Origin of the sequence: Vineibacter terrae (assembly GCF_008039615.1) — a bacterium.
GTDB lineage: Bacteria > Pseudomonadota > Alphaproteobacteria > Reyranellales > Reyranellaceae > Vineibacter > Vineibacter terrae.
The window spans coordinates 55,848-99,478 of record NZ_VDUZ01000037.1 but is presented as its reverse complement, the minus strand read 5'-3'; the positions used below and the strand labels follow the sequence as shown (position 1 = coordinate 99,478).

The 43,631-nt window shown below is 68.5% G+C and carries 48 protein-coding genes, 1 tRNA gene and 1 pseudogene; 23 read left to right on the top strand and 27 right to left on the bottom strand.

What is annotated here, in order from left to right; genetic code table 11:
• Positions 1-123: 123 nt before the first annotated feature.
• Positions 124-2,448: a Tex family protein gene (locus tag FHP25_RS27870; RefSeq protein WP_178133826.1), complete on the bottom strand. Its 2,325-nt coding sequence runs from the start codon at positions 2,446-2,448 to the stop codon at positions 124-126.
• A 245-nt stretch (positions 2,449-2,693) separates the two neighbouring features.
• Between FHP25_RS27870 and FHP25_RS27865 the strand changes: the two genes are divergently transcribed.
• Positions 2,694-3,626 carry a DMT family transporter gene (locus FHP25_RS27865; RefSeq protein ID WP_147850254.1) on the top strand — a complete coding sequence of 311 codons (933 nt, stop codon included), beginning with the start codon at positions 2,694-2,696 and terminating at the stop codon, positions 3,624-3,626.
• A 5-nt stretch (positions 3,627-3,631) separates the two neighbouring features.
• Here the strand turns inward: FHP25_RS27865 and FHP25_RS42705 are convergent.
• From FHP25_RS42705 to FHP25_RS27825, 8 genes and pseudogenes are all read right to left on the bottom strand, one after another.
• Positions 3,632-3,908, bottom strand: a pseudogene (locus FHP25_RS42705) (type II toxin-antitoxin system RelE/ParE family toxin).
• Positions 3,895-4,191, bottom strand: coding sequence for a type II toxin-antitoxin system RelB/DinJ family antitoxin (locus FHP25_RS27855; protein WP_147850253.1), 297 nt, complete (start codon positions 4,189-4,191; stop codon positions 3,895-3,897). The pseudogene FHP25_RS42705 and the gene FHP25_RS27855 overlap by 14 nt, the downstream one beginning before the upstream one ends.
• A 225-nt stretch (positions 4,192-4,416) precedes the next feature.
• Positions 4,417-5,235, bottom strand: a complete 819-nt coding sequence (locus tag FHP25_RS27850) for a MetQ/NlpA family ABC transporter substrate-binding protein (RefSeq protein ID WP_147850252.1) — start codon at positions 5,233-5,235, stop codon at positions 4,417-4,419.
• 33 nt (positions 5,236-5,268) lie between these two features.
• Entirely contained in the window at positions 5,269-5,922 is a 654-nt protein-coding gene (locus FHP25_RS27845; RefSeq protein WP_147850251.1) for a methionine ABC transporter permease, read from the bottom strand.
• On the bottom strand, positions 5,891-6,946 hold the full coding sequence (locus tag FHP25_RS27840; protein WP_147850250.1) for a methionine ABC transporter ATP-binding protein: 1,056 nt from the start codon (positions 6,944-6,946) through the stop codon (positions 5,891-5,893). The genes FHP25_RS27845 and FHP25_RS27840 overlap by 32 nt, the downstream gene beginning before the upstream one ends.
• A gap of 318 nt (positions 6,947-7,264) precedes the next feature.
• Entirely contained in the window at positions 7,265-8,578 is a 1,314-nt protein-coding gene (locus FHP25_RS27835) for an O-acetylhomoserine aminocarboxypropyltransferase/cysteine synthase family protein (RefSeq protein WP_147850249.1), read from the bottom strand.
• A gap of 46 nt (positions 8,579-8,624) precedes the next feature.
• Complete coding sequence (locus tag FHP25_RS41530; RefSeq protein WP_218578632.1) at positions 8,625-8,927, bottom strand: hypothetical protein; 303 nt, start codon at positions 8,925-8,927, stop codon at positions 8,625-8,627.
• A 476-nt stretch (positions 8,928-9,403) separates the two neighbouring features.
• Positions 9,404-10,489 (bottom strand): M14 family metallopeptidase, encoded by a 1,086-nt coding sequence (locus FHP25_RS27825; protein ID WP_147850248.1) that lies wholly within the window; start codon positions 10,487-10,489, stop codon positions 9,404-9,406.
• Positions 10,490-10,552: 63 nt separating this feature from the next.
• On the opposite strand from FHP25_RS27825, the gene FHP25_RS27820 reads away from it, so the two are divergent.
• Both FHP25_RS27820 and FHP25_RS27815 read left to right on the top strand, forming a co-directional pair.
• The gene (locus FHP25_RS27820; RefSeq protein ID WP_178133825.1) at positions 10,553-11,017 is read left to right on the top strand and encodes a PaaI family thioesterase; all 465 of its coding nucleotides are present in this window, start codon (positions 10,553-10,555) and stop codon (positions 11,015-11,017) included.
• A gap of 95 nt (positions 11,018-11,112) precedes the next feature.
• A tRNA-Pro gene (locus FHP25_RS27815) sits at positions 11,113-11,189 on the top strand.
• A gap of 87 nt (positions 11,190-11,276) precedes the next feature.
• On the opposite strand, the gene FHP25_RS27810 is transcribed toward FHP25_RS27815, so the two are convergent.
• The gene (locus tag FHP25_RS27810) at positions 11,277-11,918 is read right to left on the bottom strand and encodes a ThuA domain-containing protein (RefSeq protein ID WP_147850246.1); all 642 of its coding nucleotides are present in this window, start codon (positions 11,916-11,918) and stop codon (positions 11,277-11,279) included.
• Between the two features lie 263 nt (positions 11,919-12,181).
• Between FHP25_RS27810 and FHP25_RS27805 the strand changes: the two genes are divergently transcribed.
• The 3 genes from FHP25_RS27805 (at position 12,182) to FHP25_RS27795 (ending at position 13,010) form a co-directional block, all read left to right on the top strand.
• Entirely contained in the window at positions 12,182-12,409 is a 228-nt protein-coding gene (locus FHP25_RS27805) for a hypothetical protein (protein ID WP_147850245.1), read from the top strand.
• A 108-nt stretch (positions 12,410-12,517) separates the two neighbouring features.
• A complete protein-coding gene (locus FHP25_RS27800; RefSeq protein ID WP_147850244.1) occupies positions 12,518-12,736 on the top strand; it encodes a dodecin in 219 nt (72 codons plus the stop codon).
• A gap of 64 nt (positions 12,737-12,800) precedes the next feature.
• Positions 12,801-13,010 carry a dodecin family protein gene (locus FHP25_RS27795; protein WP_147850243.1) on the top strand — a complete coding sequence of 70 codons (210 nt, stop codon included), beginning with the start codon at positions 12,801-12,803 and terminating at the stop codon, positions 13,008-13,010.
• A gap of 54 nt (positions 13,011-13,064) precedes the next feature.
• On the opposite strand, the gene FHP25_RS27790 is transcribed toward FHP25_RS27795, so the two are convergent.
• The 3 genes from FHP25_RS27790 to FHP25_RS27780 all read right to left on the bottom strand — a co-directional run bounded on the left by FHP25_RS27790 (position 13,065) and on the right by FHP25_RS27780 (position 15,173).
• Entirely contained in the window at positions 13,065-13,355 is a 291-nt protein-coding gene (locus tag FHP25_RS27790) for a hypothetical protein (protein WP_147850242.1), read from the bottom strand.
• A 100-nt stretch (positions 13,356-13,455) separates the two neighbouring features.
• The gene (locus FHP25_RS27785) at positions 13,456-13,977 is read right to left on the bottom strand and encodes an adenine phosphoribosyltransferase (RefSeq protein WP_231712501.1); all 522 of its coding nucleotides are present in this window, start codon (positions 13,975-13,977) and stop codon (positions 13,456-13,458) included.
• Between the two features lie 179 nt (positions 13,978-14,156).
• A complete protein-coding gene (locus FHP25_RS27780) occupies positions 14,157-15,173 on the bottom strand; it encodes a polyprenyl synthetase family protein (RefSeq protein ID WP_147850241.1) in 1,017 nt (338 codons plus the stop codon).
• Between the two features lie 173 nt (positions 15,174-15,346).
• On the opposite strand from FHP25_RS27780, the gene FHP25_RS27775 reads away from it, so the two are divergent.
• Together FHP25_RS27775 and FHP25_RS27770 are read left to right on the top strand one after the other, a co-directional pair.
• Complete coding sequence (locus FHP25_RS27775) at positions 15,347-16,150, top strand: tRNA1(Val) (adenine(37)-N6)-methyltransferase (protein ID WP_147850240.1); 804 nt, start codon at positions 15,347-15,349, stop codon at positions 16,148-16,150.
• 58 nt (positions 16,151-16,208) lie between these two features.
• Entirely contained in the window at positions 16,209-17,078 is an 870-nt protein-coding gene (locus FHP25_RS27770; protein WP_147850239.1) for a S49 family peptidase, read from the top strand.
• A gap of 166 nt (positions 17,079-17,244) precedes the next feature.
• Here FHP25_RS27770 and FHP25_RS27765 read toward each other — a convergent pair whose 3' ends face one another.
• Positions 17,245-17,424: a hypothetical protein gene (locus FHP25_RS27765; RefSeq protein WP_147850238.1), complete on the bottom strand. Its 180-nt coding sequence runs from the start codon at positions 17,422-17,424 to the stop codon at positions 17,245-17,247.
• A gap of 43 nt (positions 17,425-17,467) precedes the next feature.
• Positions 17,468-17,929 (bottom strand): hypothetical protein, encoded by a 462-nt coding sequence (locus FHP25_RS27760; protein WP_147850237.1) that lies wholly within the window; start codon positions 17,927-17,929, stop codon positions 17,468-17,470.
• A gap of 121 nt (positions 17,930-18,050) precedes the next feature.
• On the opposite strand from FHP25_RS27760, the gene FHP25_RS27755 reads away from it, so the two are divergent.
• From FHP25_RS27755 to FHP25_RS27740, 4 genes are all read left to right on the top strand, one after another.
• On the top strand, positions 18,051-18,500 hold the full coding sequence (locus tag FHP25_RS27755; protein ID WP_147850236.1) for a hypothetical protein: 450 nt from the start codon (positions 18,051-18,053) through the stop codon (positions 18,498-18,500).
• 96 nt (positions 18,501-18,596) lie between these two features.
• Positions 18,597-19,064, top strand: coding sequence for a hypothetical protein (locus tag FHP25_RS27750; RefSeq protein ID WP_147850235.1), 468 nt, complete (start codon positions 18,597-18,599; stop codon positions 19,062-19,064).
• A 121-nt stretch (positions 19,065-19,185) separates the two neighbouring features.
• A complete protein-coding gene (locus tag FHP25_RS27745; RefSeq protein WP_147850234.1) occupies positions 19,186-19,836 on the top strand; it encodes a glutathione S-transferase family protein in 651 nt (216 codons plus the stop codon).
• A 52-nt stretch (positions 19,837-19,888) separates the two neighbouring features.
• Positions 19,889-20,695, top strand: coding sequence for a class I SAM-dependent methyltransferase (locus tag FHP25_RS27740; RefSeq protein WP_147850233.1), 807 nt, complete (start codon positions 19,889-19,891; stop codon positions 20,693-20,695).
• A gap of 65 nt (positions 20,696-20,760) precedes the next feature.
• Here FHP25_RS27740 and FHP25_RS27735 read toward each other — a convergent pair whose 3' ends face one another.
• Together FHP25_RS27735 and FHP25_RS27730 are read right to left on the bottom strand one after the other, a co-directional pair.
• The gene (locus tag FHP25_RS27735) at positions 20,761-21,480 is read right to left on the bottom strand and encodes a dienelactone hydrolase family protein (protein ID WP_147850232.1); all 720 of its coding nucleotides are present in this window, start codon (positions 21,478-21,480) and stop codon (positions 20,761-20,763) included.
• Between the two features lie 173 nt (positions 21,481-21,653).
• A complete protein-coding gene (locus FHP25_RS27730; RefSeq protein WP_218578631.1) occupies positions 21,654-21,968 on the bottom strand; it encodes a hypothetical protein in 315 nt (104 codons plus the stop codon).
• Positions 21,969-22,092: 124 nt separating this feature from the next.
• Here FHP25_RS27730 and FHP25_RS27725 point away from each other — a divergent pair, with 124 nt between their 5' ends.
• From FHP25_RS27725 to sdhA, 5 genes are all read left to right on the top strand, one after another.
• Complete coding sequence (locus tag FHP25_RS27725) at positions 22,093-22,350, top strand: hypothetical protein (RefSeq protein WP_147850230.1); 258 nt, start codon at positions 22,093-22,095, stop codon at positions 22,348-22,350.
• 207 nt (positions 22,351-22,557) lie between these two features.
• The gene (locus FHP25_RS27720; protein WP_147850229.1) at positions 22,558-23,442 is read left to right on the top strand and encodes a glycine--tRNA ligase subunit alpha; all 885 of its coding nucleotides are present in this window, start codon (positions 22,558-22,560) and stop codon (positions 23,440-23,442) included.
• Positions 23,443-23,445: 3 nt separating this feature from the next.
• The gene (gene glyS, locus FHP25_RS27715) at positions 23,446-25,515 is read left to right on the top strand and encodes a glycine--tRNA ligase subunit beta (RefSeq protein WP_147850228.1); all 2,070 of its coding nucleotides are present in this window, start codon (positions 23,446-23,448) and stop codon (positions 25,513-25,515) included.
• 28 nt (positions 25,516-25,543) lie between these two features.
• A complete protein-coding gene (gene ppdK, locus FHP25_RS27710; RefSeq protein ID WP_147850227.1) occupies positions 25,544-28,219 on the top strand; it encodes a pyruvate, phosphate dikinase in 2,676 nt (891 codons plus the stop codon).
• 110 nt (positions 28,220-28,329) lie between these two features.
• Positions 28,330-30,174 carry a succinate dehydrogenase flavoprotein subunit gene (sdhA, locus tag FHP25_RS27705; RefSeq protein ID WP_408068553.1) on the top strand — a complete coding sequence of 615 codons (1,845 nt, stop codon included), beginning with the start codon at positions 28,330-28,332 and terminating at the stop codon, positions 30,172-30,174.
• A 189-nt stretch (positions 30,175-30,363) separates the two neighbouring features.
• On the opposite strand, the gene FHP25_RS27700 is transcribed toward sdhA, so the two are convergent.
• On the bottom strand, positions 30,364-30,609 hold the full coding sequence (locus tag FHP25_RS27700) for a hypothetical protein (protein WP_147850226.1): 246 nt from the start codon (positions 30,607-30,609) through the stop codon (positions 30,364-30,366).
• Positions 30,610-30,649: 40 nt separating this feature from the next.
• Here FHP25_RS27700 and FHP25_RS27695 point away from each other — a divergent pair, with 40 nt between their 5' ends.
• From FHP25_RS27695 to FHP25_RS27685, 3 genes are all read left to right on the top strand, one after another.
• Positions 30,650-31,444, top strand: a complete 795-nt coding sequence (locus FHP25_RS27695) for a DUF2092 domain-containing protein (RefSeq protein WP_147850225.1) — start codon at positions 30,650-30,652, stop codon at positions 31,442-31,444.
• Positions 31,444-31,656: a hypothetical protein gene (locus FHP25_RS27690; RefSeq protein ID WP_147850224.1), complete on the top strand. Its 213-nt coding sequence runs from the start codon at positions 31,444-31,446 to the stop codon at positions 31,654-31,656. Before FHP25_RS27695 ends, FHP25_RS27690 begins: the two co-directional genes overlap by 1 nt.
• Positions 31,657-32,150: 494 nt before the next feature.
• Positions 32,151-32,762 carry a hypothetical protein gene (locus FHP25_RS27685; RefSeq protein WP_147850223.1) on the top strand — a complete coding sequence of 204 codons (612 nt, stop codon included), beginning with the start codon at positions 32,151-32,153 and terminating at the stop codon, positions 32,760-32,762.
• A gap of 12 nt (positions 32,763-32,774) precedes the next feature.
• On the opposite strand, the gene FHP25_RS27680 is transcribed toward FHP25_RS27685, so the two are convergent.
• Entirely contained in the window at positions 32,775-33,344 is a 570-nt protein-coding gene (locus FHP25_RS27680) for a hypothetical protein (RefSeq protein WP_147850222.1), read from the bottom strand.
• Positions 33,345-33,516: 172 nt separating this feature from the next.
• Between FHP25_RS27680 and FHP25_RS27675 the strand changes: the two genes are divergently transcribed.
• The gene (locus FHP25_RS27675) at positions 33,517-33,918 is read left to right on the top strand and encodes an amino acid kinase family protein (protein ID WP_147850221.1); all 402 of its coding nucleotides are present in this window, start codon (positions 33,517-33,519) and stop codon (positions 33,916-33,918) included.
• A gap of 276 nt (positions 33,919-34,194) precedes the next feature.
• Positions 34,195-34,854, top strand: coding sequence for a hypothetical protein (locus FHP25_RS27670; RefSeq protein ID WP_147850220.1), 660 nt, complete (start codon positions 34,195-34,197; stop codon positions 34,852-34,854).
• A gap of 7 nt (positions 34,855-34,861) precedes the next feature.
• On the opposite strand, the gene denD is transcribed toward FHP25_RS27670, so the two are convergent.
• From denD to ald, 4 genes are all read right to left on the bottom strand, one after another.
• The gene (gene denD / locus FHP25_RS27665; protein ID WP_147850219.1) at positions 34,862-35,866 is read right to left on the bottom strand and encodes a D-erythronate dehydrogenase; all 1,005 of its coding nucleotides are present in this window, start codon (positions 35,864-35,866) and stop codon (positions 34,862-34,864) included.
• A gap of 197 nt (positions 35,867-36,063) precedes the next feature.
• Entirely contained in the window at positions 36,064-36,336 is a 273-nt protein-coding gene (locus FHP25_RS27660) for a hypothetical protein (protein ID WP_231712500.1), read from the bottom strand.
• Positions 36,337-36,351: 15 nt separating this feature from the next.
• Positions 36,352-37,680 carry an aspartate aminotransferase family protein gene (locus tag FHP25_RS27655; protein WP_147850218.1) on the bottom strand — a complete coding sequence of 443 codons (1,329 nt, stop codon included), beginning with the start codon at positions 37,678-37,680 and terminating at the stop codon, positions 36,352-36,354.
• 183 nt (positions 37,681-37,863) lie between these two features.
• Entirely contained in the window at positions 37,864-38,976 is a 1,113-nt protein-coding gene (ald, locus tag FHP25_RS27650) for an alanine dehydrogenase (protein WP_147850217.1), read from the bottom strand.
• A 131-nt stretch (positions 38,977-39,107) separates the two neighbouring features.
• On the opposite strand from ald, the gene FHP25_RS27645 reads away from it, so the two are divergent.
• A complete protein-coding gene (locus FHP25_RS27645; RefSeq protein ID WP_147850216.1) occupies positions 39,108-39,596 on the top strand; it encodes an Lrp/AsnC family transcriptional regulator in 489 nt (162 codons plus the stop codon).
• A 127-nt stretch (positions 39,597-39,723) separates the two neighbouring features.
• On the opposite strand, the gene FHP25_RS27640 is transcribed toward FHP25_RS27645, so the two are convergent.
• The 4 genes from FHP25_RS27640 to FHP25_RS27625 form a co-directional block, all read right to left on the bottom strand.
• Entirely contained in the window at positions 39,724-40,134 is a 411-nt protein-coding gene (locus FHP25_RS27640; protein ID WP_178133824.1) for a PaaI family thioesterase, read from the bottom strand.
• A 173-nt stretch (positions 40,135-40,307) separates the two neighbouring features.
• Positions 40,308-41,192 (bottom strand): LysR substrate-binding domain-containing protein, encoded by an 885-nt coding sequence (locus FHP25_RS27635; RefSeq protein ID WP_147850214.1) that lies wholly within the window; start codon positions 41,190-41,192, stop codon positions 40,308-40,310.
• A gap of 6 nt (positions 41,193-41,198) precedes the next feature.
• The gene (gene acuI, locus FHP25_RS27630) at positions 41,199-42,194 is read right to left on the bottom strand and encodes an acrylyl-CoA reductase (NADPH) (protein ID WP_147850213.1); all 996 of its coding nucleotides are present in this window, start codon (positions 42,192-42,194) and stop codon (positions 41,199-41,201) included.
• Between the two features lie 3 nt (positions 42,195-42,197).
• Positions 42,198-43,544, bottom strand: coding sequence for a dihydroorotase (locus FHP25_RS27625; RefSeq protein ID WP_147850212.1), 1,347 nt, complete (start codon positions 43,542-43,544; stop codon positions 42,198-42,200).
• Positions 43,545-43,631 lie beyond the last annotated feature (87 nt).

The window sequence follows — 43,631 nt, the reverse complement described above, 5'->3', positions numbered from 1 at the left end:
GCACAATATATCCATAATTGCTACTCAAAAACACCATTTACATGCCTACATACTGGACGCAAAATCGCCGCTTTTTTCAACAAAGCCAAATACTTACCTGACTCTGTCAGGGGTAACTTCGGGCTAACGCTTCCTCAGCGCCTCGGCCAGCGCGGCGCCGAGCGCGCCTTGTGACGGCGGCTTGTCCGATCGGGCATGCGCCTGCCGCGGCGCGTTCTGCCTTCTCCTGTCGTCGCGTTGCTCCGGCTTGGCGGCGCCGTGGCTGGCATCCCGCCGCATCGACAGCGCAATGCGCTTGCGCGGGATATCGACATCGACGACGCGCACCTTCACGACGTCGCCCGCCTTCACCACCTCGTGCGCATCCTTCACGAACCGGTCGGCCAGCTGCGAGACATGCACGAGGCCGTCCTGGTGCACGCCGATATCGACGAACGCGCCGAAGGCCGCCACGTTCGTGACGGTGCCTTCCAGCAGCATGCCCGGCTTCAGGTCCTTGATGTCGTCGACGCCGTCGGCGAAGGTCGCCGTCTTGAAGCTGGGCCGCGGGTCCCGGCCCGGCTTGTCCAGCTCCGCGATGATGTCGCGCACCGTCGGCAGGCCGAAGCGCTCGTCAACGAAGACGCGCGGGTCGAGCGCCTTGAGCGCCGCGCTGTCGCCCAGCAGCGCCCGCACGTCGCGCCCGCAGGCGGCAACGATCTTCTTGGCGACGCCATAGGCTTCGGGATGGACAGAGGATGCATCCAGCGGCTCGGCCCCGTTGGGGATGCGCAGAAAGCCGGCGCATTGCTCGAAGGTGCGCGGCCCCAGCCGCGTGACCTTGAGCAGGTCCTGCCGGCTGGAGAACGGTCCGTTGGCGTCGCGATGCTTCACGATGGCCTCGGCCAGCGAGGCGCCGAGACCTGAGACGCGCGCCAGCAGCGAGGCCGAGGCCGTGTTGAGGTCGACGCCGACGGCGTTCACGGCGTCTTCCACCACGGCGTCGAGCGAACGCGCCAGGCGATACTGATCGACGTCGTGCTGGTACTGTCCGACCCCGATCGATTTCGGCTCGATCTTGACGAGCTCGGCCAGCGGATCCTGCAGCCGGCGCCCGATCGACACCGCCCCGCGCAGCGACACGTCAAGCTCCGGGAACTCGGCGGCGGCGGTCTTCGACGCCGAGTAGACCGAGGCGCCGGCCTCGCTCACGATCACCTTGAGCGGCTTGGGCGCCGGCATGTCGGCCAGCATCTCCGCCACCAGCTTCTCGGTTTCGCGGCTGCCGGTGCCATTGCCGATGGCGACGAGCTCGACATTGTGCCGGCGGACAAGGCTGGCGAGTTCGGCCTGCGTGCCACGCACGTCGTTCTTCGGCGGGAAAGGGTAGACGGTGGTCGTCGCCAGGAGCTTGCCGGTGCCGTCGACCACGGCGACCTTCACGCCGGTCCTGATGCCGGGGTCGAGCCCCATCGTGGCACGCGAGCCGGCGGGCGCGGCCAGAAGCAGATCCTTCAGGTTCCTTGCGAAGACCTGGATGGCCTCTTCTTCCGCTCGCTCACGCAGGGCACCCATCAGGTCGATGGAAAGATGCAGGGAGAGCTTGATGCGCCACGTCCAGCCGACCACGCCCATCAGCCAGCGATCGCCCGGCTGCTGGCTTGCGATGGCGTAGGCCTGGGCGATCATGCGTTCCACGGGCTTCACCGGCGCGGCATCATCGGCATCGACCTCGATGTCGAGCATCAGAACGCCCTCGTTGCGGCCGCGCAGCATGGCCAGCGCCCGGTGGCTCGGCACGCCGGACCAGCGCTCGGCATGATCGTAGTAGTCGGAGAACTTCGCGCCGGCTTCCTGCTTGCCCTCGACGACGCGCGAGCGCAGGAAGGCGCGCTCCTTCATGTAGGCGCGCAGATGGCCGACGAGATCGGCGTTCTCGGCGAACTGTTCCGCCAGGATGTCGCGCGCGCCTTCGAGCGCCGCCTTTGTGTCGGGCACATCGTCGCTGACATAGGCTGCGGCCAGCTCCGCCGGCGTCGCGGCCCTGTCGGCGAGGATGGCTTCGGCCAGCGGCCCCAACCCGCGCTCGCGCGCGATCTCGGCCTTTGTCCGCCGCTTCGTCTTGTAGGGCAGATAGATGTCTTCCAGCTCCGCCTTGGTCGCGGCGTCTGCGATCTTGGCTTCCAGCTCGTCCGTGAGCTTGCCCTGCTCGCGGATCGACGACAGGATCGCCTCGCGCCGCGCATCGAGCTCGCGCAGGTAGGCGAGCCGCTCCGCCAGGTTGCGCAATTGCGTGTCGTCGAGGCCGCCGGTCACTTCCTTGCGGTAGCGCGCCACGAACGGAACCGTGGCCCCTTCGTCGAGCAGCGTTATGGCGGCCGCCACCTGCTGCGGCCTTGCGCCGATTTCCGATGCAATGACCGAAGCCATGCCTTGACGTGCCTTGGTGAGCTGATCCGTGTCGTTCATACGCTGCTCGTCGACTGAGATGAGCCGCGCACTTTATTGAAAAGCCGTCCCGGGATCACCATGCGTGCAGCCGCGGCGGCGGGCTTCTCCACAGGCCGATGCGGCGAAAGCCGGCGGTGCGAGGCGGGCAATTCCGGTGGGCGGCGCGCACCCGGCGGGCATGGCACATGGCAGCGTCGTGGGCCTCCCGCTGGTGGCCCGGGGACGCGGCGCTAGAATGGACAGGCAGCTGCACGTGAGGCGTGATGTCGGTATCGGCGCGTAAGGACCCCAAGAGTGTCGAGCCCGGCATGCTCGTGCGGCTGATGCCCTCGCCGATGGCGCGCGGCCTGCTGCTGGCGGTGACGGCCGGCGTCTTCTTCCAGTGCCTCAATGCGACGGTGAAGCTGCTGGTCGCCGACATGCCGCCGCTGTTCGTCGCCTGGGGGCGCTGGACCATGGGCCTGCTGCTGATCGCGCCCTTCCTTCTGGCGGGTGCTGGATTGAAGGCGGTGCGCACCAGCCAGATCCATCTGCACGGCCTGCGCGCCGTCTTCCACACCACGGGCTACGTGCTCTGGTACCTGGCGGTGGCGCTGATCCCGCTGGCCGAGGCAGCGGCACTGGGCTTCAGCGGCCCGATCTTCGTGGCCGCCGGCGCCGCCTTGTTCCTCGGCGAGACCGTGGGGCCGCGGCGCTGGCTGGCCGTCATTGTCGGTTTCGTCGGGGTGCTGATCATCGTGCGGCCCGGCTTCGTCGCGTTGAATTGGGGCACGGTGATGATGCTGGCCTCGGTGCCGGTGGTGGCCGCCTCCAATCTGGTGGCCAAGAAGCTCACCGCGCGCGACAGCCCGCAAGTGATCGTGTTCTGGCAAAGCGTGCTGGCGACCCTGTGCTTCCTGCCGTTCGCGATCCTCGACTGGCACCTGCCGACATGGACGCAGCTCGGCTGGCTGCTGCTGGCGGCCGTGTTCGGGCAGATGGGCTATCTGCTGATGACCAGCGCCTATCGCCTGGCCGACATCTCCGCCGTGCAGCCGACGGTCTTCCTGGGCATCGTCTGGGCGGGGCTGTTCGACTTCTTCCTGTTCGGCCGCAGCGCCGATCTCGCGACCTTCGCCGGCGCTGCCATCATCGTGGCCAGCACCAGCGTCATCGCCCACCGCGAGGCACTCGCCGCGCGGCGGCAGCGAGGCTGAGGCGATCAGCGGCTTTCTGGCGGCCATTGCTGTGCGGCGTGAAGCACGCGAAGAATCGTCACAGCACGCGCATTCTCGGTGTAGATCACGACATAGTTCGACCGGACGATCATCTCCCGCGCGCCCGGCACGATACAGTTTCGGATGCGCAGGCAGCATCGCTGCCTTGGCCTCTATGTCGTCCTTCAGCCGCTGGGCAGCGTCCGGATTGTCGTCGGAGATATAGTCGACAATGGCCAGCAGATCGGCACGGGCCGTCTCGCGCCACTCAAGCGCGCGCACGGCGCTTCTTGTCGATCAACGCCTGCGCTTCGTCCATGACCTGCTGATGCGCGGTCGCCGGCCGTTTGTCGTCCAGCGCCTCCCGCACCTTCACCCGGAACCATGCATCATATGCTTGCGGGTCGGTCGTAAGGCCAGCCGGCAAGCCACCTTCCCTGGCGACGCGAGTCAGCAGGATACGCACGGCATCCGAGACGGTCAGGCCGACATTGGCGAGCTTTTCCGCTGCATCGGCTTTCAGCTTCTCATCCACGCGGACGTGGAGCATTGAGGTCTGAGCCATTGGAGCTCCCTAGGGCTGTTGCTTGAGTATGTCTCTCATTTGAGAGACACGCAACCATCGCCCACAGGCATTGCCGGCCGATCATCGAACCGTCACTGGCCTGAAACACACCGGTCACCGGCGCGCCCTATCCGCTGCTGCGGGTTGCGGGGGAGCGTCGCGCATGTCATGAGCTTCGGGGCGCGATCTCTCTCTTGAGGCGATGAACAGCCGCGTCGCGGGCGCCTACCAGGACGGCAGCACGGCGCCCTTGAAGGTGTCGAGCAGGTACTTCTTCACCTCGGGCGAGCGGTAGGCGGCCACCAGCTTGGCGAACTCCGGCCGGTCCTTGTCCGCCGTGCGCACCACGATCACGTTGACGTAGGGCGAATCCGTGCCCTCCAGGGCGATGCTGTCGCGGCCCGGCTGCAGGCCGGCCGGGACGGCGAAGATTGTGCTGATGATCGCCGCGTCGACGTCGTCGAGCGCGCGCGGCAGCTGCGGCGCGGGCAGCTCGACGATGCGCACCTTGCGCGGGTTCTCGGCGATGTCGGTCATCGGGCTGGCGAGCATCCCGGCGCCGGGCTTCAGCTTCAGGACCCCTTCCTTCTGCAGCAGCTGCAGGGAGCGGCCGGCGCTGCTGGGATCGCTGGGAATGGCGATCTTGCCGCCCGGCGGCAGGTCGGCCAGGGACTTGATCTTCTTCGAGTAGACGCCGACCGGCGCCAGCAGGGTGTGGCCCACCACGGTGAACTTGTAGCCGCGGTCCTTGCTCTGCTGCTCCAGCAGGGGGATGTGCTGGAAGCTGTTGGCGTCGATGTCGCCGGCGGCCAGCGCCTCGTTGGGCTGGACGATGTCGGTGAACTCCACGATCTGGATCTGCAGGCCCTCGCGGGCCGCGTTCGCCTTCACGATCTCCATGACCGGGGTCTGCGGTCCGGCCAGGACTCCCACCTTGATCGGCTTGAGCGCCGTCTGCGCCCGCAGCGTCGCGGGCAGCGCGGCCGCTGCGGCCAGGCCCAAGGTCAGGCGGGCGATGTGGCGGCGGGAGAGGGGGATCGACATGGGCGTATTTTCCTTGTTGTTTGCAAGTAATGGTTAGCGGCGGCTGAACCGCCGTACTAGGAAGTCTCCCAGGGATTGCACGCCCTGTACTAGCACAATGAGGACAACAACTACAGCGGCCATGACCTCGGGCAAGAAGCGCTGGTAGCCGTAGCGCACGCCGAGGTCGCCCAGCCCGCCGCCGCCGATGGCGCCCGCCATCGCCGAGTAGCCGACGAGGCCGATCAGCATCACGGTGGCTGCCGCCAGCAGCCCCGGCCGTGCCTCGGGGATCAGAACCTTCATCACGATCTGTAGCCGCGATGCGCCCATCGCCTGCGCGGCGTGGATCAGGCCGGAATCGACCTCGCGCATCGCCGTCTCGAACAGGCGCGCCACGAAAGGCGTGGCGGCGATCGCCAGTGGCACGATGGCGGCTTTCGTGCCGATCGCCGTGCCCGCGATCAGGCGCGTCAGCGGCACGATGGCGACCAGCAGGATGATGAACGGCGTCGAGCGCACCGCGTTGACCACCACGCCGGCGATGACGTTGACCGGCCGGTTCTCCAGGATGTGCCCCTTGCCAGTGATCAGCAGCAGCACGCCCAGCGGCAGGCCGGCGATGATGGCGACGCTGCCGGCAGCGGCGACCATGACAAGCGTCTCGAGCAGGGCCTCAAGAAGCAGCTCGATCATTTGCGGCGACATGGCCGAGGACCTCGATCTGGACGTTGCGCTGGCGCATGTAGTCGAGCGCCGCGGCGATATCATGGGGCGTGCCGGTGGTCAGCACGACCAGGCTGCCGAACGGGCGGCCCTGGATGGCGTCGATGCGGCCGGCGACGATCCGCACATCGATCGCGAAGTTGCGCACCAGGCGGGACATCAGCGGCTCGCCCGGGGGCACGCCCACGAGGCTGACGCGCATCAGGGTGGCGGCGCCGATGCCGGGGTTCTCGGCCACCATCGCCAGCAGCGCCGCCGGCACCTCGTAGCCCACGGTCTCGGCCACGAAGCGTCGCGTGGTCTCGAACGCCGGCCGCGTGAAGATGTCGTAGACCGGGCCGCTTTCCAGCACCCGGCCGGCCTCGAGCACGGCGACGCGATCGGCGATGCGGCGCACCACGCTCATCTCGTGCGTGATCAGCACGACGGTCACGCCCAGCCGCCGGTTGATATCGGCCACCAGGTCCAGGATCTGGATCGTGGTCTCCGGGTCCAGCGCCGACGTCGCCTCGTCGCACAGCAGCACCTTGGGCCGGTTGGCCAGCGCCCGGGCGATGCCGACGCGCTGCTTCTGGCCGCCGCTGAGCTGGGCCGGGTAGCGGCCCGCCTCGCCGCTCAGGCCCACCAGCTCCAGCAGCTCGGCGACGCGCGGGCGGATCTCGGCCGGGCGGGTGCCGGCGATCTCCAGGGGCAGGGCGACGTTGTCGAAGGCCGTGCGCGAGGACAGCAGGTTGAAATGCTGGAACACCATGCCGATCTCGCGCCGCGCCCGGTTCAGCGCCTGGTCGCCCAGGGACGACAGGTCATGCCCGTCGACGCTCACGGTGCCGCTGGTCGGCCGCTCCAGCAGGTTGATGCAGCGGATCAGCGTGCTCTTGCCGGCGCCGCTGCGGCCGATGACGCCGAAGATCTCGCCGCGCCCGACGGTCAGGCTGACCTTGTCGAGCGCCACCACGGGATCCTTGGCGCCGGGATAGATCTTGGTGAGTTCGACAAGCTCCAGCATGGGACCGTTCTGATGACGAGGCCTGGCAGCGCCGGTGGCGGCGCCGTCGGTCCATCTCGGTATGCCGGATCGAGCTCAACAAAGGTCGTCGACAAACAGTGACAACGGCCGACATGCGCACATAGCGGGCCGCGGCGGCCACTGCAAGCTGCTCATGGACGGCGGCGGTGAAGAAGGGCCCTGGTCCCGCGCCGGGAGGGAAGCGGCGGGACCAGGGCCGCTGCCGCAGGCCAGTGGTCCGGTCGGGCAGGTCGGACGGACTGGCATGCGGATGCGGCCGCGGCAGGACCGCCGTCTGCCGCGGGCATGTGCGAGGCCTCAGGCCGCCAGGCGCGCCTTGCCGGCGGCGTCGAGCGCCTGGGCGAGGTCGGCGATGATGTCGTCGATATGCTCGATGCCCACCGACAGGCGGACATAGCCGTCCGAGACGCCTGTCGCGGCCTGGTCGGCGGCCGACAGCTGCGAATGCGTGGTGCTCGCCGGGTGGATCGCCAGGCTGCGCGCATCGCCGATATTGGCGACGTGGTAGAACAGCCGCAGCGCGTCGATGAAGCGCCGGCCGGCATCGTGTCCGTTCCGCAGCTCGAAGCCGACCAGGCCGCCATAGCCACCCTTGAGGTACGCGTCGGCCCGGCGCCGCGCCTCGCCGTCCTGGCGGCCGGGATAGATCACGCGGCTCACGTCGCGGTGCGTCGCCAGGTACGCGGCCACGGCCTGGGCGTTGCGGCTGTGCTCGCGGATGCGCAGCGGCAGGGTCTCCAGCCCCTGGATGGCCTGGAAGGCGTTGAACGGGCTCAGCGCCGGACCGAGGTCGCGCAGCAGCGTGACGCGGGCCTTGATGATGTAGGCCACCGGCCCCAGCGGCTTGACGGCCTCGACCCAGACCGCGCCGTGATAGCTGGGATCGGGCGTGTTGAGCGCCGGCTGGCGTTCGGGCGCCAGCGACCAGTCGAAGCTGCCGCCGTCGACGATCAGGCCGCCGATCGAGGTGCCGTGGCCGCCGATATACTTGGTCGTCGAGTAGACGATGACGGCGGCGCCATGGTCGAACGGCCGCGCCAGCAGGGGTGCCGCCGTGTTGTCGATGATCAGCGGGATGCCCAGCGGGCGGCCGATATCGGCGACCTCGCGGATCGGGAAGACGGCCAGCTTGGGGTTCGGCAGCGTCTCGCCGTAATAGGCGCGCGTGCGCGCGTCGGTGGCGCGCCGGAAGTTCTCCGGGTCGGCCGGATCGACGAAGCGCACCTCGATGCCCTGCTGGCGCAGCGTGTTGGCGAACAGGTTCCAGGTGCCGCCGTACAGGTCGGTGGCGCTCACGATGTTGTCGTCGGCCTGCGCCAGGTTCTGCACCGCCAGCGCCGAGGCCGCCTGGCCCGAGGCCACGGCCAGCGCGCCGGCGCCGCCGTCCAGCGCCGCGATGCGCTTCTCCAGGACGTCGGTGGTCGGATTCATGATCCGCGTGTAGATGTTGCCCAGCTCCTTGAGCGCGAACAGGTTGGCGGCGCGCTCGGTGTCGGCGAACTGGTACGACGTCGTCTGGTAGATCGGCACCGCGACCGCGCCGGTGGCCGGATCGGCCCGATAGCCGGCATGCAGGGCAAGCGTCTCGGGGTGCTGCGACTGGGTGGACATGGATGGTCTCCCGTTGAACATCTGGATGGATGGCGGGGCGCGCGGCTCAGCGCGGCATGTCGAGATGGGCCGATGGCGGCCGCCGCTGCGGCGCGAGGCCCCAGCCTGGCGCCGCCGGCGGCGCGCCGTGGGCCCCGGTGGCGGGCGCGGCGGCATGCTTGCGGCGTCGCGCGCTGAGGCTGTGCACGATGTCTTCGGCGGCGCGCTGCGCCCGCCAGGGCGTGGCGTAGAGCCGGTTCTCGAGGCGGTAGAAGCGGGGATCGGCGGCCCGGAAGCGGAAGCCGCCGCGTTCGCGCTGCACGATGCCGGCAGCAATGTCGTCGATCTCGATGATGTAGGCGTCGCTCATGGCAAGTCTCCGGCGTCCGGCATGGCGCGAGGCGCCAGCCGCAGAGGCGATGCTGTCGGGAAGGCTCGGTGCGTCAGCGCGTGACGGGCGGCGTCAGGCGCGACAACAGCAACAGCAGCGGGGACGGCGGGACGGTCGATCGAGCGTCGGGGTCGGGAAGGGCATCGCAGGTCTCCGGTCTGTCAGGTGAGCCCACGACGCTGGTCGTGGCGCTTTAGCGTTTGGTGATGCGGCGCAAGCTGCTCGTTCAAATCTCCGCAGATCCGTCGGGGTGGATCAGTCCCTTGGCTGGCGAACATGCGAGCAATGTCCGCCACCGGCAAACTAGATTTCATTGACTCCGTTGTTAGTTTTTCTGGCAACCGTTCGGACCGCTTGCGTCCACGCCCGCGTTCGCTTGGAGCGAAGCGGAAAGCGAAAGGCGTCGGCGCCGGCGCGCCGATGCGGGCGTGGACGCAAGCGGTCCGAAGGAAGGCTTACGCGTTCAGTCCCTTCACCGCCTTGCCGATGACGTCGTCGGCGCGGGCCCACACCAGCTCGGCCCATTTGGCGCCGGCGGGGTAGAAGCGCTCCTGCATGTAGGCCTTCATCTCCTTGCCCTGCGCCGAAGCGAGATCGCCGCGGTGGTGCAGCCAGTTGTCGCGCCGCACCGCGTCCAGCACCTCGGGCACGGGGTAGGTGCCGTATTCCAGGGCGATGCCGGTGAACTCGGCGTCCGGCGCCTCCTGCGGGAAGGCGTCGAGCACCACGCCCACCACCACCGCCGAGGCCGACGTGCCGCTCTCGGGCGACGTCAGCTCGTCGCCGTACCAGGCCTTCTGGCGTGCGAAGGCGGGCTGGCCGGGATCGCCGATGCCGATGATCTCGCCGTGGCCGAACGGCCCCAGCCCGGTGTGGAAGTCGATGCAGCCGATGCGGCGTGCCTGCGCCAGCTCGGTGCGGATGACGGCACGGATGGTGCGGTTCGACCAGGTCGGCTTGTGGCCGCCGAAGAAGATGCCGTCCATGTGGCTGTACTGCCCGCCGGTGACGGCGCTCTGCAGGCCGAAGGCGCCGTTCTTCTGGGCGTAGGAGTCCAGCGTCTGCTGCGCCGTCGCCAGCGCCGCCGCGTCCCATGTCGGCGGGTTCAGCGCATCGGCGATCTCGCGGTAGCCGTCGTTCCTGGGGTAGGGCTTGGCGTGGTCGACGAAGTTGCGGTTGAGGTCGACATTGTCCTCGTTGACGCGGCGGATCCAGGCGAAGCCGTGCGGATTGACGCCGTGGATCAGCAGCGCCCCGGTGCCCTTGGGCAGCCGGGCGGGGCCGCCGCTGCGCAGCCAGTTCACCATCGCGCCCGAGCCGCAGAAGCCCTCGACGCCGTGCGTCGCCGCCATCAGCACCAGCATGTTGGGCGCATCGTCGTCGCCCAGGCGCACGGTGTCCATGAACAGCCGGCCGCCATCGGGCCCCAGGGTCGGGTTGCGATACGAGCGGAACTGTCCGCCGCTCGCGGCGGCCGCGGCGCAGAACTTCTGGCGCGCGTCCTGGTAGTCGGTGGCGAAATGGGCGGCGACGGTGCTCATGACAGGTTCCCCGGATCGTGTACGGTGCGGCGCATCCTAGCGGAAGAACGGACAGAGGGTGTGATGGCGTTCATGACGGTCGAGCAGGCGCAGGAAATGCTGGAGCCGGGCGGGCACTTCCCGTCCTGGGTCGCCGAGCTGGGCCTGCGGATCGAGGCGATCTCGGCGCAGGGCCTGCGCGCCCGCCTGCCGCGGGCGCCGCATATCCAGCGCGCCGGCGGCGTCGTGCTGGGCCAGGCGCTGATGGCGATGGCCGACACCATGCTGGTCTTCACCTTCGCCGAGGCGCTGGGCCGTCTGCCCTCGATGGCGACGATCTCGCTGACCACGAACTTCATGCGCGCCGCCGTCGACTGCGACGTGATCGGCCAGGCCCGGGCGCTCAAGCTGGGCCGCAGCACGGTGTTCGGCGAGGTGACGTTCTTCACCGATGCCGACCCGGCGCCCATCGCCCAGTCGACGGCCGCCTTCGCCGTGCTGCCGGACGGCAATGCCAAGTTCACCCGGGTCGGGGCCAAAGGAGTGTAGGATCTGCACGGCAACGACCGAACGCATCTTGCAGGCTGCCGGGCGCGACGCTATAAACCGCGCCTCTTGCGGCCGACCAGAGGCCGCAGGGCGGACGGAGTGTAGCTCAGCCTGGTAGAGCACTAGCTTCGGGAGCTAGGGGCCGGAGGTTCGAATCCTCTCACTCCGACCAATCTTTTCAATGGGTTAGCCGGTCCTGCGGGCCGGCTTTTCTTTTGCCTGGGGCTGACCGGCGCCGCGAGCTGGGGCACGACGAAGATCACCGCGCCGCCCACAGCATGCCGCGGTGGAAGATCGTGCGCATCTGCGGCACGTCGAACTCGCGCGCCGCGTGACCCAGCGAGCTGTAGAAGACGCGGCCCTGGCCGTGGCGGCGTTTCCATACCACCGGCATGACCACACCCTCGATCCAGGGTGCGTGCGCGCCCGAGAACGTGGTGGTCGCCAGCACCTCGTTGGAGGGATCGACGTGCATGTAGTACTGCTCCGAGCGATAGTCGAAATCGTCGATGCCCTCCATGACCGGATCGCTGCGGCGCCTGATGTTCACACGGTAGTCGATGATGTTGCCGGGGTGCGCCACAAATTGCCCGCCGCAGATGAACTGATACTCGGTGGCCTCGCGAAAGGCATCGCCCATGCCGCCATGAAACCCGGCCAGCCCGGTGCCGCCACGCACCGCGCGCGAAAGGTTGTCGACCTCGTCCGGCGCGATCCTCGACATTGTGACGATTGGCACGATGAGGCTGAGACCGGTGATCGACGGGTCGGCGAGAGCCGCGGTCGTGTTCGCGATGGTGACCTTGAACCCGTTGGTCTCGAGCAGGCCGGCAACGATGTGCGCGCACCGCTCGGGCTCGTGGCCATCCCAGCCTCCCCAGACGATCAGTGCCTGGCTCATGATGCTCTCCTTTGCGCGGGCAGGCTCGCGGTGAGCCCATGATTGCTGCCGCAGCCGGCGATCATATCGCGCCGGCGGGCGGCCGGTCGCGACCTGAGGAAGGCGCGCTTCGCGTCCTTTGCTGGCAGGCCAGCACGGCGTTGCCGTTGGGTAGGGTTGCGTGTATCCTGACCTTCCAGCGAAGATTTCAAAAGCATATGATTGGGGCACCGACAAAAAATGGGGTACCCGTGACGGGAAGTCCGCTCATGTGGGCATGGCGGATGGCCATCGTTGCCTTTGCGGCGGATGGCCTGGCGAGCGTCAGCGATCTGCCGTCGGTCGTGAGCGTGATCGTCGTGCTTGCCTTCGTGGTGGCGGAGCTGTCGCTGGTGGATTGGTTCCGCCGCAATCCCCTGGGCGACCTGCGGCGTGTGTTCGCGCTCGTCATGCTGCGGCTGAGCCAGCCGGTTCTCTGGGCCTTGGCCATATTCGGGGTTGTTGCCGAGTAGCGGCCGCCCTGCCATCGGACTACACTGACCAGCGATTGGCGTTTGTTCACCGCATCGCCGTGCGCGCAAGGCCACGGCGCCTCCCGGAACCGTCGGTGGAGCGCAGCCATGACCGGCCAGAACACCTACGTCAAGACCGAGATCGTCGGCACGTCCGACGTCTCTATCTCCGAAGCCATCAACAATGCCATCGGCACGGCCGCGAGGTCGTTGCGGAACCTCGAGTGGTTCGAGGTGATCGAGCTGCGGGGCAGCATCCGTGACAACAAGGCCGCCAGCTATCAGGTGACGCTCAAGCTCGGGCTGCGTTACGACGCCGGCGCCTGACCCGTCGCCTGGAGGATCCGGATCGATCGTCGGTCCGGGTTGGTGCAGCGAGGAGGACAGAGCCATGCCCGAGAGCGTGTACAAGATCGTCGAGGTCGTGGGATCGAGCCCGGATTCCTGGGAGAAGGCGGCCGCCACGGCCGTCAAGCGGGCCAGCTCGTCGCTGCGTGACCTGCGCATCGCGCAGGTGGTCGAGCAGGACATCCAGATCGAGGCCGGCGAGATCCGCGCCTACCGCACCAAGCTGAAGCTGTCGTTCAAGATGGAAGAGTGACGGTTGTGGCGTGCCTGCGGCGCGGCGCGCGCCGCAGGCCGCCGCGACGGGCGCTCAGCGGCGCGGCGGCTGCGGCGGCGGCTGCCATTGCTGGCGGCGCTGCATGTCCTGCTGCTGCTGCAGGTTGCGCCGCTGCATCCAGTCCTGCTGCTGGCGCCAGCCGTCGTCGCGCATCCGTTCCTGATCGCGCTGCCAGATCTCGCGCCGCTGCTGATCGAGCTGGCGCTGCAATTGCTGCTGGCGCTGGATCTCCGTCCCGTCGCGCCCGGCCTGCGCCGCCGCGTCGCCGGCAGCGCCCGCGACGATGATCGCCGCCAGCGCCGCCAGGAGGGGGGATGCTCTCATGGCACTCTCCATCCGTGCACCTCTCATTTGTGCATCGCTCGCGGATGGGCCAAGGGGCGGATTGTGACGATGGCAGGGCAGCGCCGGGAGGCAAGGCGGCTCAGGAATCGTAGGTGACCAGCGTCTCGACCGGAATGTCGAGCTTGCTGCGGCCGTACAGGAAGCTGAGCTCGATGACGCAGGCCGCGGCCGGCACCACGGCGCCGACCTGGCGCAGCAGGCGGGCGCCGGCCGCCAGCGTGCCGCCGGTCGCCAGCAGGTCGTCGATCAGCACCACGCGCTGGCCCGGCTGCACGGCGTCGTCATGGATCTCCAGCGTGTCGGTGCCGTATTCCAGCGCGTACTCATGCGCGCTGATGCGCCCGGGCAGCTTGCCCTTCTTGCGCAGGATGGAGAAGCCGCAACCCAGCGCGTATGCCAGCGGCGCGCCGAAGATGAAGCCGCGCGACTCGATGCCGGCCAGCAGGTCCGGCTTGTACGGACGCACCACCGTCGCCAGCCGGTCGACCGCTTCCTTCAAGGCCTCGGCATGCAGCAGCAGGGTGGTGATGTCATAGAACAGAATGCCGGGCTTGGGGAAATCCGGGATCGGTCGGATATGGGCTTTCAGGTCGATCGGCATGGGTGCTCGCGAGCGGCGGAGGAACGGGCGATGCTATCGCCACCGCAGCGGCGCGCAAAGCGAAAGGCGTCGCGGAACTCGGGCGTCCCGCCCGCATTCGCCCGAAGCGGGAGCGGAGGGCGACGCCATGACGGGCGGCGCTTTCACGCCGATGCGGGCGAGACGCCCGCGCTCCGCGGCTAGTGCGTGCGCTCGATCGCGAAGTCGACCGTCTCGAGCAGGGCGCGCTTGACCGGGCCGTCGGCGAACAGGCCCAGCGCGTCGCGCGCCATGGCGCCGTAGTGGCGGGCGCGCTCCAGCGTGTCGGCCAGCGCATGGTGGCGCTGCAGCAGCTCGATGGCGTGCGGCAGGTCGGCGTCGTTCTGCTCCAGCGCCTCCATGACGCGCGTCCAGAAGGTCCGTTCCGTCGCATCGCCGCGCAGGAAGGCCAGGATCACCGGCAGCGTGATCTTGCCCTCGCGGAAATCGTCGCCCACCGCCTTGCCGAGCTTGGCGGCGGTGCCGCCATAGTCGAGCGCGTCGTCGACCAGCTGGAAGGCGATGCCGAGATTCATGCCGTAGCTGGCCAGGGCCGCGCGCTCCGCCGTCGGGCGCTCGGCGATCACCGGCGACACCTCGGCTGCGGCCGAGAACAGCTTGGCGGTCTTGGCCTTGATCACCTCCAGGTAGGTGTTCTCGCTGGTCGTGGTGTTGTTGGCGGTCGACAGCTGCAGCACCTCGCCCTCGGCGATCACGCTGGAGGCGTTGCTGAGGATGCCCAGCACCTCCAGCGAGCCGACCTCGACCATCAGCTCGAAGGCGCGGGTGAACAGGAAGTCGCCCACCAGCACGCTCGCCTTGTTGCCCCAGATCGCGTTGGCCGCCGGACGGCCGCGGCGCAGGTCGCTGCCGTCGACCACGTCGTCGTGCAGAAGCGTGGCGGAATGGATGAACTCGACGCAGGCCGCGAGCTTGACGTGGTGCTCGCCCTGGTAGCCGCAGAGCTGGGCCGCCGCGATGGTCAGCAGCGGCCGCAGCCGCTTGCCGCCGGCGCTCACCAGGTGATCGGCCAGCTTGGGGATCAGGCTCACCGGCGAGGACATGCGGGCCGCGATCATGGCGTTGACACGCTCCAGATCGGCCGCCGTGAGGGCGACCAGCGCATCGATGCTGGGGGCCTTGCGGCGCTTGTCGTCGAAGGTCAGCACTACAGCCATACTCGTCTCCCCGGCCGTGCCGGCCGTGCGTGACGTGTCGCACAGGTGACAATGGTGTGCAAATCGCGTGCAACCAAGGGCGTGCGGTTGTGACAGCGGGCCGCAGCCGCGGGCCGGGGACAGTCGGATTTTCCATTGGGCGCCGCGCCCTGGCGGCGCCATCATCCGCCGCCATGTCGCCGGAACTGGATACATGTGGAGCAGGCCGCGCTGGCCTTGACGCCGAGCCGTTCGCCGATTGCACCGATGACCGGCTGCTGGGCGGGCGCGTGCGCCTGCTGCAGCCGGCCCGCGGCTATCGCGTCGCCATCGACGCGGTGCTGCTGGCGGCGTCGGTGCCGGTGGCATCCGGCCAGCGCATCATCGATGTCGGCTGCGGCGTCGGCGCCGCGGCGCTCTGCCTGCTGGCGCGGGCGGCAGCGTCGGGATTGAGCGGCGTCGACGCGGTCGGGCTCGACGTGCAGCCGCGCTTTGTCGCCCTGGCGCGCTGCAACGCCGAGCGCAACGGCGTCGCCGGCGCCATGACGGTGGTCGAGGGCGACGTCGCGTCAGCGCCGGACCTGGGGCTGTTCGACCGGGTGATGACCAACCCGCCCTATCTGTCGGCGGCGCATGCCGATCCGCCGCCGGACCGCTCCAAGGCGCTGGCCACCGTCGAATCGACGGCCAACCTGGCCGCCTGGCTGGGCTTCTGCCGGCGGCTGCTGCGCCCCGGCGGCACGCTGAGCCTGGTGCACCGCGCCGACCGCCGGGCCGAGCTGCTGCGCCTGCTGCGGCCGCTGGCCGCCGACATCGCCGTCCTGCCGCTGCTGCCGCAGGCCGGCGCCGCGCCCAGGCGCCTGCTCATCCGCGCGCGCCAGGGCACGGGCGGCCAGGTGCGTGATCTACCCGGCCTGGTGCTGCACCGGAAAGCGGGCGGCTACACGCCCGAAGCCGAGGCGATCCTGCGCGATTTGGGCAGCCTCGACCTGGGCTGACTTGCGCCCGGCCGGTGCGCATCCGACATAGAGGGTCTGGTCGACCGGATGAGGGCCCATGGCTGCGTTGTCCCGCCTGCTCACGCGTCTGCGCTATCTCGGCACCACGCCGCCGCCGCTGGTGCCGGTGGTGCGGCTGTCGGGCGTGATCGCCTCGCGCGAGGTCTTCGGCCGCAGCCTGGCGCTGGCGACGGTGGCGGCGCGCCTGGAGCGCGCCTTCCGGCTGCCCGGCGCCACGGCGGTGGCGCTGCTGGTGAACTCGCCCGGCGGCTCACCCGTGCAGTCGGCGCTGATCGGCCGGCGCATCCGCCTGCTGGCGGAGGAGGCGGGACTGCCGGTGCATGTCTTCGTCGAGGACGTGGCGGCCTCGGGCGGCTACTGGCTCGCCTGCGCCGGCGACGACATCCACGCCGATGCCGCCTCGATCGTGGGCTCGATCGGCGTGATCAGCGCCGGCTTCGGCTTCCAGCGCCTGCTGGAGCGCTGGGGCGTCGAGCGCCGTGTCCATACGGCGGGCGGCACCAAGGCGCAGCTCGATCCGTTCCGCCCCGAGAACCCCGAGGACGTGGCGCGGCTGCGGCGGCTGCAGGACGACATCCATGCCGACTTCAAGGCGTGGGTGAAGCTGCGCCGCGGGGCGCGGTTGAAGGCCGATGACGCGGCGTTGTTCGAAGGCGAGTTCTGGACCGGCAAGCGGGCGCTGGAGCTGGGCCTGATCGACGGCATCGGCCATCTGCGCGACGTGCTGCGCGCCCGCTACGGCAGCAAGGTGCGCACGCCCCTGGTCGGCGAGCGCCGCGGCTTCAACCCGCTGCGGCGCCTGTTCGGCCTGCGCCACGGCAGCGACAGCGAGCTCGGCAGCACCCTGACCGACGGCGTGCTGATGGCGATCGAGGACCGCGCGCTGTGGAGCCGCTTCGGGCTGTGACATGAGCGCGTTCTGGGCACAGCTCCCGAGCGTAGCGAGGGATCTCCTGCGGCAAGGCGCACGGTGCGCTATTCGCGGGAAATCCCTCTCCCGAGCCTGTCGAAGGGGCGCTCGGGATGACAGCTTCGGCTATACAAAAAACAGTGAGTTCGGACCGCCGCGACCCTCATTCGCGGAAGCGCTTGTAAGCCTCGACGATTTCTGTCTCCGTCGCGAATTCCCCTCTGCATCCCTGGGCGATCCCGTTGGCAATGGCGGCGCGGGTCGCTTCGTCCTCATGCAGCCGGGCGCCGTCTTCGGTCCGGCTTTGGAGGATTTCAGCCAAGGTGGTTTCGGTTCGGGTCATGGGAGAAATATAGAACACATTCCGTCCGTCCCGCTCATCGCCGTCACGGGGCAAGCCCGTCGCGGCGCATCGCCGCGACCATGTCGTTGCCCTCCGGGCAGCCGTCGGCGCGGGCCCGCGCTGGGCGGCCAGCCTCGCGCCAGGTGCCGCGGTCCTGGCTGTCGTTGACGAGGGTGCAGGCGACCAGGCGGCGCTGCGGCGAGACCGCGACGGTGACGTTGTTGTCGCCGCATTCGTGCATCTTGCAGGCGCGGGCGACCACCCAGCCGCCGCTGGCGATCACCGGCTCCTCGGGTCCCCAGCCGCGCCGCACCGTCGTGCCCAGCCGGGCGCCGATGGCGCCGTCGAGCGCCGGCTCCAGCGTGTCCCACAAGGTGCGGCCCTCGATCTTGTCGGACGGGTACTTGCCCACCCATTGCGACGGATCGGCGGCCCATGCCGGCAGCGTTCCGCCCAGTCCCAGGGCCAGCAGCGCCGCGCGCGCCAGCCTCGCACCCGCACCCATGGTTTCCTCCCCGTCCGCTGCTCCCGCGAAAACAGTCCTGGCCAAGGCCTGCGCCGGCGGAATTTTCTGGTGCCCAAGGTGTTGTGAGCATATACTCACTCATTATCCTGGGAGCCAGGACATGCCAAGCGATATCTACGGCCAGCCGTCCAATCGCTACGAGATGTTCCTGCCGATCATGTTCGCCGAGACGCGCCTGAAGAGCCAGTATGCCGGCGGCTTCAAGCTGCACATCACCGTGGCGGCGGAGCAGGCCGAGCCGCTGGCGCGCGTCATCCTCCCCGCCCTGGAACGCATCCATCACAAGGTCGTGCTGCCGGGCGGGCACTATGCCCGGCTCAACGAGGGCAACGAGCGCGGCAAGTTCATCACCATCTATCCGGGGCCGGCGGCGCCGTCGCAGCACGTCCTCGATGCGATCGATCCGCTTCTGCTGCAGCTGCGCTCGCAGGGCATCCGCCCGGGCCCGGTGCCGACCACGCGGCAGAGCAACCATGCCGAGGCCGAGATCCGGATCGGGCACAGCGGCCTGGTGCGCACCTACTGGGCGGAGAACTACCGCACGACCTGATCGCCGGCGGCGCTTTCGCTCCCATATGGGAGTATCGCGCCGCGGCCCGCGCGCACGATCATGCCGAGTTCATGATCAAGCCAGGGGAAGCCGACAATGGCGCGAGAGCCCCAGACCTACGACCTCTACGGGCAGCCCGACGACGAGTACGACATCTACCGCGACTTCACGTTCGCGGAGACGAAGCTGAAGACCGAGCACATCAGCGGCTTCAAGCTGCATGTCACCGTCGCGACCGGGCAGCATGACCAGCTGGCGCGCGGCATCCTGCCGACCCTGCGCGCGCTGCACACCCATCACAAGGTGGTGCTGCCGTTCCGCTATGCCACCTTCAACACGGGCGTGCAGGCCGGCAAGTTCATCACGGTCTATGCCGGGCCCGAGGAGCCGGCGCAGGACATCGTCGATGCGATCGATCCCGTCCTGGTGGCCTTGCGCAACCAGGGCATCAATCCGGGCCCGGTGCCGATGGCGCGTCCCAGCAACCATACCGAGATGGAGCTGCCGATCGGCCGCAGCGGCATGATCCGCTGGCTCTGGCTGCAGGACCTCAAGCGCGGTTGAAGGCAGGACGATCGCCTCTGGTCCTGCTGCAATCGCGAGCGTGTGATCGCCGTCGCCCGGCAGCGTCATTTGCTGTTAGAATCTTCCAGCTTCGGGAGAAGTTTCCCACCGGTGGGCCGCCATGGCAGAAGTGGAGATCATCGGCTCCTCGCGATCGACCTACACGCGCGTTGCGCGCATGGTCTGCGAGGAGAAGGATGTCGGCTACGCGCTGACGGAGGTCGAGCTCGGCGCGCCCGAGCTCCTTGCCATCCACCCCTTCGGCAAGATGCCGGTCTTGCGTCACGGCGATTTCGCGCTCTGCGAGTCCAAGGCCATCGCCACCTATCTCGACCGTGTCTTTCCCGGCCCCCAGCTCATGCCGTCCGACCCGCGGCTCGCCGCGCTCACCGAGCAATGGGTGTCGATCACCAACACGGTCATCGATCGGACGCTGATCAGGACCTATCTGCTGGCCTATGCGGCGCCCCAGACGGCCGACGGCACGCCGGACCGCATTGTGATCGACGCGGTGATGCCGGCCATGCGGGAGCAGCTCAAGGCTCTCGACAAGGCCGTCGCCGCGACCGGCCACCTCGTCGGCGACCGGTTCGGCCTCGCCGACATCAATCTCATGCCGATCCTCTTCTACATGCAGCTGCTGCCTGAGAGCGCCGCGGCGCTCGCCGACGCGGCGCACCTTGCTGCCTACTACAAGCGGCATGCGGCGCGCCCGAGCTTCACGCGCACGGTGCCGCCGCTCGGACCGCCACGGCGCGCGAAGGCGAATTAGCTCTGATTGCTCGAGGCGACATGCGTTCCTTTCGTCACCAAGGAGAACGGGCATGCCTGATCAATCCCGCCACGACGCATGGCGCGCCGGCGGCAGCTACGATCTCTACATGGGACGCTGGAGCCGGCAGCTCGCGCCGGCCTTCCTCGACTGGCTGAACCCTGCGGATCAGCTGGACTGGCTCGAGATCGGCGTTGGCACGGGCGCGCTGTCGGAAGCGGTCATGGCGCGCTGCAGGCCGGCGAGCTTCACCGGCATGGACGCGTCGGAGGCTTTCCTGGAGCTTGCCCGAACGAATGTCGCGGACCAGCGTGCCGCTTTCCTGCTCGGCGATGCACGGGCGGTGCCGGTCGATAGCGACAGCGTCGACATGATCGTGTCGGGGCTGGTCCTCAACTTCGTGCCGGACAGGGAAAAGGCCCTGGCCGAAATGAAACGCGTGGCGCGCAACGGTGGGACCGTAGGCTTCTACGTTTGGGACTATCCCGGCCGCGGCATGGAGATGATGCGAGCCTTCTGGGAGGCCGCCGTGGCGCTCGATCCGGATGCGCGCGATCTTGCCGAGGATCGGCGCTTTCCCTTCTGCAACCCGGACGGCTTGACCGCCCTGGCCGAAGGCGCCGGCCTGCGCGCGGTCGATTGCGTGGCGGTGGAGGTGCCGACGGTCTTCACGGATTTCGAGGACTACTGGCATCCCTTCACGCTCGGTGCCGGGCCGGCACCCGGCTATTGCATGAGCCTTGATCCTGGCTCGCAGCAGCAGCTGAAGGAAAGGCTCGCACGGGACCTTCCCCGCCGCCCCGACGGATCGATCGCGTTGAAGGCAAGGGCCTGGGCCGTGAGAGGAGCGGCCGGCTAGACCGCTCCAGTCCAGCGCAGCAGCGTCGCGCGCGGATGCCGCCGCGACGCGCCGTGCCTTGCGCCTCAGGCGAAGGCTTCGTCGAACAGCGCCAGCATCTGCGCCCAGGAGTGCTTGTCGGCGCTGGCGTCGTAGCGGGCGAACTCGGGCCGGCCCAGCGCCCCGGCATCGGGGTTGGTGAAGCTGTGCACGACGCCGCCATAGACGTGCAGCCGCCAGTCGACGCCGCCGGCGCGCATCTCCTGCTCGAAGGCGGCGCGCTGCTCGGGCGGGATGCCGGGATCGTCGGCGCCGATGCAGACCAGCACCTTGGCCTTGATGTTCCTGGCGTCAGCCGGCGCGGCGGTGCCGAGCCCGCTATGGAAGCCGACCACGGCGGCGAGGTCGGCGCCGCCGCGCGCCAGCTCCAGCGACAGCGTGCCGCCCAGGCAGAAGCCGATCGCTGCGACGCGCCTGGCATCGACCTGCGGCCGCGCCAGCAGGGCGGCAAGCGCGCCGCCGGCGCGGGCCCGGATCCGCGCCGGCTCGTCGCGCAGCTTCATGACGATCGGCATCACGTCGGCCAGGTCGGGGATCACCTTGCTGTCGCCGTGCAGGTCGCAGGCCAGCGCCACATAGCCATGCTCGGCCAGCCGCCGGGCGCGCGATTTCGCGTGCTCGCTCAGCCCGAACGCCTCGGGGAACACCAGGACGCCCGGGCGCGGCCCGGCGCGGCTCTCGTCCCAGTGCAGCTCGCCCACCATGTTCAGCCCGTCGGCGGGATAGGTCACGGTCTCGGTCTTCATGCAGGTCTCCTCTATGGTGGCGGCGAAGCCTAACGGGACATAGGGGGAGGGAATATCGTGACGGCATCCGGTCTTGCCGTCCCGAGCACAGCGAGGACGAGGCGCAGCCCGTCGACCCCTCGCTGCGCTCGGGATGGTTAGCGGTGCCATAGCACCGTCAGATAACGTGATTGTCACTCGTCTTCTCGGCCCGCTCGCTTCGCCAGCGCCGTGCGTTGACGACGCCAATTGCGCACGATCTCCTCATGCGGGATGCGCTTCACCTGCGGGTCATTTGCCTCGCGCATTCCTCGCGCCACTTCGGCCCGGAACCAGGAGTCGTGCTCCGTTTTCAGCTTCACCGTGGTCTCTTTCGCCATGGTCCCGCCCCTTGGGCCGTCGCTATCTGGCTGTTGAGCATAGACGTTGGACGGATAGTGGACATGACCAATCGCATTGCTCATCTGCATGACGCAGAAATCATTGGCGTTGAGTTCGGGTGCGAGCAACGAGAATAGGGTCTGCGTGCGGAGGCTCGACCAGCCGCTACGACAAGCCGGTCCAGGCGCCCCGCTGCGTCGGGCGTGCCGTTCCGCCTTGACGCCGGCGGTCGCGTGACGCGACAACCCTGTCATGGGCTTCATTGGCAAGATAATCGTCCTGGTCGGCGTGATCGCCGCGGTGTGGTTCGGCTGGCGCTGGTGGCAGCGCGTGCAGAGCGGGCAGCTCGACCGCCCGCGCAACCCCGCGCCGCGCGACGATCCCAGGCCGCCGCGCGACGATCCCAAGCCGCCGCGCGCCGCCGCCGACATGCTGCGCTGCCCGGTCTGCGATGACTATGTCGCCGTCAACGCACGGCGCTGCGAGCGGCCGACCTGCCCCCGCGGGTAGCTGCAGGCAGGCTGCGTCAGAGCCGGCATGCGAGACAGGCAGGAGCTGCCAACCCCTTGATATCAGGGCCGAAACGAATCGGCGGCCGGGGCGGCGACCCCGGCGTCCGCCTTGACCCCATCCGGACCGGCCAATATGGTGCAGCGCACACAAGGCCGCCTCTCGCAGGGCGGAAACGCCTGGGGAATCAAGACCGTGTCGAGCCCGATGGATGTCCCGAAGCCGACCTGCTTTCAGGAGCTGATCCTGACCCTGCAGCAGTATTGGGCGGGCCAGGGTTGCGTGGTCCTGCAGCCATACGACATGGAGATGGGCGCCGGCACGTTCCACGTCGCCACCACGCTGCGGGCGCTGGGGCCCTCGCCATGGCGCGCCTGCTATGTGCAGCCCTCGCGCCGGCCCAAGGACGGCCGCTACGGCGAGAACCCGAACCGGCTGCAGCACTACTACCAGTTCCAGGTGATCCTCAAGCCGTCGCCCAACGACATCCTGGACCGCTATTTCGGCTCGCTGCGCGCCATCGGCATCGACCCCGACCTGCACGACCTGCGGCTGGTGGAGGACGACTGGGAAAGCCCGACCCTGGGCGCCTGGGGGCTGGGCTGGGAGGTCTGGTGCGACGGCATGGAGGTGACCCAGTTCACCTATTTCCAGCAGGTCGGCGGCATCGAGGTCGAGCTGGTCTCGGGCGAGATCACCTACGGGCTCGAGCGCCTGGCGATGTACCTGTTCGACAAGAAGAGCGTCTATGAGCTGCCCTTCAACCGGCCGGGCTCCGAAGTGCCGCTGACCTACGGCGACGTCTTCCTGCGCAACGAGCGCGAGCAGTCGGCCTACAATTTCGAGCGTGCCGACACCGAGATCCTATTCCGCCACTTCGCCGACGCGGAGAAGGAGTGCCAGTCCCTGCTGGGCAACGCCGACAACAGGCTGGCGCTGCCGGCCTACGACCAGTGCATCAAGGCCAGCCACGCCTTCAACATGCTCGACGCCCGCGGCGTCATCAGCGTCACCGAGCGCCAGGCCTACATCGCGCGCGTGCGCGCGCTGGCCAAGGCCTGCTGCGAGGCGTGGCTCGAGGGGCGGACCTGAGCCATGGCCAAGCTGCTGCTCGAGCTCCTGTCGGAGGAGATTCCCGCCCGCATGCAGGTGCGCGCCGCGCAGGACCTGGAGCGCCTGCTCGGCCAGGGCCTGGCGGCCGCCGGCCTGCCCTTCGCCGGCACGCGCGCCCTTGCCGGGCCGCGGCGCGTCACGGTGATCGTCGACGGCCTGCCGCGCGTGCGCGCCGACGTCGAGGAGGAGAAGCGCGGGCCGCGCGTCGGCGCGCCGGACAACGCGGTCCGCGGCTTCCTCAAGGGCGCCGGGCTCGACTCGCTCGACCAGGCCGAGAAGCGCGCCACCGACAAGGGTGAGTTCTGGTTCGCGGTGATCCGCAAGAAGGGCGGCCCGACCGATGCGGTGCTGCCGCAGATCGTGATCGACGCCATCCGGGCGCTGCCCTGGCCCAAGTCGATGAAATGGGGCAGCGGCACCTTCGCCTGGGTGCGGCCGCTGCATTCGATCCTGGCCCTGTTCGACGGCAAGCCGCTGCCGGGCCAGCTCGAGCTGGGCGGCACGATGCCGCCGCTGCGCTTCGGCAACCGCACCCGCGGGCATCGCTTCCTGTCGGCGGGCGAGATCATGGTCGAGGCGGTGGCGGGCTACAGCCGCCAGCTGCGGACCGCGCGCGTCATCGTCGACCAGGCCGAGCGCCAGGCGGTGATCCGCGCCAAGGTCGAGACGCTGTGCGCGCAGAACGGCGTCGCCCTGCTTGCCGACGACGCGCTGATCGAGGAGGTGACCGGCCTGGTCGAATGGCCGGTGCCGATGATGGGCACGATCGATGCGGCGTTCATGGACCTGCCGCCCGAGGTGCTGACGACCCCGATGCGCGCGCACCAGCGCTACTTCGCCACGGTGAAGCCGGACGGCTCGCTCGCCGACCGCTTCGTGGTCGTGGCCAACATGATCACCAAGGACGGCGGCACCGAGGTCATCGCCGGCAACGAGCGGGTGCTGCGCGCCCGCCTGGCCGATGCCCGCTTCTTCTGGGACCAGGACCGCAAGGTCAGGCTCGAGGACCGGCTGCCGGCGCTGAAGGACATCGTGTTCCATGCCAAGCTCGGCACGCAGCACGAGCGCGTCGCGCGCATCGTGGCGCTGGCCGGAGAGATCGTCGCGCACGAGAAGAGCGGCTTCTTCAAGGGCGTCGCGGCGGCTCACGTCGAGCAGGCGGCGCGCCTGTGCAAGGCCGATCTCGTGAGCGGCATGGTGGGCGAGTTCCCCGAGCTGCAGGGCACGATGGGCCGCTACTACGCGCGCCACGAAGGCCTGCCCGGGCCGGTAGCCGACGCCATCGCCGAGCACTATGCGCCGCAGGGCCCGAACGACCGTTGCCCGACGGCGCCGGTGTCCGTGGCGGTGTCGCTGGCCGACAAGCTCGACATGCTGACCGGGTTCTGGGCGATCGGCGAGAAGCCGACCGGCTCGCGCGATCCGTTCGGCCTGCGCCGCGCGGCGCTGGGTGTCATTCGTGTGATCGTGGAGAACGGCCTGCGCCTGCCGCTGGGTTGGGCGATGAAGGCCGATGCGTCGGACCTGATCCCGTTCTTCGCCGATCGCCTGAAGGTGCAGGTGCGCGAGCAGGGGGTGCGGCACGACCTGGTCGACGCCGTGTTCGCGCTGGGGGGCGAGGACGACCTGGTGCGCCTGCTGGCGCGCGTGCAGGCGCTGCAGGCGTTCATCGGCAGCGAGGACGGCAAGAATCTGCTCGTCGCCTACAATCGCGCCGCCAATATCGTGCGGGCCGAGGAGAAGAAGGAAAAGGCGCTGCGCGAGAAGATCGCGGGCGCGGTGGATGCAGCGCTGCTGCAGGCGCCCGAGGAGAAGGCCGTCGCCGCCGCCCTGCAGGCGGCCGACGCCAAGGCCGGGCCGGCGCTGGCCGGCGAGGATTTCACCGCTGCGATGACGGCGCTGGCGGAACTTCGCGCGCCGCTCGACGTTTTCTTTGATCGTGTGACGGTCAACGCCGACGATCCGGCGCTGCGCCTGAACCGGCTCAAGCTTCTCAACCGCATTCGCGCGACAATCGACCGCGTCGCCGATTTCTCGAAGATCGAGGGATAGGCACCGCTGCAATCGTGAGAGACGATCGATGACGAAATGGGTCTACGGCTTCGGCAACGGCACGGCAGACGGCAAGGCCGAGATGCGCGACCTGCTGGGCGGCAAGGGCGCCAACCTGGCGGAGATGTCGAGCATCGGGCTGCCGGTGCCGCCGGGCTTCACGGTCACGACCGAGGTCTGCACCTACTACTACGCCAACAGCCGCGCCTATCCGCCGGAGCTGAAGGCCCAGGTGGCGGCGGCGCTGGCCGATGTCGAGAAGATCGTCGGCCGCAAGTTCGGCGATCCCGACAATCCGCTGCTGGTCTCGGTCCGCTCCGGCGCCCGCGCCTCGATGCCGGGCATGATGGACACGGTGCTGAACCTGGGCCTCAACGACACCACCGTGCTGGGCCTGGTGCGCTCCTCGGGCGACGAGCGCTTCGCGTACGATTCCTACCGGCGCTTCATCCAGATGTATTGCAACGTGGTGCTGGAGATCGATCACCACAATTTCGAGGAGGTGCTGGAGCAGAAGAAGCTCGACCTCGACGTCCATCTCGACACCGACCTGAAGGCGTCCGACTGGAAGGACGTCATCAAGCAGTACAAGAAGGTGATCGAGCGCGAGCTGGGCAAGCCCTTCCCGCAGGATCCGCAGGAGCAGCTGTGGGGCGCCGTCGGCGCCGTGTTCGGCTCGTGGATGAACCAGCGCGCCATCACCTACCGCAAGCTGCACGACATCCCCGAGAGCTGGGGCACGGCGGTCAACGTCCAGGCCATGGTGTTCGGCAACATGGGCGATGACTGCGCCACCGGCGTCGCCTTCACGCGCAACCCCTCGACCGGCGAGAACCTGTTCTACGGCGAGTACCTGGTGAACGCGCAGGGCGAGGATGTCGTGGCCGGCATCCGCACGCCGCAGCAGCTCACGGTGCAGGGCAAGGAGGCCCAGAAGTCCGACAGGCCGGCGATGGAAGAGGTGATGCCGGAGGTCTACGGGCAGCTCGCCGAGATCCGCAGCACGCTGGAGCGGCACTACCGTGACATGCAGGACATCGAGTTCACGGTGCAGTCCGGCAAGCTCTACATGCTGCAGACGCGCAACGGCAAGCGCACTGCCAAGGCGGCGCTGAAGATCGCCGTCGACATGGTGCGCGAAGGGCTGATCGACCGCAAGGAGGCGGTGACCCGCATCGCGCCGGCCTCGCTCGACCAGCTGCTGCATCCCACGCTCGATCCCAAGGCCCAGCGCAAGGTGCTGGCCAAGGGCCTGCCGGCCTCGCCCGGCGCCGCCTTCGGCAAGGTGGTGTTCACCGCCGACGCCGCCGAGAAGATGGCGCGCGACGGCGAGAAGGTGATCCTGGTGCGGCGCGAGACCAGCCCCGAGGATATCCACGGCATGCACGCCGCCCAGGGCATCCTGACCTCGACCGGCGGCATGACCAGCCACGCCGCCGTGGTGGCGCGCGGCATGGGCAAGCCCTGCGTCGCCGGCGCCGGCGACGTGCGCATCGACGCCAAGGCCGGCACGCTCACGGTGCGCGGCACCACGGTGAAGGCCGGCGAGGCGATCACGCTCGACGGCTCGACCGGCGAGGTGATCCTGGGCATCGTGCCCACGATCCAGCCCGAGCTCTCGGGCGACTTCGCCGAGCTGATGGACTGGGCCGACGGCGTGCGCACGCTGAAGGTGCGCACCAATGCCGAGACGCCGGCCGATGCCGCCACCGCGCGCAAGTTCGGCGCCGAGGGCATCGGGCTGTGCCGCACCGAGCACATGTTCTTCGAGGGCGACCGCATCGTGGCGGTGCGGCAGATGATCCTCAGCGACGACGAGAAGGGCCGCCGCGCGGCGCTGGCGCGCATCGCGCCGATGCAGCGCCAGGACTTCGTCGAGCTGTTCGAGATCATGGCCGGCCTGCCGGTCACCATCCGCCTGCTCGACCCGCCGCTGCACGAGTTCCTGCCCAAGACCGACGCCGAGATGGCGCAGGTCGCCAGGGAGCTGGGCGTGGCCGAGAAGGAGATCGAGGCGCGTGCCGCCAAGCTGCACGAGTTCAACCCGATGCTGGGCCATCGCGGCGTGCGCCTGGGCATCTCGTATCCCGAGATCTACGAGATGCAGGCCCGCGCCATCTTCGAGGCCGCGGTCGAGGTGCGCAAGAAGCACGGCAAGACCGTCGATGCCGAGATCATGATCCCGCTGGTGGCCACCAAGCGCGAGCTCGACCTCATGAAGGAGGTGATCGACCAGGTCGCCAACGAGGTCGGCAAGCTCAACGGCGTGACGCTCGACTACAAGGTCGGCACCATGATCGAGCTGCCGCGCGCCGCGCTGCGCGCCGGCGAGATCGCCGAGAGCGCCGAGTTCTTCAGCTTCGGCACCAACGACCTGACGCAGACCACCTTCGGCCTGTCGCGCGACGACTCGGCGTCGTTCCTCGAGCGCTACCAGCGGCGCGGCATCTTCGAGCATGACCCGTTCGCGACCCTCGACGTCGAGGGCGTCGGCGAGCTGATCAGGATCGCGCATGAGCGCGGCCGGCGCACCCGCAAGGATCTGAAGCTCGGCATCTGCGGCGAGCATGGCGGCGATCCGGCCTCGGTGTTCTTCTGCCACCAGGTCGGGCTGGACTACGTGAGCTGCTCGCCGTTCCGCGTCCCCATCGCCCGCCTTGCCGCCGCCCAGGCGGCCCTGGGCGTGGCCCTGAAGACGGATTAGCGTCAAAACCCATGAAGTCGTGCCGCCGCGTCTGCTTCCACCCGCTTTCACGCAAGAAACGGCGTCTCGGATAAGGTACGCTACGCTTCCGGATGGCGGGGGAGGCGTTCATGCCGGTCGACGAGGAAGCAGACGCACGTAGCAGCGACGCGTCCGGGCCAATGTCCGTTGGCGGCTGTGCCTACACGGTCATCGACCATACGTACGACGTCGTTGTCGTTGGCGCCGGCGGGTCGGGCCTGCGCGCCACCTTCGGCATCGCCGCCAAGGGTCTCAAGACCGCCTGCATCACCAAGGTGTTCCCGACGCGCAGCCACACCGTGGCGGCGCAGGGTGGAATCTCGGCGGCGCTGGGCAACATGGGGCCGGATGACTGGCGCTGGCACATGTACGACACGGTCAAGGACTCGGACTGGCTGGGCGACCAGGATGCCATCGAGTACATGTGCCGCGAGGCGATCCCGGCCATCATCGAGCTGGAGCGCTACGGCGTGCCGTTCAGCCGCACGCCGGAGGGCAAGATCTACCAGCGGCCGTTCGGCGGCATGACCACCGAGTTCGGCAAGGGCATCGCGCAGCGCACCTGTGCCGCCGCCGACCGGACCGGGCATGCCATCCTGCACACGCTCTACCAGCAGGCGCTGCGCCACCACGCCGAGTTCTTCGTCGAGTACTTCGCGCTCGACCTGATCATGGACGAGGGCGTCTGCCGCGGTGTCATGGCGTGGAACCTCGATAACGGCACGCTCCATCGCTTCCGTGCTCACATGGTGGTGCTGGCCACGGGTGGTGTCGGCCGCGCCTACTTCACGACGACGCAGGCGCACACCTGCACCGGTGACGGCGGTGCCATGGTCTTGCGCGCCGGCCTGCCGGTGCAGGACATGGAGTTCATCCAGTTCCACCCCACCGGCATCTACGGCGCCGGCTACCTGATCACCGAGGGCGTGCGTGGCGAAGGCGGCTACGTCACCAACGGCAACGGCGAGCGCTTCATGGAGCGCTACGCGCCGTCGGCCAAGGACCTGGCGTCGCGCGACGTCGTCAGCCGATCGATGACCATCGAGATCCGCGAGGGCCGTGGCTGCGGGCCCGACAAGGACTACATCGACCTGCATGTCGAGCATCTTGACCCGAAGGTGATCCACGAGCGCCTGCCTGGCATCGCCGAGACGGCGCGCATCTTTGCCGGCGTCGACGTCACCCGGCAGCCGATCCCGATCCTGCCGACCGCGCACTACAACATGGGCGGCATCCCGACCAATCCCCGCGGCGAAGTGGTGACGGTGAAGGACGGCAACCCGGACACAGTCGTGCCCGGCCTGATGGCGATCGGCGAGGCGGCTTGCGTGTCGGTGCATGGCGCCAACCGGCTAGGGTCGAACTCCTTGCTCGAGCTGGTGGTGTTCGGCCGCGCCGCCGCCAAACGCGCCGCCGAGCTCGTCCAGGCCGGCGCCGCGCACAAGCCGCTGCCGAACGGCGGCGAATCGGCGATCACTCGCCTCGACAAGGCACGGCACGCCAGCGGCGGCACCGCCACGGCGGAACTGCGCCTTCAGATGCAGCGCACCATGCAGAACGACTGCGCCGTCTTCCGCACCCGCCAGTCGCTCGACGAGGGCTGCGCCAGGATGGACACGGTGTTCGACGGCGGGAGCGACATCCGGGTCAAGGACCGGTCGATGATGTGGAACTCCGACCTGGTCGAGACGCTGGAGTTCGAGAACCTGGTCCTGGGCGCGCTGGCCGTCATCCGGTCTGCGGCCAATCGCACCGAGACCCGGGGCGCGCATGCCCGTGAGGACTTCCCTGAGCGTGACGACAGGAACTGGCTGAAGCACACCGTGATCTGGGTCGACGACAAGGGCGGCACGAGGATGAGCTATCGCCCGGTCAAGCTCCAGCCGATGAGCAACGACGTGCAGTCATTCCCACCCAAGGCGCGGGTGTACTAGGCCGCATGGAGGCGACAGGTGCGGCTTCAATGTCCACCGGGGAACATGTCTCGCCGCCCACGATGTGATTCATCCGGTGAACAATCCTCTCGACAGACGCCCGGCCTCCACGTGTAGCCTTGCGGATGGCGGAGCGAGAGGGACCGTGGTTGAACGTTCTCGCCTGTGCGGCACGTGCGCCAACATCGATCAAAACAAGAAGGTGTCCGCTTCGGCGCCGCATCGCGTCGCACTGGCGTGCTGTGCCGCCACCGCATGCTTCCTGATCGGCTGCTCCCCCGGATCGCGCGTGACGCTGCTGTAACCGAGCGACCAATGTCGATGCGTTCCGGCGCGCCGGACGATCTGTGACCCGGCCGCCTTTTTCAAACCGAGGTACTGGCAAATTTCCGGCACTGCTTGATCTGGTCCGGTCCCCGTGATCTGCTCAAGCATAGTGCTTCAATGTCCATGACACGGGCACAGGAGGGGAGTCATGACGGCAATCGTCAGCTGTGGGCGCGCCGCGGCACTGGCTCTGGCCGTCGGGATGAGTCTGTCATCGGCCGCTGTGGCCGATGAAGCAGATGCCAGGAATCGATTGAAGGCGATGTTTGCCTACATGAATGCGCAGACGAACATTGGGTTCCAGTACGATGCCAATCTCGAGGTCGTGACCAAGGATCAGCAGAGGCTCTCTCTGGCAAGTTCGGGGGTAGTCACGCTCGCTCGCCCTGACAAGATTCGGGCCACCCGGTCCGGCGGATTTGTCGATGTCGAAACGGTTTTCGACGGCAAGACCCTGACTGTGCTGGGCAAGAACAAGAACCTGTACGTTCAGGTCGAAACGCCCGGCACGCTGGAACATCTGATCGACGAGCTGAAAGACAAATATCACCGGCCGCTTCCGGCCGCAGATCTGCTTCTTCCCAACGGTTACGACGAGTTGATGCGCGACGTGACCGATGTGAAGGACCTTGGCAGTGGCGTGATCGGCGGCACCGAGTGCGATTTTTTCGCGTTTCGGAGCAAGGAAGTCGACTGGCAGATCTGGATTGCCCAGGGTGATCGTCCCTATCCCTGCCGGTTCGTCATCACCTCCAAGCTCATCACGGGCAACCCCCAGTACAGCATCCAGCCCAGAGACTGGAAGTTTGGGACGGCGGCCGCAGCCGGTGACTTCAGCTTCAAGCCTCCGGCAGGCGCAAGGAAGATCGACATGAAGGAGCTCAGTGAAATGAAGGATATGGGCGAACTGCCCAGCCACTTTGCAATCGAGGGAGGTCGGTGATGAGCAAGGCAGCTAAAATTGGCTTCCTCATGCTTTTCGCGATGATTGCCGTCGGTGTATTGGAGATCGGCAATCAGTTGTCGATCCCAGGCATTCCAAGTGTTGTTTCACGAGCCGAAGCGGTGGTCGGACGTCCGCTTACGCCTGTAAGCGTCGCGGGTGTAGCCCGCCGCACGGCACGTCGCTGCGCGGCCGGTGTGTACAACTGCTGAGATTGGCTGGCATCTATTGGTGTGAAGGACGCCCCGTTTTTAGTGGATTGCTGCAATTGCATGGCGGCGAAGCGCACTACCACAAGGCGCTGGTCATCGCCGAGGCCCGCGAGATGCGCCCCTCGTCGCCCACTGCTACCTCGGTCTCGGGAAGCTGTATCGGCGTACGGACAGGGAGCGGAAGGCGCAGAAGCACCTCACCGCCGCCGCGACGATGTACCGTGAGATGGACATGCTCTACTGGCTGGAGCAGGCAGAGGTGTGGACCGGATGAGACGTTGCTCGGGATGTTCGAGAGCATCAGTTTGCCGCGCGGAAAGGCGGGATACAGGATGCACCGTTCCGACAACCTTGACGCCGTTGGTGACGCCGACGGGACGATTGCCGGCACAGGCTGATCCCGGTTGCCAAGAAGGGGTATATTCGCGGACGGTACCATTTCCGGTCCCGATGCTGCGAAAGCGGGCACGAGCAATCCTCGACGAGGTTCTACGATGAGCCGCTACATGCTGGTTCGCGTCGCCTACAAGTCGCGCGACTACGTGCAAGAGATGCGCGACCTTGCCGACACCGTCGTGACCATCGAAGGAGTTTACCCTGAACAGGATTACAGGCTCGAGTCGTTGCAGATCATCGAATACCGTGTGCCCGCGGATAAGCTCGAGGCTGCTGTTGAACACCTGCGCAACGCCGGCTTTGAGGTCTCATTCGACGAGCCAGTCGCGGATGACAATGTCAGGGAGGACGGTGCCAAGCAGGATCCCGGGGGCTGGCAGGCAGCTCGCGGATCGGCCGCCTCCGATCTGATGAGAGGGACGACTCGTAGCCGATACCTGTGGTTGTTGTCGGGCGCCGAGGCCTCCGGCATCATCCCCGCTGTCGACAATGGACCCGCCAGCAAGGTGACGCTGCAAGGAAGGCTCTCGGCCCTGTCGCTGAACCGGCCATCTGCGCGGCGGCCAATGGGTCTCCCGACTTGCGTCACGTATTCAAGGAATTCCGGACCGTTGGCTTGGACGAGCAGCTTGCCATCGGCCTATAGCGACACGGTGATCGGCAGCAGCGATTTGCTGGTTGCAGATGGCCTCCTCAGCCAGCCCTCGTAGAGGTGGTATCGCTCACTTGATCTCACGCGGGATGATAGCGAACGATTCAAGGTAACGCTTCATGATGTATGGAACACGACTGGAGTAGAAGGGGTGCAGCTTTTCTGACTCCGAAAGCGGGCCTTCGGCATGAATGCGGTAGATATTGTAGTGTCCAACAGTGTGCATGAGGCAGGCAACTGTCGGACGGCCATCGACCTTGTAGTCAAGGACGGCGAAGTCGGCTTTGAAATCGCCATTCGTGATCTGGTATCTCTCCCGCGGCTTGATCTTGTGGTTTTCAAGTGACTGATCGCCGGCCTTCCGTACTATCGCCGGGATTGATTCCTTCGGCGGTGTTATTGTCGTGTTCGTCCAATTGCTTTTGTTGAACCACACGGCGACAGTGAAGAAATAGTCGTTATATTTGACAAGGACGCTGAAATCTTTATGCCCGTCAGATGACGATACTACCCGACTTTCGGGTATGTCCGGGAACTCAATGCGATAGCCAGCAACACCGGATCGATATAGTGTCCAATTTTGTGCCAGCGTGTCGCTCGACCAGGTGAGCAGGCTAAGCAGCATAAGCACCTTGGACATGACGGTCTCCGTCATTAGGGCAACTCCATTGTAGGACTTCTTGGTGCTTGCCGACTACCTGCGCGTGGTGGTTCTGATCTCCGGCGGCGCTTCGTGATGTCACCCCCGTTTCCGGCAGCACCTTGGCGGCGCGCTACGTCCGCATCACTGCGAGCTGAAGAGAACAGTCGCCATGGCTGACGCCCACCGGATCAAGCACGTCGCCTCGCCGCTCGCGCGCCAGACCCTCCTCGATCGCGATCTCACCCGTCCCGTCGCCGGCGGACGCCCGATCCGGCTCCTCCCTTGGGTGCAGGTCGCGAAGATCGGCGGCCGCTCCATCATGGATCGCGGCCATGACGCGATCCTCCCGCTCGTGGACGCGCTGCGGACGTTGTTGCCTGAGCACCGTCTGGTCATCCTGACCGGTGCCGGCACGCTGCCGATCGATCGGGCGCTCCTCAAGGTCATTGCGAACGCGCGACACATCGAGCGCGTGCAGGTCGTGACCGGACTCGTTCCCCGCCGGCTTGCTGCGGCGCTGCGTGGTCAGCACGTCGGGTCGATCATTTATACTGGCGCTCACCCGGCCTGAGCTCACAATCGCCGGCGGAACGGGCTCGCGCCTCATTCTTCGGCGCGAGCCCGAGTGAACCGCTCGGTGCCAAGCGAATGTCGTGTTTTGTACCGGTTGTATGCCGATCTGAAGTCACATATATTAGTTGACATTAGATGCGTTCCCGCCGCCGGGGCTAACGGGCGTTTCGCCTGCCCGGCCGTCACAGGGCAAAGCCGCCGCCGGGCTTCATGCGGGCGTCTTCGCCGGTTGCTGACGTCAAGCAACACCGTTCCACTATCCTCGGGTGTGCCCATGAGCGCGCACGATTTCGCCAGCCTGACGCATGCTGATCACGGCACGCCGCTGCGCTGGTGGCATTACACCGACAGCTTCGCCGTCGCCGGCTTCCGCGGCCGCGACGGCCGCAAGCGCATCGCGATGGCGGTGCGCACCGGCGCGCAGTGCTACTGGCACGAGCCGCTGGCGCCGCTGCCGCTCTACGGCGCCGCCGACCTGCAGGCGCGGCCTGCGGCGCCGGTGCTGGTGGTACAAAACGAGGTGATCGCGGATGGCGCGCGGGCGTTGTTCCCGGACCATGTCTGCATCGCCTGGGCTGGTGGCTGCGGCGCGGTCGACAAGGCCGATATCGTGCCGCTGCGCGGCCGCGACGTGGTGGCGTGGCCGGACGACGATGCCGGCGCCACGGCCATGGCGCGGCTGCAGGTGCGGCTGCGGGGCTGGGCGCATCACGTCGCGCTCATCGCCGCGCCGCGCGCCTGGCCGGCGCCGTGGCATGGCGACGACCCACCGAAGCTGCCCGAGGCGGCCGTCGAGACGCTGCGGCGCCAGCTGCGCGAGGCCCTGCCTGACGTTGCTGCGGACCCACCGTCATCCCGAGCGCAGCGAGGGATCTCCTGCGGCAAGGCGCACGATGCGCCATTCGCGGGAGATCCCTCGCTGCGCTCGGGATGACGGAGTGCTACGCCGCGCGGCTCACCAGGCGCATCTGCTCGTCGAGGTCGTCGGCGATGAAGTGGCGCACGATCTCGTCGAGGTCGCGATCGGTCTCGAAGCCGAGCCGGCGGGCGCGGGCACCGTCGATGCCCTGCGGCCAGCCATCGCAGATCCGCTGGATCATGGGATCGTGCTGCCAGGTCACGGTGCCGGTGCGGCGGTTGCCGGCGTGGCGCTGCATCGCCGCTTCCAGCTCGCGCGCCGTGACGTTGATGCCGTTGAGCAGCAGGGTGCGGCCGGGGCCGAAGGCGTCGACCTCGAGGTTGTGGGCGCGCACGAAGGCGTCGACGGTGCGGCGCGGGCTGAGCACGGCCATCACGGTCTGCGGCGTCACCGGGCAGACGACGTCGACGCCGGTCAGCGGCTCGCGCACGATCGAGCTGGCCCAGGTCGAGGCTGCCTTGTTGGGCGCGCCGGTGCGCACGCAGATCGTGGGCAGGCGGATGGCGGTGCCGCGCAGGTAGCCCTTGCGGGTGTAGTCGCGCACCAGGAACTCGCCGATCGATTTCTGCGCCCCGTACGAGGTCTGCGGCGTGAGCGGCGTGTCGTCGGTGACGGCGGGCGGCAGGTCGCCGCCATAGGCCGCCAGCGAGGACGTGAAGATCATGCGCGGCGCCGTGCCCAGGGCCCGGCAGGCCTCCAGCACGTAGCGCGTGCCGTCGAGGTTGACCTTGTAGCCCAGGTCGAAATCGGCTTCGGCGCCGGCGCTGACCACGGCGGCGAAATGGAAGACGGTGGAGGCGCCTTGCATGATGGATTGCACGGTGGCGAAGTTGGCGATGTCGCCGGCCAGCGCATGCACGCGCGGATCGTCCAGCCCCGGCCCGCTGGCCGGCACGACGTCGAACAGCGTCAGCTCGCGGACCTGCTCGGGCTGCCCCGACGGTCCCAGCAGCTCGGCGCCCTCCAGGATGCGGCGCGCCAGCTTCTTGCCGAGGAAGCCCGCGCCGCCGGTGATCACGACCTTCATGGTTTTCCTCCCGCGTTCTTCTTTCCCTCTCCCGCATGCGGGAGAGGGCGGGGCCCACGCGCAGCGTGGGAGGGTGAGGGGGCAAAGACAAGATGCCGTGCGTGAAGCCCTCACCTCGGTATGCCGGCCGACGGCCGGCATACCTGTCCGAACGCTTCGCGTTCGTCGACCTCTCCCGCTTGCGGGAGAGGTGGGTGTTACTTCTTCTCGCTGCCGCCGGTCATGTCCAGCGTCACCTGGTCGGCGACGATGATGTAGGTCACCGATCCGTCGGACGCCTTGTAGGTCCATTTCTCGATCGGCCCGACCTTGTCGACGCCGGTGGGCTTGCCCAGCGCCTTCTCCAGGTCGGCCTTGGTCTTGGCACCCTCGCCCTTCTTCAGGATCTCGGCCTTGCTCGGCGTGCTGTCGCAGCCGGCCAAGGCCAGGATCGCCACACCCGCGGCGATGAAAAGACGACGCTCGATCATTGCGCTCCTTGGCCCTCAGGCCGCCTGCTTGATCGCCTTGCCGAAGATGTCGATGATCTCGTCGATCTGGTTCTTCTCGACGATCAGCGGCGGCGACATCGCCAGGGTATCCGCCGACTGGCGCACCAGCAAGCCCAGCTCGAAGGCCTTGACGAAGGCGGCGTAGCCGCGTGCGCCGACGGCGCCCGGCTTGCTCTCCAGGTCGATGCCCGCCGCCAGGCCCAGGTTGCGGATGTCGGTGACGCCCGGCGCCGACTTCAGCGAGTGCACGCCGTCCTCCCAGTACGGTGCCAGCTCGGCGGCGCGCTGGAAGAGGCCGTCGTTCTTGTAGATGTCCAGCACCGCGCTGGCGGCGGCGCAGGCCAGCGGGTGCGCCGAGTAGGTGTAGCCGTGGAACAGCTCGATGGCGTTCTCCGGCCCGGTCATCAGCCCTTCATAGACATGCTTGCGCACGAAGACGCCGCCCATCGGCACCGTGGCGTTGCTGATGCCCTTGGCCACCGTCATCAGGTCGGGGATGACGCCGAAGTACTCGGCGGCGAACGCGGCGCCCAGGCGGCCGAAGCCGGTGATCACCTCGTCGAAGATCAGCAGGATGCCGTGCTTGGTGCAGATCTCCCGCAGCCGCTGCAGGTAGCCCTTGGGCGGCGGCAGGTAGCCGGTCGAGCCGGCGCAGGGCTCGACGATCACGGCGGCGATGGTCGAGGCGTCATGCAGCGCCACGATGCGCTCCAGCTCGTCGGCGAGCTCGGCGCCGTGCTCGGGCAGGCCGCGCGAGAAGGCGTTCCTGGCCGGCAGGTGCGTGTGCGGCAGGTGGTCGACGCCCGGCAGCAGGCTGCCGAAGAACTTGCGGTTGTTGGCCATGCCGCCGACCGAGATGCCGCCGAAGCCGACGCCATGGTAGCCGCGCTCGCGGCCGATCAGGCGGGTGCGCGTGCCCTCCCCGCGGGCGCGCTGGTAGGCCAGCGCGATCTTGAGCGCGCTGTCGACGGCCTCGGAGCCGGAGTTGCAGTAGAACGCATGGTCGAGGTCGCCCGGCAGCATGGCGGCGTGGCGCGCCGCCAGCTCGAACGCCTTGGGATGGCCCATCTGGAAGGTGGGCGCGTAGTCCATCTCCTCCAGCTGCGCGGCGATGGCCTGCTTGATCTCCTCGCGGCCATGGCCGGCGTTGACGCACCACAGGCCGGCCGTGCCGTCGATCACCTTGCGGCCCTCGGGGGTCCAGTAGTGGACACCCTTGGCCTTGGCCAGCAGCCGCGGGTTCTTCTTGAACTGCCGGTTGGCCGTGAACGGCATGAAGAACGCTTCGAGATTGTTGGCGGCTGGCGCAGTGCTGGCAGTCATCGACGGAGTCTTTCGGTTGGAGGCAAACGGCGGGTGGACCCTAGCATATATCCTCCCCCACGCAGTGGGGGAGGTGGCCGGAGGCCGGAGGGGGACCCGACGTGGTCTCAGTTGCAAGGACCTCGTCGTCTCCCCTCCGCCCCCTTCGGGGGCACCTCCCCAGCTTTCGCTGGGGAGGAAGTTCTAAGCCGCGAGCGGGCGCGAGCCGCCGAGCAGCGGGCCCAGGCTCTCGATCACGGCGGGATGGATCAGCCGCCCGCGCTGCACGTTGAGGCCGGCGCGCAGATGCGGATCCTCGTCCAGCGCCGCCAGACCCTTGGCGGCCAGCCGCAGGCCGAACGGCAAGGTGGCGTGGTTCAGGGCGTGGCTCGACGTCAGCGGCACGGCGCCGGGCATGTTGGCGACGCAGTAATGGATGATGCCGTCGACGACATAGGTCGGATCGGCATGGGTCGTGGGCCGCGAGGTCTCGAAGCAGCCGCCCTGGTCGATGGCGACGTCGACGATCACCGTGCCGGGCTTCATCATCGCCAGCATGGGGCGCGTGACGATCCTGGGGGCCTTGGCGCCTGGCACCAGCACGGCGCCGATCACCACGTCGGCGGCGCGCAGCTCGTGCTCGATCGCTTCGGCATGCGAGTAGCGCGTGCGCACGCGGCCGCCGAGCACCTCGTCCAGCACGCGCAGGCGCGGCAGCGAGCGGTCCAGGATGGTGGTCTCGGCGCCCAGCCCGATGGCCATGCGCGCGGCATGGATGCCCACCGTGCCGCCGCCGATGATCACGACGCGCGCCGGCGGCACGCCGGGCACGCCGCCCAGCAGCAGGCCGCGGCCGCCGGTATGGCGGCGCAGCGCCAGCGCCGCCGCCTCGATCGACAGGCGCCCGGCCACCTCGCTCATCGGCACCAGCAGCGGCAGGCCGCCCTGGGCGTCGGTCACGGTCTCATAGGCGATGGCGGTGCAGCCCGAGGCGATCAGGCCGCGTGTCTGCTCGAGGTCCGATGCCAGGTGCAGGTAGGTGAACAGGATCTGGTCCGCGCGCAGCTGCGTCCATTCCGACGGCTGCGGCTCCTTCACCTTGACGATCATCTCGGCGGCGGCGAACACCTCGGGCGCGGTCGCGACGATGCGCGCGCCTGCCGCGCGGTAGTCGTCGTCGCCGGCGGCGATGCCGGCGCCGGCCTGGGCCTCGACCAGCACCTCGTGGCCCATGGCCACATACTCGCGCACCGAAGCGGGCGTCAGGCCCACCCGGTACTCGTGAACCTTGATCTCCTTCGGCACACCGATACGCATGGGGCCCTCCCTGGGCAGTATCCGACATGTACCTGCATACGGAGTTGCGTTCCCCGAAAAGTCCGTGCGATCCGCATGGCGCGACGCACGAATCCTGCGCAAAATGAAGGTCTGATGATGGAAGCGAGCGCATGAGCATCGATCGCATTGATATTGCCCTGCTGGCGGCGTTGACCCGCAATGCCCGCGCCACGCATGTCGAGCTTGCCGAGCAGGTCGGGCTGTCGAGCACGGCCTGCGCGCGGCGGCTGAAGCTCCTGGAGGAGAACGGCCTGATCACCGGCTATCACGCCACGCTGGGCCTCAAGCAGCTGGGCTTCTCGACCACGGTGATCGTGCGCATCACGCTCGACAGCCAGAGCGAGGAGGCGCTGAACGCCTTCGAGAAGGCGGTGGCGCGCTGCCCTTCGGTGGTGCACTGCCTCTTGATGTCGGGCGACGACGACTACCTGCTGACCGTGCTGGCGCGCGACATCGAGGATTTCGAACACATCCACAAGGGCCAGCTCTCGACCCTGCCGCGTGTGGCGCGCATCCACTCCAGCTTCGCGATCCGCGAAGTGACCAACCGTCCGGTGCCGCCGACCGCCATCGAGCACCTGCGCCGCGCAGCGCGATAGGGCCATGACGAACGCTTGGTCGGGCCGCGGCGCTCCAGCGCCGCTCTTCATGACCTTGGTCATGACCCAAGAGCAGCATGAGCATGGGCGGCGCTGGAGCGCCGCGGCCCGACCGGCGTGTGTCGGGCTATCGCGATGGCGGCGCCTTGAAGATGCCGCTGGCGCGCACGATGCGCTGGCCGTCGGCCGAGACGTGGCAGTTGGCGAAGGCCAGCGATCCTTTGGCCTTCTGGATGTCGGCGCGCGCCTCGACCCACTGGCCGAGCTGCGCGGCGCCGGCGAAGTCGGCGGTGAGGTTTACGGTCAAGAGCCCACGTTGTTCGGCGGCTCTGCCCAGGGCGTAGCCCAGCACCAGGTCGGCCAGCGTGACCAGCAGGCCGCCATGGGCGAAGCCGCGGCGGTTGCAGTGGCGCGCCTCGATGCGCAGGCCGAGGATCAGGTCGCCCTCTTCCGTCGACCCCTCGTACAGCGGGCCGACGGCGTCGAGGAAGGCGCTGGAGTAGGCGAAGGGCTGGAAGCCGGCAGGTATGTCGCTCATGGCCACGACATCACGCCCGCCGGCCGCCGCGGGCAACCGCAGCGATGGCAACGCCGCTTGCGCCGCACGCAACCGAAGCGCGGCTGTCATCGTGTGAACGGCTGTCATCCCGAGCACAGCGAGAGGTCTCCCGTGAATGGCCCACGGTGCGTCTTGCCGCAGGAGATCCCTCGCTACGCTCGGGATGACATGTGCGCCTGCGCCTTGAGCCAGCGGCGCACGGCGGTGACGCCGCGCGAGCGCGCGTCGCGGGCGCGATGCAGCAGCCACCAGCTTTCATGCGGCACGAACGACGTGTCGAACGGCTCGACCAGGCGGCCGTCGTCGAGATACGGCTGCACGAGGTCGTCGAAGGCCAGCGCGACGCCCAGGCCGCCGGCGGCGGCCTCGTACAGCAGGTGCAGGCCGTCGAAGCGCAGCGTGCGCACCGGCCGGAAGGGCGGCAGCCCGGCCTCGGCGCACCAGCGGCGCCAGAAGCCGCGCGGCTGCGAGACGCCGAGCAGGGCATGCTGGCGCAGGTCCTGCGGCGCCTTGAGCCGCAGCCGCGGCGCGCAGACCGGCCGGCAGCGCATCGGCAGCAGCCGTTCGGCCGACCAGCCCGGCCAGTCGCCGGTGCCGATGGCGACGGCCATGTCGATGTCGCCGCGTCCCGCTTCCGGCGCGCGCTGGGCCGTGGCGATGCGCAGGTCGATCGTCGGATGAGCCGCGGCGAAGGCGGCCAGGCGCGGCAGCAGCCACAGGGCGGCGAAGGACGGCAGCACGCACAGCGTCAGCCGGGCGCCCGGCGCCGCCGGCTGCAGGCTGGCGCCGGCGGCCCGCAGCGCGTCGATCGCCGGTGCGATCGCGGCGAGATAGCGCTCGCCCGCGGCGGTCAGGCGCAGCGCGCGGTTGAGGCGGTGGAACAGGCGCACGCCCAGCGCGGCCTCCAGGGCCGCGACGCGGCGGCTGATCGCCGAGGTGGTGAGGTTGAGCTCGCGCGCCGCCGTGGTGAAGCTCTGCGTGCGCGCCGCCGCCGCGAACGCCTCGATGGCGCCCAGCGGCGGCAGGCGTGCGGCCATGGGATGTCAGGCGTTGACGTCGACCACGACGCGGCCGCGGACCTGGCCCTTCAGGATCTGCGGCGCCAGACCCGGCAGGTCGTCCAGCCTGGCGTCGACGACCATGGCGTCGAGCTTTTCCAGCGGCAGGTCGGTGGCCAGCCGCGTCCAGGCCTCCAGCCGCGGCGTCATGGGCAGCATCACCGAATCGATGCCGCACACCGTGATGCCGCGCAGGATGAAGGGCACGATGCTGCCGGGGAAGGACGCGCCGCCCGCCAGTCCGCAGACCGCAGCCGCGCCGCCGTACTTCACCATCGCCAGGGCGCGCGCGAACATCACGCCGGAGACCGTGTCGACCACGCCGGCGAAGCGCTCGCTGAGCAGCGGCCGGTCGGGCGCCTCGGTGAGCTCCTTGCGCTCCATGATCGCGGCCGCGCCGAGGCCTTTGAGGTAGTCGGCTTCCTGCGGCCGGCCGGTGGCCGCCACCACCTGGTAGCCGAGCTTGGCCAGGATCGCGACCGCGACGCTGCCGACGCCGCCGGCGGCGCCGGTCACCAGCACCTCGCCGCGGGCCGGCGTGACGCCGTGCTTCTCCAGCGCCAGCACGCACAGCATGGCGGTGTAGCCGGCGGTGCCGATCGCCATGGCGCGCTTGGCGGAGATCGCCTGGGGCAGCTTGACCAGCCAGTCGCCCTTGACGCGGGCGCGGCTGGCGTAGCCGCCCCAGTGCAGCTCGCCGACGCGGTAGCCGTTGAGCACCACGCGGTCGCCGGCCCTGAAGGCGGGGTTGTCGGACGAGAAGACCGTGCCCGCGAGATCGATGCCGCCGACATGCGGCCACGTCTTCACCAGGCCGCCGCCGCTGGTCAGCACCAGGCCGTCCTTGTAGTTCAGGGTCGAGTAGTCGACCGCCACCGTGACATCGCCCGTCGGCAGGCGGCTGTCGTCGAGCGTCTGGATCGTGCTCGTGACCTTGCGGTCGGCTCCCTGCTCGGACAGCAGCGCGCGAAACGTGCCCATGGATCATCCTTCCTTGCTGAGCGTATCGACGAAACGGATGGGTGTGCCGATGGGCCGGCCGAGCAGCTCGCCATCGCGCATCACCACGTTGCCGCGAATGATGGTGGCCATCGGCCAGCCGGTCACGGTCATGCCGGCGAACGGCGTCCAGCCCGACTTGGTGGCCATCCACGCATCGGTGATCTCGCGCCTGGCGCCGAGATCCACCAAGGTCAGGTCGGCGTCGTAGCCCAGCGCGATGCGGCCCTTGGCGGCCAGCCCGAAGATGCGCGCGGCGCCGGCCGATGTCAGGTCGACCAGCCGCGCCAGCGACAGGCGGCCAGCGTTCAGGTGGTCGAGCAGCAGCGGCAGCAGGGTCTGCACGCCGGGCATGCCCGACGGCGAGTCGGGATAGGGCTTGGCTTTCTCCTCGCGCGTGTGCGGCGCGTGGTCGGAGCCGATCACGTCGACCGTGCCGTCGCGCACCGCCCGCCACAGGCCCTCGCGATGGCGGGCCTCGCGGATCGGTGGGTTCATCTGCGCCAGGGTGCCCAGCCGGTCGTAGCAATCGGGCGCCGCCAGCGTCAGATGCTGCGGCGTCGCCTCGACCGTGGCGACGTCCTTGTGGTCGCGCAGGAACAGCATCTCGTCCTCGGTCGTGACGTGCAGCACGTGCACGCGCCGGCCGTGCTTGCGCGCCAGGCGGATCAGGCGCTGGGTGGCCATCAGGGCCGACTCCATGTCGCGCACGACGGGATGCAGGTGCGGCGTGACGCCCGGCTTCTGGGCCAGCGCCTTGCGCGCGTTCATGCGCGCCTCGTCCTCGCAATGCACCGCCATGCGGCGCGTGCCGTGCGCCAGGATGCGGTCCAGCGTCGCGTCGTCGGGCACCAGCAGGGTGCCGGTGGAGGCGCCCATGAACACCTTGACGCCGCAGCAGCCCGGCAGGCGCTCCAGGACCGGCAGCTGCTCGACGTTCTCGGCCGAGCCGCCCATGTAGAAGGCGTGGTCGCACCAGGCGCGGCCGCGCGCCAGCGTGAGCTTGGCCTGCAGGTCGTCGGCGGTGAGCGTGCTGGGCTTGGTGTTGGGCATCTCGAAGACGGCGGTGACGCCGCCCAGCACGGCGCCGCGCGTGCCGCTCTCGAGATCCTCCTTGTGCTCCAGCCCGGGCTCGCGGAAATGCACCTGGGTGTCGATCACCCCGGGCAGGACGGTGAGGCCGGCGGCGTCGATGACGGTGCCGGCCGACGCCGTGCCCAGGTCGCCCAGGGCCGCGAAGCGGCCGCCGTGCACGCCGATATCGGCCGGCACCAGCCCGGCCGTGGTCCAGGCCTGCCCGCCGCGCACGATGAGGTCAAAAGTCTCGGCCATCGGCATCTCCTTGCGGGCCTTGTAGCCACCCCTTGCGGCCAGGGCTATCACCTATGGCGCATCGTGGCGTTGCCGCCATCCGCTGCC

What these genes read in the sequence shown, in the direction of transcription:
- FHP25_RS27855 (WP_147850253.1), bottom strand. Translation starts at nt 4,191, where the DNA reads ATGGCTCAGACCTCAATGCTCCACGTCCGCGTGGATGAGAAGCTGAAA.
- FHP25_RS27635 (WP_147850214.1), bottom strand. Translation starts at nt 41,192, where the DNA reads ATGGCCGCACGCCTGCCGCCGCTGGGCGCCATCGAGGCGTTCGCGGCG.
- sdhA (WP_408068553.1), top strand. Translation starts at nt 28,330, where the DNA reads ATGCCGGTCGACGAGGAAGCAGACGCACGTAGCAGCGACGCGTCCGGG.
- FHP25_RS27770 (WP_147850239.1), top strand. Translation starts at nt 16,209, where the DNA reads ATGGCTGCGTTGTCCCGCCTGCTCACGCGTCTGCGCTATCTCGGCACC.
- FHP25_RS27655 (WP_147850218.1), bottom strand. Translation starts at nt 37,680, where the DNA reads ATGACTGCCAGCACTGCGCCAGCCGCCAACAATCTCGAAGCGTTCTTC.
- FHP25_RS27805 (WP_147850245.1), top strand. Translation starts at nt 12,182, where the DNA reads ATGGCCATCGTTGCCTTTGCGGCGGATGGCCTGGCGAGCGTCAGCGAT.
- ald (WP_147850217.1), bottom strand. Translation starts at nt 38,976, where the DNA reads ATGCGTATCGGTGTGCCGAAGGAGATCAAGGTTCACGAGTACCGGGTG.
- FHP25_RS27775 (WP_147850240.1), top strand. Translation starts at nt 15,347, where the DNA reads ATGTCGCCGGAACTGGATACATGTGGAGCAGGCCGCGCTGGCCTTGAC.
- FHP25_RS27645 (WP_147850216.1), top strand. Translation starts at nt 39,108, where the DNA reads ATGAGCATCGATCGCATTGATATTGCCCTGCTGGCGGCGTTGACCCGC.
- FHP25_RS27755 (WP_147850236.1), top strand. Translation starts at nt 18,051, where the DNA reads ATGCCAAGCGATATCTACGGCCAGCCGTCCAATCGCTACGAGATGTTC.
- FHP25_RS27625 (WP_147850212.1), bottom strand. Translation starts at nt 43,544, where the DNA reads ATGGCCGAGACTTTTGACCTCATCGTGCGCGGCGGGCAGGCCTGGACC.
- FHP25_RS27760 (WP_147850237.1), bottom strand. Translation starts at nt 17,929, where the DNA reads ATGGGTGCGGGTGCGAGGCTGGCGCGCGCGGCGCTGCTGGCCCTGGGA.
- FHP25_RS27810 (WP_147850246.1), bottom strand. Translation starts at nt 11,918, where the DNA reads ATGAGCCAGGCACTGATCGTCTGGGGAGGCTGGGATGGCCACGAGCCC.
- FHP25_RS27840 (WP_147850250.1), bottom strand. Translation starts at nt 6,946, where the DNA reads ATGCTGGAGCTTGTCGAACTCACCAAGATCTATCCCGGCGCCAAGGAT.
- FHP25_RS27825 (WP_147850248.1), bottom strand. Translation starts at nt 10,489, where the DNA reads ATGAGCACCGTCGCCGCCCATTTCGCCACCGACTACCAGGACGCGCGC.
- FHP25_RS27690 (WP_147850224.1), top strand. Translation starts at nt 31,444, where the DNA reads ATGAGCAAGGCAGCTAAAATTGGCTTCCTCATGCTTTTCGCGATGATT.
- FHP25_RS27785 (WP_231712501.1), bottom strand. Translation starts at nt 13,977, where the DNA reads ATGCCGATCGACCTGAAAGCCCATATCCGACCGATCCCGGATTTCCCC.
- FHP25_RS27850 (WP_147850252.1), bottom strand. Translation starts at nt 5,235, where the DNA reads ATGTCGATCCCCCTCTCCCGCCGCCACATCGCCCGCCTGACCTTGGGC.
- FHP25_RS27720 (WP_147850229.1), top strand. Translation starts at nt 22,558, where the DNA reads ATGGATGTCCCGAAGCCGACCTGCTTTCAGGAGCTGATCCTGACCCTG.
- FHP25_RS27800 (WP_147850244.1), top strand. Translation starts at nt 12,518, where the DNA reads ATGACCGGCCAGAACACCTACGTCAAGACCGAGATCGTCGGCACGTCC.
- FHP25_RS27745 (WP_147850234.1), top strand. Translation starts at nt 19,186, where the DNA reads ATGGCAGAAGTGGAGATCATCGGCTCCTCGCGATCGACCTACACGCGC.
- FHP25_RS27870 (WP_178133826.1), bottom strand. Translation starts at nt 2,448, where the DNA reads ATGAACGACACGGATCAGCTCACCAAGGCACGTCAAGGCATGGCTTCG.
- FHP25_RS27780 (WP_147850241.1), bottom strand. Translation starts at nt 15,173, where the DNA reads ATGGCTGTAGTGCTGACCTTCGACGACAAGCGCCGCAAGGCCCCCAGC.
- FHP25_RS27740 (WP_147850233.1), top strand. Translation starts at nt 19,889, where the DNA reads ATGCCTGATCAATCCCGCCACGACGCATGGCGCGCCGGCGGCAGCTAC.
- FHP25_RS27820 (WP_178133825.1), top strand. Translation starts at nt 10,553, where the DNA reads ATGGCGTTCATGACGGTCGAGCAGGCGCAGGAAATGCTGGAGCCGGGC.
- FHP25_RS27750 (WP_147850235.1), top strand. Translation starts at nt 18,597, where the DNA reads ATGGCGCGAGAGCCCCAGACCTACGACCTCTACGGGCAGCCCGACGAC.
- FHP25_RS27725 (WP_147850230.1), top strand. Translation starts at nt 22,093, where the DNA reads ATGGGCTTCATTGGCAAGATAATCGTCCTGGTCGGCGTGATCGCCGCG.
- FHP25_RS27670 (WP_147850220.1), top strand. Translation starts at nt 34,195, where the DNA reads ATGAGCGCGCACGATTTCGCCAGCCTGACGCATGCTGATCACGGCACG.
- FHP25_RS27675 (WP_147850221.1), top strand. Translation starts at nt 33,517, where the DNA reads ATGGCTGACGCCCACCGGATCAAGCACGTCGCCTCGCCGCTCGCGCGC.
- FHP25_RS27660 (WP_231712500.1), bottom strand. Translation starts at nt 36,336, where the DNA reads ATGATCGAGCGTCGTCTTTTCATCGCCGCGGGTGTGGCGATCCTGGCC.
- FHP25_RS27700 (WP_147850226.1), bottom strand. Translation starts at nt 30,609, where the DNA reads ATGCTTGAGCAGATCACGGGGACCGGACCAGATCAAGCAGTGCCGGAA.
- FHP25_RS27695 (WP_147850225.1), top strand. Translation starts at nt 30,650, where the DNA reads ATGACGGCAATCGTCAGCTGTGGGCGCGCCGCGGCACTGGCTCTGGCC.
- glyS (WP_147850228.1), top strand. Translation starts at nt 23,446, where the DNA reads ATGGCCAAGCTGCTGCTCGAGCTCCTGTCGGAGGAGATTCCCGCCCGC.
- FHP25_RS27640 (WP_178133824.1), bottom strand. Translation starts at nt 40,134, where the DNA reads ATGAGCGACATACCTGCCGGCTTCCAGCCCTTCGCCTACTCCAGCGCC.
- FHP25_RS27680 (WP_147850222.1), bottom strand. Translation starts at nt 33,344, where the DNA reads ATGTCCAAGGTGCTTATGCTGCTTAGCCTGCTCACCTGGTCGAGCGAC.
- FHP25_RS27845 (WP_147850251.1), bottom strand. Translation starts at nt 5,922, where the DNA reads ATGTCGCCGCAAATGATCGAGCTGCTTCTTGAGGCCCTGCTCGAGACG.
- ppdK (WP_147850227.1), top strand. Translation starts at nt 25,544, where the DNA reads ATGACGAAATGGGTCTACGGCTTCGGCAACGGCACGGCAGACGGCAAG.
- FHP25_RS27865 (WP_147850254.1), top strand. Translation starts at nt 2,694, where the DNA reads ATGTCGGTATCGGCGCGTAAGGACCCCAAGAGTGTCGAGCCCGGCATG.
- FHP25_RS27735 (WP_147850232.1), bottom strand. Translation starts at nt 21,480, where the DNA reads ATGAAGACCGAGACCGTGACCTATCCCGCCGACGGGCTGAACATGGTG.
- FHP25_RS27835 (WP_147850249.1), bottom strand. Translation starts at nt 8,578, where the DNA reads ATGTCCACCCAGTCGCAGCACCCCGAGACGCTTGCCCTGCATGCCGGC.
- FHP25_RS27685 (WP_147850223.1), top strand. Translation starts at nt 32,151, where the DNA reads ATGAGCCGCTACATGCTGGTTCGCGTCGCCTACAAGTCGCGCGACTAC.
- FHP25_RS41530 (WP_218578632.1), bottom strand. Translation starts at nt 8,927, where the DNA reads ATGAGCGACGCCTACATCATCGAGATCGACGACATTGCTGCCGGCATC.
- acuI (WP_147850213.1), bottom strand. Translation starts at nt 42,194, where the DNA reads ATGGGCACGTTTCGCGCGCTGCTGTCCGAGCAGGGAGCCGACCGCAAG.
- FHP25_RS27795 (WP_147850243.1), top strand. Translation starts at nt 12,801, where the DNA reads ATGCCCGAGAGCGTGTACAAGATCGTCGAGGTCGTGGGATCGAGCCCG.
- denD (WP_147850219.1), bottom strand. Translation starts at nt 35,866, where the DNA reads ATGAAGGTCGTGATCACCGGCGGCGCGGGCTTCCTCGGCAAGAAGCTG.
- FHP25_RS27790 (WP_147850242.1), bottom strand. Translation starts at nt 13,355, where the DNA reads ATGAGAGCATCCCCCCTCCTGGCGGCGCTGGCGGCGATCATCGTCGCG.
- FHP25_RS27765 (WP_147850238.1), bottom strand. Translation starts at nt 17,424, where the DNA reads ATGACCCGAACCGAAACCACCTTGGCTGAAATCCTCCAAAGCCGGACC.